This window comes from uncultured Hymenobacter sp. (assembly GCF_964243305.1).
Classification (GTDB): Bacteria; Bacteroidota; Bacteroidia; order Cytophagales; family Hymenobacteraceae; genus Hymenobacter.
In genome coordinates this window covers 1-57,671 of the sequence record NZ_CAXTEF010000023.1, presented here as the reverse complement: position 1 = coordinate 57,671, position 57,671 = coordinate 1, and the positions used below count along the sequence as shown (strand labels likewise).

Genomic DNA, 57,671 nt, shown 5'->3' with positions numbered 1-57,671 from the left:
AACAGCCTCACCAAGCAAACCGTGGCCGATGCCGTCACCCAATACCAGCAGGACCGCGACCCGCGCGACCTGCTGTTCCAGCCGGGCCGTTGCCTGGTGCATTTCGCCGTGGACGACCAGCAGGTGAAGTTTTGCGCCGCCCTCAGCGGCAAAAGCTCCTGGTTTCTGCCCTTCAACCGCGGCTTTGAGCAGGGCGCGGGCAACCCGCCCCACGCGGCCGGCCTCAAAACCACTTACCTCTGGGAGTCGGTGTTGCAAAAAGACAGCTTGGCCGACCTGCTCGAAAACTACGCCGCCGTTCTGGAAACCGAGGATGAGCAGGGCAAGAAGCACCGCAAGCCAGTATTTCCGCGCTACCATCAGCTCGAAGTCGTGCGCCGCCTGCTGCGCGACGTGCGAATGCAGGGGGTAGGCCAACGCTACTTGATTCAGCATTCCGCCGGGTCGGGCAAAAGCAATTCCCTGGCCTGGCTGGCGCATCAGCTCGTGGGGCTGGCCGCCGCGAGTGATTCGCAGACCCTGTTCGATTCGGTCGTCGTGATAACGGACCGCCGCAACCTCGACAAGCAGATTAAGGAAACCATTAAGGGCTTCGCGCAGGTCGGCTCTATCGTGGGCCACGCCGAGCGGTCAGGCGACTTGCGGAAGTTTTTGCAGGCGGGCAAGAAAATCATTATCACGACCGTCCAGAAATTTCCGTTTATCCTTGACGACATCGGCGGCGAGCTGCGCGGCCGTCATTTCGCGCTGCTGATTGATGAAGCCCATTCGAGCCAGGGCGGGCGCACGGCCGCGAAGATGAACATCGCCCTGACTGGCATCGAGGACGAGCCCGAAAGCCCGGAGGATAAAATCATCGCGCTGATGGAAGCCCGCAAGATGCTGCCCAACGCCAGCTACTTTGCCTTCACGGCCACGCCTAAAAACCAGACGCTAGAGCTGTTCGGCGACCCTTATCAGGAAGGCGAAACAACCAAGCACCGGCCTTTCCACACCTACGCCATGAAGCAAGCCATTCAGGAGGGCTTCATTATGGATGTGCTGAAAAGCTATACCCCCGTGGACAGCTACTACCGCTTGCTGAAAAAAGTGGAGGGCGACCCAAAGTTTGATGAGAAGCGGGCCGCTAAAAAGCTGCGCCTCTACGTCGAAAGCCACGAGCGGGCCATTCGCCGCAAAGCCGAAATCATGGCCGACCATTTCCACGAGCAGACCCAGCACAAGCTAGGCGGACAGGCGCGAGCAATGGTGGTGTGTAACGGCATCGCGCGAGCCGTGGACTACTACCACGCCCTGCAAACCTACTTGCAGGAGCGGGGCAGTCCCTACCGGACGCTCTTAGCGTTTTCGGGCGAATTTGCCTACGGCGGCAAGAATGTGACTGAGGAAGCTCTGAACGGCTTTGCCAGCAACGAGTTGGAACAACGATTCCGCGCTGGCAATTACCGTTTTTTGGTAGTGGCCGACAAATTTCAGACGGGCTACGACGAGCCGCTGCTGCACACGATGTATGTGGACAAGCCCCTGGCTGGAGTCAAGGCCGTGCAAACCCTCTCGCGCCTGAACCGCGCTCATCCGCTCAAGCGCGACACGGCGGTACTGGACTTCTATAACGAGACGAAGGTGATTGAGGAGTCATTCAAGGACTATTACCAAACGACAATCCTGAGCGCCGCCACGGACCCCAATAAGCTGCACGACTGGAAAAGCGACCTGGACGGCGCCGACGTGTATGACCCGGCCGACGTGCAAACCGTGGTGAGCTTATTCCTGGATGCGGCACCCCGCCCTCAGCTCGACGCCGTGCTAGACGCCTGCGTGGGCCGCTACCGGGGTAATCTGGACGAGGACGGCCAGGTACGCTTTAAAGGCACCGCTAAGAATTTCGTGCGCACCTACGAGTTTTTGGGGGCGCTGCTCCCCTATCAGCAAGCCGGGTGGGAGAAGCTGAGCATCTTCCTGAATCTGCTTCTGCCCAAATTGCCTGCTCCCGTAGAGGAAGACCTGTCCCAGGGCATTCTGGAAACTATTAATATGGACAGCTACCGGGCGCAAATCAAGGAGACGCAAGTCATGACGTTGCCCGAGTATGACCGCGAGATTGACCCGGCCGAACTGGGTCAAGGCGGTGGTGTCTCCGAACCTGAAATGGTGCCGCTAAGTCTTATCGTCAGCCAGTTCAATACCTTGTTTGGCGATATTCCTTGGGAGGACAAGGACCAGGTAATGCGCGTCATCACGCAGGAGCTGCCCGCGAAGGTGGCCGCCAGCAAAGCGTACCAAAACGCAATGGCTAACTCTGACGAGCAGAACGCGCGCATTGAGCACGACAAAGCCTTACAGACGGCTGTACTGAGCTTTCTAAAAGTCCACAACGACCTGTTTAAACAGTTCAGCGGCAACCCTAGCTTTAAGCACTGGCTGACTGATGAGTCGTTTCGACAAACATACCTGCCGCCAGGCAGTGCGACCTCTGCCACCTGATAGTGTCCGATTTCTTAAGGGTAGCACTAGAGTTAGGGACAGAAAGTATCAGTAGGGAAAATCCGTGCAGGCGGGTGTCTTAAAATACGGACGTTTTAGCGGCTCGCCCGTGCGCGCCCCAAAAGGGTTGATAAGTTGCTAAAAATCGTCTCATCTTTTGTTCTCACGAATCAATGACTCGCTATCTTCGTGCTCATTGACTTTTTGAGAATACCTAAGATGATTTTTGGCTATGCCCGCGTAAGTACGCCGGACCAACAGTTGCACCTCCAAACTGATGCGTTGCAAGCGCATGGCTGCGCTGAGGTTGCTCAAGAAAAAGTGTCCTCCGTGAAAGAGCGGCCAGCCTTGCAACAGCTACTGACGCGGCTACGGCCGGGCGACACGCTAGTGGTCTGGAAACTCGACCGGCTGGGCCGCTCCCTAAAAGACCTGGTGACGCTGGTAACGGGCTTTCAGCAACAGGGCGTGCATTTCGTTAGCTTGCAGGACCACTTAGATACGAGCACGGCTCAGGGTCGGCTGATGTTTAACTTGTTCGCCTCGTTGGCCGAGTTTGAGCGCGACCTCATCCGCGAACGCACAAAAGCGGGGCTGACTGCGGCGCGGGCCCGAGGCCGGCAGGGTGGTCGGCCCAAGGGCCTTTCTAAAGAAGCCCTGTCCAAAGCGCAGGCGGCCAAAACGCTGTACCTACAGCAGGACAAGACCGTGGCTGAAATCGGCCAGTTGCTCGGCGTCGGCCGCGCCACCATTTACCGCTATCTCGCGCACTTGGACGTCCCCACCGGCGGCAACGTCGAGGTTACTTCCAAGGCTTAGGGACTAGGTTCATCTAGCCAACTAAAGTGCCTATGCTGTTTAATTTCGGGGCTCATAGCTCGTTGCTACTGCCGGCGGTGGTAACCGGCATCGTCGCCACGGGCTGGCTGTTGCTGCGAGCACTGCGGCGCAGTGCCCTGACGGATGCGCTGCTGGCCGTGTTGTTGGCCGTGCCGACGCTGAGCATTGCGCAGCAGATGCTGGCCTACGCCGGCTGGTACGACAGCCACGACGGGTACACGACGGCTCTGTTTTACGTGCCCTGGCAGCTCAACCTGCTGCTGGGGCCGGCCTATTACCTCTATTTTCGAAGCCTGACCAGCCAGGAGTTCCGGCTGTTTCCGCGGGCTTGGCTGCCCTTGCTGCCGGGCCTGCTGCAATTGGGGCTGATAGTCGGGGCGCTGGGCTACGACCTGCTGTGGCTACCGAGTACACGCGGCCAGCACCAGCCGTATCAGGCGGGCACTAAAGGGCCGGCCCTGATTGCGGCGGAGGTCTTCGCCCACTACCTCGGCTATGCCCAATACGTGCTGCTGCCGGCCTATTGCTGGCGGGTACTGGCCGACTACCGGCGCTACACCCGCTACCTCCATGATAACTTTTCGGATACCGAGCGCCTGCGCTTTGCTGGGCTGCGGCAACTGGTGTTGGTGCAGGTACTGGCCTTGGCATTGAGCCAGTTATTTACGTTGGTGGACTGGAAAGTTGGCCTGAGTGACGCGGCTTCCTGGAATTACTTTTTCCTGCGCGGCCTACTCGTTTATTGGCTGATAGCGGTCGGCCTGCAAGCCAACTACGCCGCCGCTACCACCCCGCTGCGTTTTGATGCCGCCCCCGACTCACCTACCACTCCCGAGCCAACGGCCGAACTGAACCCGGCCCCGGTAGCAACCTCCCCGGCCATCCAGGCGTCGCCCAGCGCCGAGTTGCCGGCGGCGCAACTGGCCCCAGAGCTGTTGGTCTGGCGGGACAAGCTGCTGGCGCTGATGGCCGAGGAGCAGCCTTGGCTGGAACCCGAATTGACCCTGACCGAGGTGGCGAAGCGATTACGCATCACGTCGGGGCTGCTCTCCAAAGTCATCAATTCCGGCTGCGGCCAAAACTTCAATGACTTTGTGAATGCGTACCGGGTGCGGGAAGCGCAGCGCCTACTCGCCGACCCCCGCTTTGCGCACTACTCGCTGGTAGGGGTAGCGCTGGAAAGTGGATTTAATTCACGCTCAACGTTTAACCGGGTATTTAAGAAGGTGGTGGGGCAGGCGCCCAGCGAACTTATCCGCCCCAAATCATAGATTGAGGCAGGCCAACGTATGCACTGGGGCATGGGAGCAAAGGGCTAGCGGGAGTTTTGTGGCATCGTTTCACTAGCCCGCTGCCCACCATGCGCCGCTGCCGCCTTTCTCCCTCACTTACCTCTTATAACAACGGCTGCCCCAGCCAGCTGGCGGCGGCCAAGGATGCCCGCCGCCCAGCGCAAGACCGCCCAAGTGGGCGGGTGCCGGAGCCAGCTATTGCTGCTGTGGCACGATACTTCGCTGCTTTTTTTCTTCCGCTGCGCTGGGGGCGAATAGTCTACTTGTTCGTCGTTTGCTGGGGAATGGGCGGCGCGTTGTCCGCCTTCGGTCAGGGCCCGGCTTCCGTCACCGGCACGGTGCGTGACCCCGACGGGGCACCCATTGAGTTTGCGACCATCACCCTGCACCGGGTCACTGATTCTACCGTAGTCAAATCGGAATTCAGCGATGCGAAAGGGGCCTTTACGTTGGGAGCACCCGCCCAGGGGCGCTACCTGGTGTCGGTGGCGCAGGTCGGCTACGAGCGCTATTGGAGCATCGCATTTGAGCTGCCCATCACGGGGCTGGTCCTGCCCGCGGTGGCCCTGCGCCCCAGTGCCGCCACGGTGCTCCAGGAGGTGAAGGTGATGGGCCAGAAACCGTTGTTTGAGCATCAGGCCGACCGCACCGTCGTCAACGTGGAAAACTCACCACTAGCGGCGGGCAATACGGCGCTGGACGTGCTCACGCGGGCACCCGGCGTAACCGTGGACGGCAGCGATAACCTGGCCCTGCGCGGCAAACAGGGCTTGCTCGTGCTCATCGATGGCAAGCGCCAACCCATGACGGGGACCGAGCTAGCCGACTACCTGCGCACGCTGCCGGCCGAACAGCTCGCAACCATCGAGCTGATTACCAACCCGCCCGCCAGCTACGACGCGCAGGGCACGGCCGGCGTTATTGCCATCAACCTCAAGAAAGACCAACGCCAGGGCGCAAACGGTAGCCTGAACCTGGGCTACGGGCGCGGGGTGTACGGCCGGTTGACCACCGGGGCCACGCTCAACTACCGGCGAGGAAAAACCAATGCCTATGGTTCTTATACCTATGCTGACCGGAGCACGTACCTGCGCCTGACCAGCCACCGGGTGTTTTACGAACAGGGCCAGCCGACCAGCGGCAGCGACCACGAGGACTACACCGTGACCCGCACCCAGACCCACAACTGGAAACTAGGGGCGGATTATGTGTTCACCAGCCGCACCACGCTGGGGGTCGCCCTGACCGGCCAAGTGGCCCAGGGCAACGGGCAGGGAACCAACACCGTGGCGTTACTCGATGCTGGCGGCACCGTCAATCGCACGCTCACCTCGGCAGCGTACCGCAACGCGAGCACCCCCAACCTGGCCGCCAACCTGAACCTACGGCAAGCCTTCGCGGACTTCAGCAACAGTCGCGCCTTGACCGTCGATGCCAACTACGCCACGTACCGCCTCGGCCGGCAACAAGGCTTGTCAGCGTTGCTCGATGCCGGCAGCGCGGGTCCCACCCTGCTTACCAGCGACCAATCGGGGCACCTTCGCCTGCTCACCGGCCAACTCGACTACGGGCACCCGCTGCCTTACCGCCAACTCCTATCTGGGGGGCTCAAAGTCAGCCAGGTGCAATCTGGCAACGATGCCGTGTTCCAACAAACCACCGATGGGGTTACGACCCTTGATACGGCCCAAACCAATCGGTTTCGCTATACTGAAAACATCCGGGCGGCTTACCTCAACTGGCAGCAAACTGGGGCGCGAGCCACCTGGCAGGTGGGCTTGCGGGGCGAGCAGACGAGCGCCCAGGGCGTGCAGGAAGTGGGCAACCAGCGTTTTGACCGCCAGTATTTCCAGTTGTTTCCCAGCGCTTTACTCAAATACACGTTTTCGCCCCAGCACGAGCTGACGTTGGCGCTGAGCCGCCGCCTCGACCGCCCAGGCTACGACCAGCTCAACCCGTTTCGTATCTATTTGAACGCCACCACCTACCGCTCGGGCAACCCGGCCTTGCTTCCTCAAACCAGCTACAACGCGGAAGTAACGCACACCTATCGGCAAAAATATACCGTCGGCTTTAGCTACAGCAACACGCAAAACCCGGTCCTAATTGTGGTGCAGCCCGCTACCGCCACGAGCCGTTTCGTGCTGGCCCGCCCCGTCAATCTGAGTGTTCAGCACTACGCTGCCCTGACGCTAACGGTGCCCCTTATGCCCAGTAAAACCTGGTCGATATACAACAGCGCCGTTTTCTACTACAGTCGCATTACTGGGGACTTAGCCGGCACTAGGCTCAACCGGGCCATGCCGTCGGTTAATGTGAGCAGCACGCACACCCTCACGCTGGGCCAGGGCTGGAGCGCTGACCTGAGCGCCACCTACCAGTCGCCCGAAATCTATGGCTTCATTACCTCCCGCGCCAACGGTGATGTGACCATTGGGGCCCAGAAAAGTCTGCTGAAGGGTCAGGGCACCCTTAAGTTTAATGTAACCGATGTCCTGTACACCAACCGGAATATTGCCACCTCCACGTATGATAACTACGTGGATGATTTCACCCAAAGTCGGGATTCACGGGTAGCGACCCTTTCGCTCAGCTACCGCTTGGGAAGCAACCAAGCGGCTGCTAGCCGCCGCGCGGACGGCGCGGAGGAGGAAAAGCGACGGGCAGGTGGCCAACAATAGCCTCGGCCATAAGCGCAGGGATATCCTAATTCATCTTTTTTCGCTCATGCCGGTAGAATTTCTCAGCGACGAACAGTCCACCCATTACGGGCGCTACCCCGCCGACCCCAGCCCGGAGCAACTAGTCCGTTTCTTTTACCTCAGCCCCTAGAACATTCAATTTCTGGCTTCCTATCGCCGTTCTTACACCCAACTCGGGTGCGCCCGTGCAGCTGTGCACGCTGCGGTTCTTGGGCACGTTTTTGACTATTCCCACGCAGGTGCCAACCGTCGTGGTGCAAACTCTGGCCCAGTAACTTCACCTGACGGCCGACACCTGGAACGGCGAGTACACCCGGTCCAACACCCTCCATGACCACCAGGTACACATTGTGTCGTACCTGCGCTTTGTCGCCTTTGAGGGTCAGCCGGCGTTTCGCCTGGCCCGCTGGCTCTACGCCCAGGTCCATACCAGCACCGCGCGGCACAGCCTCCTGTTTGATTTAGCAACCGCGCACCTGGTGGCCCAGCGCATCATGCTGCCAGGAGTGACGGTGCTGACCCGGCTAATTGCGCGGGTCCGCGAGCGGACGGGCAGACACCTATACCATCAACTCCATAACCGATTGAACTCAGCATGACAGGCAGCGTTGAAAGCGCTATTAGTCGTAGAACCTTGCCAACGGCTCACCCAACTCGAAGCGTTGCGCACCGCGCCCATCTAAAGGATGTGAACCATCTCTTGCCGTTGCTGCACGAACACGTCAATGTACCGGGTAGGTACGGCTTCACGCTACCCGAAGCTATTGCTGCGGACAGCTGCACCCGTTGCGTACCCTCACTTCTTAGGAAGCGTCGCTCGGGAAGTTAGCTTACTGATGGTTTCTATTCCTACCCTAGTGCTCCTCCATGCACAGGAACAGAGCAAAAAAGCGAACCTTGTATCTACTCCTGCCCTGGTTTTGCAGTAGCAAGTCGCTTGGCTTGTTCCCAATCCACGCCGCCAAACACCTCCTGAAACCGCTTCTGCTCAGCGGCCAAAAACTCTTCCATCGACGCAAACCGCGGGGCCGGGCGCTTGCGGACCGGGCGTTCCGGCTTGGGGGCTGTAGTTGCAGATTTCATGGCGTAGGAGTAACAAGGGGTAGCCGTACAACGAAACCGTCGTAGGTCCGGTTCGGCACGAACGGTTCGAGGTCGGTGCCGTGCAGCCCGAGGATAATAAAGTTAGTGGATGCGGCCCGTACTTCCCGCGCCAGCACCACTTGATAGAGGCGGGTGCGGGCCGGCGTACTGCCGGTGAAAGCGACAGTGGCAGTGGGGTGTTCGGCGAAGAAGGCTAACATGGTCTGGGCCACGGTTGCCATAATCTGCTCCAAGTCGCCGTTGTTGCTGACGGAGAGAAAGTCCGGCTGCCCGTACTCGTTTACGTCGGCCAGCGAGAGGCTGTACAAGTCGGCAACATCGGTTTGAGAGTAAAGTACCAGCTTACGCACCGGGTTCGGGCCTTCGCTGACGAACTCAAAGTAAAGTGCATTGGGGCCGAGGCGTTGAAACGAGTAGAATGGCTTGTCCATGCGCGGCTATAATAGAGCGTGACTAGCCGCGTCCAACACGTCGTTGTCAAACCCTTTAAGGTAGATGCGCGTGGTGGCCTCGCTGTCGTGCCCCATCATCTCGCTGATTTGGGCAATCGGGACGCCGGACTGCTTGAGCACAGTAGCGAATGAGTGCCTGGCCACGTAGGTTGTAATCGGCGTGTCCACGTCGGCCAGCTTCGCCAGTTCTTTCAGGCTGCGGTTGGTTTGGCGCAGCACCTTCTGAACGCGATGGTCGCGCTGCTGCTCCGTCTGGTGAAAGTCACTCAAGATGGGGAAGATGTAAGGCGAAGGGCTGGCAGCAGCCAACTCTCGGTAGTAGTCCAAGATTTCCTGAGCGGGAGCGAGAACGTTCACGTTGAAGTTCTCTTTCGTCTTCCGACGGCTGTAGAAGATGCGGTCGTCGCGGAAGTCCTTCCACCGCAGGTAGGCCATGTCTACGAAGTTGATGCCTCGGCAGTAAAAGCTGAACAAGAAGTAGCGACGGGCCTGCGCCTGGGCCGGGTTGTCAACCAGGTCCAAATCTTTGATGCGCTGCAACTCGGCTTTAGAGATGGCGCGGCGCTGGGTTTCGATGCGCCGGAACCTGGCGAAGTTGATACCTTTATATGGGTCGTACTCGCCCGCTACTACTTCTTCCTTCCGGGCGTAGTTGATAAGCGTCTTAAACGTCCGCAGATAGACGAAGAAGGCATTGGGCTTGGTACCACGCTGTATATGGTGCTCTTCCCAGCGGGTGAGAAAGGCATTGTTAACGTCAGAGAAGCTAAAGTCCTTGTCGCCACGGTAGGCCATGAGGCTCTTCTTGGTGGCATGGAAGATGTCCGCATAGCCCAACCGGTCTGTGGCCCGCAGACGGGCGACCCACTGGTCGAAGTAGCCAAGCACCGTCTCTCGGGTCTGCACTTTGCCCAGCTTGGCCTTGATGGTTTCGAGGGTGTACGGCTTGTCGTTGTTCTCGAAGTCGAGAATCACCTTCTCTGCCTCGTGCTCGGCCTTGTCGACCGCCCGCTTGATTTCCTGATACAGGTTGTGCCTTCGTTTGGGCCGATTCGCCTTCAGGTCCCACTCGTCAACCTGGCAGCTGATGCCTAAACCAATCTTTAACTGCTTCCGGTCCCGAGTCAGGCGCAACAAAATCGGATGCTCTCCATTCTTAAGCACCTTGGATGTGTATAGAACGGCTTTCACGGTGGTTTGCATGCCCTTTTTCGGTGTAAACATGGTGTAAACAAAGGTAGCAAAATCAGCTCATCATAAGCTAATGAAAGCAAAAGTATTTTATGTAACTCGTTGATAAACAAATGAAAGCAATTCAGTACAGATAGAAAGTAGCCAATATCAATTGCATGGCATGCAAGAGGTCATCGGTTCGACTCCGATATTCTCCACCAGGACTTTATACGAAACAGGCAGCCACGGTCTTTTCCGTGGCTGCCTGTTTTGGTTTGGGCCGGGTGCTGCGCAAGCGGCTAGGCCTTTCTCAGCGGCTAGGGTTGACCAAACGCCGTGAGCGGCAACACTGGTAATGGGTCCAAGCTAACGAGCCCCTACTGGCTTAATAACCCGGATTCTGGGTGATGCCCCAAGTTTGGGACTCGACCAACGGAATGGGTAGCAGCGGGGTGGGATTAACGGCGCCCTGCGTGACGCTGCGGCTCAGGCAGCGGGCGCGGACATCGGCGGGCAGGATGGCCAGGTAGCGCCCGGTACGAATCAAGTCCCAGTAGCGCAGCGCTTCCATGCCCAGCTCGACGCGGCGCTCGTGCCAGATGGCGGTGAGCAGCGCCGGGCCGTTCAGCGAAGCCGACAGGTCGGGCAGCGTGCCGGCCGGCACGGCGGCGGCCTCATACGTGAGCGAGCCGACGGTGCTGCCCTTGGGCTGAGTGGAAGTGCGGGCGCGCTGCCGGATTTGGTTGACCAAGGCTACCGCCTCGGCGCTACGGCCGAGGTTGGCGGCGGCTTCGGCCTTCATCAGCAGCACGTCGGCGTAGCGAAACTTGCGGATGTTCTGGTCGCCCAACTTATTCTCCTGGGGCTGAAGGATGGCCACTTTGCGGTTCAGGTAACCGGTCGCGTTCTCGCTTATATCAATGGGGTTGACGATGCCCAGCACCACGTCGTTATTCCTGATAAAGGTGACCGGCCGGCGCGGGTCGTTGGCCTCAAACTCGTCGTAGAGGTTCTGGGTCGGGTTGTTGAAGCCGTAGCCGAAGGTCTTGCGGCTGTTCTGGAACACGTTGCTGGTCGTGCCGGTCTTAATGGGGCCGTAGCCTTCGGAAGACGGAGCGAACTGTATTTCGAACACCGATTCCGGGCCATTGGCCCCTTCAGTCTGGTGCACGGCGGCGTAGTTGGGCAGCAGGCTGTAGCCGCTGATGGCGCTGGTCAGGTCATACACGTCCTGCCAGGTGTGGTTGTTGCCGTTCACGGTGCCGAGCTGGTACATGATGGCGCGGGCCAGATAGGCCTGCGCGGCGCCCTTGATGGCGCGCCCCAGGTCGGCGGCGGCGTAGGCGCTTTTTTCGGGCAGCAGCGCGATGACATCCGTCAAGTCTTTCTCGATGAAGGCGTAGGTTTCGGCGATGCTGGCCCGCTGCACGCCGGCCGACTCCGAGGGCAGCACGCTCTGGCTGAAGAGCGGCACGCCGCCGAATGTGCGCACGAGATAGAAGTAGAAGTAGGCGCGCAGAAATAGGGCCTCGCCCTTCAGGCGCTTCTTTAGCTCCGCGTCGATGGTGCCCGCATCCACGTTGTTAATCACGATGTTGGCCCGCGCGATGCCCGTGAAGCTGTGCGACCAGAGCGTGGTGATGGGACCGTTGCCGGGGTCGGCCCGCCACTCCTTCAACTCCTGTATAGAAGCGAAGTCGGTAGGCGTACTACCCTTTTCGGCGTTGTCGCTCAGCACGTCGCCAAACATCCACTCGTACATGTGGCCGACGTAGTCGCCGCTGCCGTACTTAGGGCCTTCGTCCCAGCTGGCCACGTCGTAGATGCCATTCACGGCCTGCACCGCATTCACGGGGTCCTGAAACAGGTTTCCCTGCGTCACGTTGCCCAGCGGCTCTTTTTCGAGAAAGTCCTCGCAGCCCTGCGACAGCACGGCCAGCGCGCTCAGGGTAAGGACGCGGGCTAGTTGATTGATTTTCATATGTAAAGGGGGGTAGGGAATTGCATTTAGAGAGTATTCGATACAAAAAAAGAACGTCATGCTGAACGCAGTGAAGTATCTCTACCGCTGCCTAACCTAACTGTCTGGCTCCGTTGATTACTTCCCCGAGCGAGCTGCTTCGCTTAGGCTCAGCATGACGTTCTTTTTCTGATGTTGGCTTAACCTACAGACGCTTAGAACTGCACGTTCAGGCCGAGGCGGTAGGTGCGGGGCTGGGGATAATTGCCGAAATCCACGCCGTAAGCCAGCGGATTGTTGTAGAAGCCCTGGGCCGAGATTTCCGGGTCGAGGCCAGTGTACTTGGTGATAGTGAATACGTTATCGACTGAGGCATAGAAGCGCACGCCACCAATGCCATAGCGGGTGGTGAAGGGCGTAGGCAGCGAGTAGCCTAATTCGATGTTGCGGGCGCGCAGGTAGCTGGCATCTTCCACGTAGCGGCTGCTGAACTGGTCGTTGCCGTTGTCATCCACCGCGGTCATGCGGGGCTGGTCGGCATTCAGGTTCGAGGGCGTCCAGCGGTCGAGGCGCGAGGCGGAAAAGTTGTTCCAGGTACTAGCGAAGCTGCTGCTTTTAAGCAGGTTGAACGACTGCCCATTGATGGCCTCCGCGCCCTGCACACCATACAGCAAAATCTTGAAGTCCAGCCCGCCATAGCCCAGGCTCAGGTTCATGCCGTAGCTGAAGTTGGGCGTGGCGCTACCCAGATAGGTGCGGTCCTGGTCGTCAATCAGGCCGTTGCCATACACGTCGCGGTAGCGCACGTCGCCGGGCTGGGCGTCGGGCTGAATGAGGGTGCCGGCGGCGTTGGTGTAAGCGCTTACCTCGGCTTCGCTGCGGAAGATGCCGTCCGTTTTCAGGCCGTTGAAGTAGGCAATTTCGCGCCCTACCCCCGTCAGGGTGGTGTTGCCGAACTGCGAAATAACGTTGCCGCTGGCGATGGGCGAAGCGCCGCCGAGGCTGGTCACCTCGTTGCTCACTTTGGTGAAGTTCACGCCCACATCGTAGCGAAACTTGCTGATGCTGTTGCGGTAGTTCAGGGCCAGTTCCAGGCCGCCGTTGCGCAGCGAGGCCACGTTGGCGCTCGACGGAGCCTGGCCCACAGTTACCGGGACCCTGCCCGCCGGCCTAGGTGGCCTTCGGGCCGGCCGCGGGGCCACGTCCTGCCGGCCCCGGCGGCCCGCTGCTTCTCGTGATTTCCTACCCCCTATCGTCCGGCAAGCCGCTACCCGCGCTGCCAGCTCGGTCCGCGCCGCCAGCCAGCTGGTCCGGTCGGGCCAGCTAGCGGCGCAGGTAGCCTGGCTCTCATTTCCCTACCCCCTCCTTTTGGACCAAGGCCGGCCAGCCGGCTTTTTGTGGGGCACGACGTCAGACAATTTTCGAGCAAGGAAACGCTGATTTAGTATTAGCCACAAGTGTTTGATTGTTATAGTTTTACATGGCGAACAGCATCGTTCCAAGCGACTGTTTGTCAAATTAGAATTGCTTGTCAGCTAGCCATTTACTCAATCAAGACTTTCTGTTCTTATGCGCGAAACTTCTTTACTCAACCTGCTGGGCCGCGGGGCGCGGCGGCTGGCGCTGGCCGCGGCGGCGCTGGCCCCGGCGCTAAGCCAGGCCCAGACGGCGCCCACCGTAATTCGCCTCGAAGCCGAAGATGCCATCCTGAAAGGGCTGACCCGGCAGACCGCCACGCCCGGCTATGCCGGCGCGGGCTACGTTGGCGAGTTTGAGAACAGCACCGACAGCCTGATTTTCCGGTTTCCGGCCCAGGCCAGCCGCTACGCGCTGACCATCCGCTACACCTCGCCCACGGCGGCCAAGAAAACCAACGTGGAGGTCAACGGCACCAGCACCGAGCGCACGCTGACCGCTACGGGCGCCGCGTTCGGTACGCTTGCGGCGGGCAACTATGTGCTGCAAGCCGCCGCTAACACCATCTCCATCGACGCCGGCCAGGGCTATTTCGGCATCGACTATATCGAGCTGACGCCCATCGAGACGAGGCTCGCGCCGCTGGTCAACGGCCGCGCCGAAGCCGAGGACGGCTTGCTCAGCGGCACGAGCGTCGCCACGGCGCCCGCCGGCTTTTCGGGAACGGGCTTCGTGACAGGCTTCGACAACAGCGACGCCAAGAACGTGGCCATCACTTTCAATAACCCGACCGCCGGCCTCTATCAGCTCACCGTGGGCCACACCTCGCCCTTCGGCTTCAAGATGGCCAACGTGACAGTGAACGAGGCCAAGAGCGCGGTCAGCTTTCCTGGCACCACGGCGGCGGCCAACTTTGCCACCGCCGACGCGGGCAAGGTGCTGCTGCCCCAGGGCCTGAACACGGTAATAATCGGCGGCGGCTACGGCTACTACGGCATCGACTACATTCAGCTCACGCCCGTCACGGTGGCCCTGCCAGCTAAGCCGGCTAAGCAGCTCATCGACCCGCAGGCCACGCCCGAAGCGCGGGCGCTGATGTCATATCTGGTTGATTTGTACGGCAGCAAAACGCTGTCGGGGCAGCAGGACGACCAGTACGGCCGCAACGGCTCGGAAATCAGCTACGTGCTGGCCACCACCGGCAAGGAGCCCGCCCTGGCTAGCATGGACCTCTACGACTACACCGCCGCGCCGGTGGCGCAGTATGGCCAGCCCAACGGCACCACCGAGCGCTACCTGGCCTGGGCCACGAGCGGCAACGGCCGCGGCATCACCAGTTTGATTTGGCACTGGCGCTCGCCCACCGACCTGAAGACGGCCACCGACCCGAGCGGCGCTTTTTACACCGACCGGACCAACTTCAACCTGGCCGCCGTGCTGGCTGACAAGACCGGCGCCCGCTACCAGGCCCTGCTCAACGACATCGACCTGATTGCCGTGCAGCTGCTGAAGTTTCAGGCGGCGGGCATCCCGGTGCTGTGGCGCCCGCTGCACGAGGCGGCCGGCGGCTTTTTCTGGTGGGGCCGCGACAAAAATCCGGAGCCGTTCAAGGAGCTGTGGCGCCTCATGCACGAGCGGCTCACCAACCGGCACCAGCTGCACAACCTGATTTGGGTGTACTCCGTCACCGATAACCAGAGCCTGGCTTGGTATCCGGGCGACGAATACGCCGACATCACCGGCCACGATGTGTACGGCCCCGACCGCACGGCCAGCCTGAGCAGCTACTGGGAAGGGCAGCAAACGCTGTTCGGCGGGCGCAAGCTGGCCGCCCTCACCGAAACCGGCAACCCGCCCGACCCCAGCCTGCTGAACGCCTACGCCACGTGGTGGTCGTGGTTCTGCTCCTGGCAGGGCGAGTTCGTGCGCCGGCAGCCGGCGGCGTATCTGCGGCGCGTCTATAACGACGCCAACATCCTGACCAAGGACGAGCTGGCCGACTGGAAAACGCTGGCCCTGGCCACCAAAACCGGCGCCGCCGCCACCGATGCCGGCTTCAGCGCCTTCCCCAACCCGGCCCGCGGCTACACCCTCAACGTGCGCCTGCGCCTGCCCGCTGCCCAGCTCACTCAGGTCGAGCTGGTGAACACGCTGGGCCAGCGCGTGAAAACGATGCGCCCGCGCCTGCTGGCCGGCACCAATGAGTTCCAGGTGCCGCTGGCCGGCGTAGCGCCCGGCGTGTATCAACTCGTGGTGCGCCCGGCTGGCCGGCCCGCCCTGAGCCAGCGCGTAGTGGTAGCCCCCTGATTCGGCCTGCCCGGTCCCTACCCCCCTTCCCGCGCCCAACCCGCCAAGGGGGGGGGTAGGGGCCGGCTGCTTGCGTAAACTCAACCACAATGAGTTATGCAGGGTCAAGGAAATGTTAAATTATTATTTGCGGCAAGTGGCACGGGCTACTTTTACGCAGAACTCAGCCTGGCTTTTTCAGGCTTGCGGTTTCATCATAAGCTGCTGGTAGTCAGCAGCTAACTTGCTATCAATCATTTTCTTTTCCTCTTTCAGACAGCCTACGTTGAGGTGGACTACGTGGACATCACGGCCGCCACCGGCACAGCCGCCAAAGCCAGTGCCGAAGCCCAAAAGGCCCTGAGTGCTTACCCCAACCCCACCAACGGCCAAGGGCTAAACGTGCGCCTCGAAGCCGCCGCCCGCGCCGCCACCGTCGAGCTGGTCAACAGCCTCAGCCAGCGCGTGCTCAGCACCAGCCGCAACCTGAGGGCTGGCACCAACCAGTTCCAGCTCGCCACCGACCGCGTGGCCAGCGGCCTCTACCAGTTGGTAGTGCGCGGCGCCAACCAGCCCCTGCTGGTGCAGCGCGTGGTGCTTAACTAAGCAGTCGGCAGCTCTACCTGCTTGGCCTCACTGGCCGGGCGCGGTAGCCAACCGTTTCTGATTCTGATGGAATAGCAAAAGGGCTGGCCTAGCGATAGGTCAGCCCTTTTGCGTGGCGGGCTTGCGGCGAAAGAGGGGGGGTAGGGAATGAGGATGCCGTAATTTCTAAAGGGGCCTTGGCCTTTTCGCCGGAGGCCGGCGAGGGTGGTGACCGATGGCCTACGGCACGGTGTAAAGCCGGGGGTGGTCCTGCTCGAAAACCGTGAGCGAGTCGGCCTGAAACTCCAGGAAGCCGGGCACGCTGGCGTGGCCGGGGTAGGGAGCGTAGAAATGGCCGAGGTGGGCGTTGCGCCACACCATGAGATAGGCAATCTGCCGGGCCTGCGGGTCGGCCTTGATTTGACCTAACAGGTTGTCATTGAACCACGCAGGAGCCGTAATTTTCTCCAGCCCAGCCTCGGTAAGGGCCGCGATTTTGCCGCGCCGCCCGGCCTCGCCCACGATGGCAGCCAGTGTCGCGACACCCTTATTGGGGGTCGTTATCTTGTCAAAATCGCTATAGTCGTCGAAGCCGAGCACGTCCACGTACTCGTCGCCGGGGTAGCGCTCGAAATACTCGGCCATGTCGGGCACGCGGTCGGGCGAATAGGCGAAGAGCAGGTTGTGCACCTGCTTCTTATCGCGCAGGTAGCGCACCGTGAACTGCCAGAGCTGCACGAATTCCTCGCGGGTGCAGTGGCGCTTGCCCCACCAAAACCAGGAGCCGGTGTGCTCGTGAAAAGGCCGGAAGATGACGGGAACTAGCGTGCCGTCAGCGGCGCGCAGGTTATTGAAATAATCCGTAATTACGTCGAGCGCGCTGACGTAGGCCGCGTGCTGCGCGCCGCCGGGCAGAATGGCCTTCACGACGACGCCCGTGGTATCGTAGAAGTTGCGGCCGGTCACGAAGTTGTCCATGTGCCAGCAAAAGGTATTGAAGCCGCCGCGCTCGTAGGCGTCGATGACGAGCTGCCGGTGGCGCACCAGCACCGAGTCGTTGGCCGGGCGCCCGCGCCGCCGCGCGTTCACCAGCTCGGCCACGTCCCAGCCGTAAAGCGCGGGATGCGAGCCGCTCACGCTCTTCACGTCGGAGCGGTCGGGCTCGTCGCGCCAGCCGATGCCGTACTGCGTGGCGTCCTGCTGGCCGAAGAGAATGCGCTTCCCCATCGAATTGCGCAGGTTGTAGAAGACGGCTTTGGTCTGGTAGGTAGCCCGCTTATCGACAACTTTCAGGGGGTAGGGAAAGCGTTGCTCTGCCCGGACACTGGTGCCTGCTGCCCCAGTTCGGCCGGCCACGCAGCCAGCCAGCACCAGCAGCGCGGCCAACAACAACGACACCTGCAGCTGGTAACCTGTTCGCGGCTTGCTCATGGGGAGGGGGGTAGGGATTTGACTTGCGTCAGGGGCTGGGCGCGCACGCCCTGGGTGGTGATTTTGACGGGCTGAATGAGGCCGTTTTTATCGAAGCGCATCTCATCAATACACACGACGCGGTGGTTGCCTTCGGCGTCGCCGGGCGGGTGGCGGTGATACACGATGTACCAGCGGTCGGTGCCGGGCACTTGCAGCACCGAGTGGTGGCCGGCGCCGGTGCCGACTTTCATGTCCTGCTGCAACACCTTCCCGACCCGCTCGAAGGGCCCGAACGGCGAGTCGCCCACGGCGTAGGCCACCGAGTAGGACGGCCCGGTCCAGTCGCCCTCCGACCACATGAAGTAGTATTTGCCGGCGCGGCGGAACATCACCGGGCCCTCGACGTAGCCCGGCGGCGTGATGGATTTGAAGGTAGTGCCATCGGCGAAAGGCACGAAGCCCGTGAAATCGTCCTTGAGCCGGGCGATGTTGCAGTGCTGCCAGCCGCCATAGACGAGGTAGTATTTGCCGTCGCCGTCTTTAAATACGAACTGGTCGATGGGCTGGGCGTGATTATAAAACTTATCAACCAGCGGGTGGCCCAGCAGGTCGCGGAACGGCCCGGCCGGGTTGTCGGCCACGGCCACCCCGATGCCGCCGCGCTGCTGGTCGTTCTGGATATCGTTGGCCCCGAAAAACAGGTAGTACCTGCCGCCCTTGGTCACGATGGCCGGCGCCCACACCGCGCGCCGGGCCCACTTCACGCGGGCCGTGTCGAGCACCCGCGGGTGCTTGGTCCAGGTGACGAGGTCGGGCGAGGAAAAAGCGTCCAGAAATACCTGCTGGGCGTAGGATTTGCGCACTTCCACTTTCTCATCGGCTGGGTACGTGTCGCCGATGACGGCCGAGAAAGTCGGGTAAATCCAGTACCGATTCCCGAAAATGGCGATTTCCGGGTCGGCATACCAGCCGGGCAGAATGGGGTTGCCGGTGGTTTTCGGGGTTGGTTTCGGGGATGCTTTTTGGGCGAAGCCGGTCGGGCCCAGCAGTAGCAGGGCGCCGAGCCAGAGTAGTCTTTTCATAAATAAAGAGTAGTAGCGTGGACTTTGCGAGTCCGCGCGTGGGTAGTCAGGCGGCTGTTCGGGTACCGTTCCCGCGCGGATTCATAGAGTCCACGCTACGCCGCCACTGCGCCCGGCCGGCGGCTGCCGCGCAGGCCGTACCACACGATGTAGAGGTAGCAGAGCACCGGCAGCAGCAGGGCCAGCCGCAGCCCGCTGTGGTCGGCCACGACGCCAAACAGCATGGGCACCAGCGCGCCGCCCACCACGGCCGTGCACAGCAGGCCGGAGCCTTCAGCGGTGTGGCGCCCCAGCCCGGCCAGGGCCAGCGGAAAAATCACGGGCCACATAATGGAGTTCATCAGGCCCACGGCCAGCAGGCTCCACATGGCAATTGCGCCCGTCGTGCTGATGGAGATGAGCACCAGCACGGCCGCGCCCACCGCATTGAAGGCCAGCAGCTTGGCCGGCGAAAATTTATTAAGCAGATAAGCGCCGGCAAAACGGCCGACCATCGCCGCGCCCCAGTACAGCGTCACGCGCTTGCCGGCCGACTCCGGGTCCAGCCCCATCACGTCGGGCAGGGCCAGGTAGTTGACGATGTGCGAGCCAATGGCGACCTCGGCGCCCACGTACGTGAAAATACCCACCACGCCCAGCACCAGATTGCGGTAGTGCCAGGCCCTAGTCGAGCCGGAGTCAACGGCTGCTACCTCTTCGGTGGCGGGCTCAATCTGCGGCAGATTCACCCGGCTCAGCAGCAGGCTGATGAGCAGCAGCACGCCGCCAATGGCCAGGTAGGGCAGCTGCACGGCCCGCACGTCGATGCTCGCCGCCGTGCTGGCATTGTTGAGCGTGGGCAGCCGGCTCAGCAGAAACGCGCTGCCCAGCAGCGGGGCCAGCGTGGTGCCCAGCGAGTTGAACGCCTGCGTGAGCGTGAGCCGCGCCGAAGCCGACTGCGGCGGCCCCAGAATAGCCACGTAGGGGTTGGCCGCCACTTGCAGCAAGGTGATGCCCGAGGCCAGCACGAACAGCGCCCCCAGAAACAGCCCGTACACACGCTGCTCAGCGGCCGGATAAAACAGAAAAGCCCCAATGGCCGCTACCACGAAGCCCAGCAGCATCCCGCGCTTGTAGCCCACCCGCGTCACGAGCCGGCCGGCCGGGATGCTCATCAGGAAATAAGCCCCGAAAAAGCACAGGTTAATCAGATTGGCCTGGGCGAAGGAAAGCTGAAAAATGGCCTTGAGGTAGGGAATCAGGATGTCATTCAGACAGGTGATAAAGCCCCACAAGAAAAAAAGCGTCGTGACCGCGCTCAGGGCCGAAGTGTAGCGGGGCGCGGGGCCGGTCAGCGCCGCGTCGGCCGGGGCGGTGGCAGCAGTGGAAGTAACGGGCAGAGCCATGAGAAGGGGGGTGGGGAAAAGATGGTGGCGAGCAGGTTAAACCGCCCCCAAGATATTAGCTTCCCGGCGGGGCGGAACGCCAAAGAGACATTTTGGAGGAACTTGGCGAATGTAGTACTAATTTTTGCCGGAAAACTACCACCCACAACGCAACCCTACCCCCGACCTTCGCCGGAGCGGGGCACCCGGATTGCCTCTTTCATCCTGCCAAGCTTATGCTATCATCTTCTTTGGGGCTGACTTTACCGCTGGGACTGGGATTGGGACTGGCGCTGCTGGCCGGGCCGGCCGCCGCGCAGGCTCCGGCCGCGCTGCGGCTGCCGGCGCTGGTGGGGTCGCACATGGTTTTGCAGCGCGAGCGGCCCCTGCCGCTCTGGGGCTGGGCCGCGCCGGGCGAGCAGGTCAGCATCACATTTCGGGGCCAGACCTACGCCGCCAGCCGGCCCGACGCCAGCGGGCGCTGGCAGGCCACGCTGCCGCCGCAGCCGGCCGGCGGTCCCTACCCCCTCCTGGTGCGCGGAAGTGGCCAAACCATCGAGCTGAGCGACGTGCTGGTGGGCGACGTGTGGCTGGCTTCGGGGCAGTCGAACATGCAGTTTAAGGTGAAGGATAAGCCAGGCGGCTACCAGCCGGTGCAGAACGCCGACCAGGAAATCGCGGCAGCCAACTTTCCTAAAATCCGGTTTTTCACCGTCAATCAGACCGTCGCTTACCAGCCGCAAGCCGAGGTAGCGGGCAGCGGCTGGCGCGTGTGCAGCCCGGCCACGGTGGCCGAGCTGTCGGCGGTGGCTTACTTCTTCGGGCGCGACCTGCACCAGCGCTACCCGGAGGTGCCGATGGGGCTGCTGGTGAGCAGCTGGGGCGGCACGCTGGCCGAAGCCTGGACCAGCGCCGAGGGCCTGCGGCCCTTCCCGGAGTTCGCGGCGCCGGTCCAGGATTTCGCGCGCCGCACCACCAGCCTGGCCGACGACCAGCGCCGCTACGATGCCCAGCGGCAGACCTACCTACAAAGCCTCAGCTCCCGCGACCAGGGCTCGCAGCCCGGCCGCCCCAGCTGGGCCACGCCCACCCTTGACGACGCCCGCGCCTGGGCTTCCATGACGCTGCCCGCGGCCTGGGAAACCACGCCCGCGCTGGCTAACTACGACGGCGTGGTGTGGTTTCGCAAGGAAATTGAGCTGAGCGCCGCCGAGGCGGGCAAGCCGCTGACCCTGGAGCTGGGCCCGGTGGACGACAGCGACAGCACGTATTTTAATGGCATAAAAGTGGGCAGCACAAATGGCTACGACCAGCCCCGCACCTACCAGGTACCCGCCGCGCTGGCGCGGCCGGGCCGCAACGTCATTGCCGTGCGCGTGCTCGACACCGGCGGCGGGGGCGGCATCTGGGGCGCGGCGGATAAGCTGAGCCTGCGCACGGCCACCCGCGTGCTGCTGCTGGCCGGCGCCTGGCAGTACCGGCCGGGCACCGACCCGCGCGAGCTGCCGGTGCCGCCCACCGCGGGCGGCACCCAGAATGCGCCCACGGCCCTCTACAACGGCATGATTGCGCCGCTCATTCCCTACCCCCTCAAGGGCGTCATCTGGTACCAGGGCGAGAGCAACGCCGAGCGCGCCGCCCAGTACCGCCGCCTGTTTCCGGCCCTGATTCAGGACTGGCGCCGCGCCTGGAACGCCCCCCAGCTGCCGTTTCTGTTCGTGCAACTGGCCAATTATATGGCCGCCCGGCCCCAGCCGGGCGAGTCGGCCTGGGCCGAGCTGCGCGAGGCGCAGGCGCAGGCCCTGCAACTGCCCAGCACTGGCATGGCCACGGCCATCGATATCGGCGAAGCCAACGACATCCACCCCCACAACAAGCAGGAAGTGGGCCGCCGCCTGGCCCTGGCTGCCCGCCGCGTAGCCTACGGCGACAACAAGCTGGTGTCCAGCGGCCCGACTTATACTAAGATGAGCATAGCAAATGGCGCTGCCCGGCTCCGGTTCGACCACCGCGGCGCCGGCCTCGTGGCCAAAGACGGCGCGCTGCGGGGCTTTGCCGTGGCCGGCGCCGACCGCAAATTCTACTGGGCCACGGCCGAAGTGCAGGGCGGGGAAGTGGTGGTGCGCAGCGACCAGGTTCCTACCCCCGTGGCCGTGCGCTACAACTGGGCCGACAACCCCAGCGGCAACCTCTACAACAAGGATGGCCTGCCCGCCGTCCCGTTTCGGACCGACAACCCGGCGGGTACGGGCGGCAAGTAGCGGACCTGGCGGCGCGGGAGGGGGGTAGGAAAAATCAGCAAACAAGCGGTGGCGGTCCGGCTGGCGGCCGTCAGGATGTCAGCCCGGCCCGAGACAATGGCGCGGCGCCAGTTACCCCAATCCTTATTCACGTTTTCTTAGCAGGCAGTGCGCAGCATCTACCAACAACTACTCTTCGCAGCCCTGCTGCTTTGCGGGATAATGCCGCCGGCCCTGGCCGCGCCGCCGGCCACCCGGCTCTTCCCAGCCGATGACAAGCGCATTCAATACACCGGCCGGGTTGATTTCAGCAACCCCAGGCGGCCCCGGTTCTGGGCGTCGGGCGCGTATGTAACGGCGCGCTTCTCGGGCCCATCGTGCGAGCTGCTCATCAATGACGAAGCCAGCGGCCCCAACCACAATTACCTGCACGTGGTGGTCGATGGCCGGGCCTCGCGCCTCCGGCTGACCGGCAAAACCAACACCTTGCGAGTAGCCAAAGGCCTGAGCGCCGGACCGCACACGCTGCTGCTTGTCAAGGACACCGAGGCCGGCATCGGCTACCTCGAAATCGTGGGCCTGAAGTGCGCCGGCCTGCTGCCGCCCCCGCCCCGGCCGGCGCGCAAAATCGAGTTTATCGGCAACTCCATCACCTGCGGCATGGGCGCCGACGCCGCGGCCGTGCCCTGCAAAACCGGGCAGTGGTTCGACCAGCACAACGCCTACGACGCCTACGGCCCCACCGTGGCCCGCGCCCTGAGCGCGCAATACCATCTGACTTCCGTTTCAGGTATCGGGTTGATTCACAGCTGCTGCGAAATGAAAATCACCATGCCTGAGGTGTTCGACAAGCTCAACCAGCGCGACAACCTGGGCACCTGGGATTTTGCCCGCTACCAGCCCGACGTGGTGACCGTCTGCCTGGGCCAGAACGACGGCGTGCAGGACTCGACTCAATTCTGCGGCGCTTATCTGGAATTCCTGCAAACCATCCGCGCCCGCTACCCCCGCGCCACCATCGTCTGCCTGACCAGCCCGATGGCCGACGCCCAACTGAGCGCCGCGCTGCGCAACTACCTGACCGGCACCGTGGCAGCCGCCCGCGCTGCCGGCGACCAAAAGGTGTTCAAGTTTTTCTTTCCGGAGCGCTACGTGGGCGGCTGCGACAGCCACCCCACGCTGGCCGAGCACGCGAAACTGGCCCAACAGCTCACCGCCTACCTGAAAACCGTGGTGCCTTGGTGAGCGCGCGGCACTCCCTACCCCCACCACTGCGAAACACTGCGTTTTAACACTGCGAAACACTGCGTGAAATGCTTTCCCGCAACTCCCCCTTCAAATGCGCAACCTTTTCCTACCCCCCTTACTCGCCCTGTTGGCTCACCTAGCGGCCCCGGCCCAGACGCCCGACCTGGCCGACCTGGCGAACCCGCTGGTCGGCACCGACTCCAAGCCGAGCTACTCCAACGGCAACACCTACCCCGCCATCGCCCGGCCCTGGGGCATGAACTTCTGGACGCCCCAAACCGGCAAAATGGGCGACGGCTGGGCCTACCAATACTCGGCCGAGAGAATCCGCGGCTTCAAGCAAACTCACCAGCCCTCGCCCTGGATGAACGACTACGGGCAGTTTGCGCTCATGCCTGGCACCGGCAAGGTGAAGTTTGACGAGGAGAAGCGCGCCAGCTGGTTTTCGCACAAGTCGGAAGTGGTGCGGCCCTACTACTACAGCGTTTATCTGGCTGATTATGACGTGACCACCGAGCTGGCCCCGACCGAGCGGGCGGCGCGCTTCCGCTTCACTTTCCCGGCCACCGACAGCGCCTACGTGGTGCTCGACGCCCTGGATAAGGGCTCCTACGTGCGGATTCTGCCGGCCGAAAACAAGATTATCGGCTACACGACCAAGAACAGTGGCGGCGTGCCGGCCAATTTCAAGAACTACTTCGTGGTTCAGTTCGACCAGCCCTTCACGGCCAGCCAGCTTTTCCGCGACGGTACGGCCGCGCCGGCCGGCCCGCTGGAAATGAGCGCCGACCGGGCCGGGGCGGGCGTCACGTTCCGGGTGCGGCGCGGGCAGCCGGTGCAGGCGCGGGTGGCCTCGTCGTTTATCAGCGCCGAGCAGGCCGAGCGCAACTTGCAGGAGATTGGCAGTGATAATTTTGACGCCGTAAAGCAGAAAGGCCGCGCCGCCTGGAACCAAGCCCTGGGCCGGGTCGAAATCGAGGGCGGCAGCGCGGACCAGCAGCGCACGTTTTATTCGTGCCTGTACCGCTCGCTGCTGTTTCCGCGCAAATTCTATGAGTTGGACGCGGCCGGGCAGCCGGTCCACTACAGCCCCTATAACGGGCAGGTGAAGCCCGGCTTTATGTACACCGACACCGGATTTTGGGACACGTTCCGGGCCCAGTTTCCGCTGCTGAGCCTGCTCTACCCCAGTGAAAATGCCCAGATGCAGGCTGGCTTGGCCAACGCCTACCGCGAGGGTGGCTGGCTGCCGGAGTGGGCCAGCCCCGGCTACCGCAACGTGATGGTGGGCAACAACTCGGCCGCCGTCGTGGCCGACGCCCACCTCAAGGGCCTGAGCGGCGCCGATGCCGCTACGCTCTACGCGGCCCTCACCCACGGCGCCAACAATGCCGGCCCGCTCGAAGCCGTGGGCCGCGCCGGCGTGCAGTTTTACAACAAGCTCGGCTACGTGCCGGCCGACACCAAGCTCAACGAAAGCGCCGCCCGCACCCTCGAATACGCCTACGACGACTTCGCCATCTACCAGATGGCCAAGGCGTTGAAACGACCCAAAAAAGAAATCGAGCTGTACGCCCGGCGCAGCCAGAACTACCGCAACCTGTTCGATAAATCGGTGGGTTTGATGCGCGGGCGCAACCAGGATGGCACCTGGCACGCGCCGTTCAGCGCCTTTAAGTGGGGCGGCGACTTCACCGAGGGCAACTCCTGGCACTACACCTGGTCGGTGTTTCACGACGTGCAGGGCCTGATGAACCTGATGGGGGGTAGGAAAAAATTCGCGGCCACGCTCGACACACTTTTCACCCTGCCGCCTAAGTTTGATGAGTCGTACTACGGCTCGGTCATCCATGAAATCCGGGAGATGCAGGTGGCCAATATGGGCCAGTATGCCCATGGCAACCAGCCCGCCCAGCACATTCTGTACCTGTATAACTACGCTGGCCAGCCCTGGAAAACGCAGTACTGGGTGCGCGAAACCCTCAACCGCCTGTATCAGCCCACGCCCGACGGCTACTGCGGCGACGAGGACAATGGCCAGACTTCGGCCTGGTACGTGTTCTCGGCCCTGGGCTTCTACCCCGTCTGCCCCGCCACCGACCAATACGTGCTCGGCGCGCCGCTTTTCCCGAAGGCCACGCTGCACCTGCCCGGCGGCAAAGACGTGGTGCTGAATGCGCCCCAGAACTCCGCCGCCAACCGCTACGTCGGCGCCCTGACTCTCAATGGCCAGCCCTACGGCCGAAACTGGCTCAGCCACGCCGAATTATTGAAGGGTGCGACGCTGAACTTTGACATGAGCGCCGCGCCGAATACGGCCCGCGGCACGGGGGTAGGCGACGCGCCATTTTCAATGTCGAAGGCTGGGAAGTGAGCAGTAGCGCGGACTTTGTAGTCCGCGAACGCGCCGCCATAAGCCGCTGTAAGTCGTTCACTCGCGGACTACAAAGTCCGCGCTACTTGCCCACCCCTCCTTTCCCGCCCATGCCCTTGAAACCAATCTTTCTCGCCCTGGCCCTGGCAGCAGGCGCCTACCCCCCTGCTTTCGCCCAAACGCCCGCCCTGCGCCCGCCCGCCTACCCCCTCATCACCCACGACCCCTACGCCAGCCAGTGGGCGTTTCAGGACGAGCTGAGCGCGGGGCCCACCCGCCACTGGACCGGCCAGGAGCAATCATTGGAGGGTGTGGTGCGGGTCGATGGCCGGGCCTACCAGTTTCTGGGGCAAAGCCCCGCGCTGCGCCGCACGCTCATCCCCACCGTGCGCGAGCAGCCCTACCAGGCTCGCTACACGTTGCAGGCACCGGCCGCCGGCTGGGAAAAACCGGGCTTCGACGCCGGCCAGTGGGCTACCGGCCCCGCGCCCTTTTCCGACAACGCCGACCTGAAGGGCACCCGCTGGACGGAGGGCGATGTGTGGGTGCGGCGCACCGTCACCATCGCCAATCCCAAGACCACCGGCAAGCTCCGCCTCTATATGTGGCACGACGACGCGGCCGAGGTGTACCTCAACGGCGTGCTGCTGACCCGCCAGCCCCGCTGGAACACCGACTACGAGTATTTCGACCTGCCCGAAGCGGCCCGCCAAACCCTGCGCGCCGGCGAAAACGTGCTGGCGATGCACGCCAACAGCCCAATGGGCGGCGAATACCTCGACGCCGGCCTCTACGAAGACCTACCTCAGGTGCAGCTGCCCCGCGCCCGCCAGACGGCCGCCACCGTCACGGCCACCCAAACGACCTACACATTCGCCGCTGGCCCGGTGCAGCTCACGGTCAATTTCCTCTCGCCGCTGCTGCTCACGGAGCTGGAAACCCTGGCCCGGCCCGTGAGCTACGTCAGCTGCACGGCCCGCGCCATTGATGGCAAGCCCCACCCGACGCAGGTGCTGCTGACCGAAGCCGGCACGCTGGCCAGCAACACCCCGTTTCAGGAGGTGCGCAGCCGGCCCGGTGCGGCGGCAACGGCGGGCCCGGCTGGCAACCTGCGCTGGCAGGCCGTGGGCACCACCGCCCAGCCGGTGCTGGCCACCAAGGGCGACAACGTGCGCATCGACTGGGGCTACGCTTACCTGGCCGCGGCCGGCCCGGCCACGCTCGGCAGCGGGGCACCCGCCGCGCTGAAAACTGCCTTCGCCCAAACCGGCGCCCTACCCCCCACCGGCGCCACCAAGCCCCTGACCGGCCCGGCCCAGCGCGTGGCCCAGGCCGCCGTGCTTGATTTGGGCGCCGTGACCCAAGCGAAACCCGCGGAGCGTCACCTGCTGCTAGGCTACGATGAGGAATTTGCCGTGCAGTATTTCGGCCAGAACCTGCGCCCCTGGTGGCGGCGCGACCCGGCCATGACCATGCCCCGAGCCCTGCAAGCCGCCGAAGCCGCCTACCCCCGCCTGCGCCAGCAATGCACTGATTTTGATAAGAAGCTCTACGCCGATGCGCTGGCCGCTGGGGGTAGGGAATACGCCGACCTCTGCCAGCTGGCCTACCGCCAGGCCATTGCCGCCCACGCCATCGTGGCCGGGCCCCAGGGCGAGCTGCTGTTTATGTCGAAAGAGAACTTCAGCAATGGCTCCATCGGCACCGTGGACATAACGTACCCGTCGGCGCCCCTGTTTTTGCTCTATAACAACGAGCTGGCCAAGGGCCTGCTCCGCTTTATTTTCGACTACTCCGAGTCGGGGCGCTGGCAGAAAGACTTCCCGGCCCACGACGTAGGCACCTACCCCCTGGCCAACGGCCAGACCTACGGCGAGGACATGCCGGTCGAGGAAGCCGGCAACATGCTGATCCTCACGGCTGCCGTGGTGAAAATGGATGGCAAGGCCGACTTTGCCAAAGCGCACTGGCCCACGCTCACCAAGTGGGTCGGCTTTCTCAAGCGCGAGGGCCTGGACCCGGCCAACCAGCTCTGCACCGACGACTTTGCCGGCCACCTGGCCCGCAACGCCAACCTCTCGGCCAAGGCCATCATGGGCATTGCCTGCTACGGCCAGCTGGCCCGGCAGCTCGGCGACCAGAAAACCGCCGACGAGTACACCGCCCTGGCCCGCGACTACGCCCAGCGCTGGGTGAGTATGGCCCAGGACGGCGACCACTACGCCCTGACCTTCGACAAAACGCCCGGCTCGTAGAGCCAGAAATACAATTTAGTGTGGGACAAGCTGCTGGGTCTGAATATCTTCCCGCCGGAAGTGGCGCAAAAAGAAACCGCTTTTTACCTGACCCATCAGCAGCGCTACGGCCTACCCCTCGACAGCCGCAAGACCTACACCAAGTCGGATTGGATTATGTGGACCGCCACGCTGGCCGAGCGCGACGCCGACTTCCAGGCCCTGGTGCACCCCGTCTGGCTCTATGCTAACGAGACGCCCAGCCGCGTCCCGCTCGGCGACTGGCACGAAACCACTGACGCCCGGCAAGTCGGCTTCCAGGCCCGCTCCGTAGTCGGCGGCTACTTCATCAAAATGCTGGCTGAAAAGCTGGCCCGCCAGCCCTGAAAGGCGGCTTAGGTTCGCCCGGCACATGGGTAGAGACGCATCCTTGCGTCTCCTCGCGGGTAGCAAGGTCGCAGTAATTCTACTAATTGAATTACCCTACCCCTCGCACTGCGAGCAGACGCAAGGATGCGTCTCTACCTGGTTCGGGTGGCTGTTTAACCAACACTGATGCTAATGCTAGAGACGCCCGGCCTTTCACGTGGCGGGGGGTAGGCCGGCGGCCAACTTCTAGATAAAAATGCGGGTGCCAGAGTAGTTTTCCCGAAACTCGGTCGGCGTGCAGTTCTTCTTCTTTTTGAAGGTGCGGTTGAAGTTGGAGATGTTGTTAAACCCGCACTTATAGGCCACTTCGGCGATGTTGTGGGTGGTGTCAATCAGCATCCGCGAGGCGTGGCCGAGGCGGATTTCGTTCAGGCTGTCGATGAACGTGTTGCCGATACGCTTCTTGATGAAGCGGCTGAACGAGGCTTCGGGCATATTGGCTACCTTGGCCACTTCGGTGAGGGTGATGACGCGGCCGTAGTTGGCGTTCATGTACTCGAATACCTTCTCAATGCGGCGGCTGTTGTAGTTGAGCTGCTCATTATTTGAGGTGGCATCGGAGAGGGTGCGGATGTTGCGCGAGGTGGACAAGTCGTGCAGAATCGAGAGCAGTTCCAGCACCGAGTCAAACCCATTTTTCTGCTCCAGCGCGATGATGCGGGGCTTAAGCCGCTCAATCGTGTCGCGCGAAAACAGGATGCCACGCTGCGCCTTCTCGAACATCGTGCGGATGAAGCTGAGCTGGTTTTTGCGTAGAAACCGGTCCTCGAACAAATCCTTGTGAAACTGGATGGTCAGCTCGCGGATGTCCTCGGTTTCGCACTTGTGCGTGAACCAGGCGTGGTAGAGGTTGGGCCCGACCAGCACCAGCTCCAGCTCGTCAATCTGCTCGATGTGGTCGCCGACGATGCGCTTGGCGCCCGGTGCGTTCACGATAAGGTTCAGCTCGAACTCCTCGTGGTAGTGCAGTGGGAAATCAAACTTCTTTTTGGTGCGCGAAAACAGGGTAAAGCAGTCGTTCTGGGTGAGCGGCGTGATTTCCCGCATTATCTCTTGCTTCATAAAGGCCGGTGGGTGGGAAGGGGGTAGGGGTGATAAAAGTACATCAGGATGACAAAAAGATATCACCAGCTCCTTATGATTTTAAGGTGAACGGGATAGATTTTATGGTTGAAAAGCAGCTGTTTAAGGACTCCATACAAGCCTAGAGGAAACAGTGGGGTAATCTACTACAAAACAACGTCAAGAAAGTATTAATGTTAGCGTTAGGCTCCGGGTACCTTTGCCTGTGACCAAGTGGGCGCCGCGAAATAAAAAACGCGCCATCCGCTACGGCCTCCGGGCCGGCCGTGCTGCCGGCCCGGGCCCACCCTGACTACTGCTTTCACTCCCTACCCCCTACCCCACCTTCTTATGAGAGTACCACTATTCCCCCCCCGGCTCCGCGCGGCGGCGCTGTGCCTGAGCTGGCCTGCCCTGGCTGGCGTGGCCCTCCCCCTGCTGGGCAGCGTAGCGCTGCCCACGGCGGCCGTGGCCCAAACCAGCCGGGCCATCACGGGCCGCGTCGTCAATGATGCCGACAACGAGGGCATCCCCGGCGTGACGGTGCTCCAGGAAGGCACCAGCAACGGCGTCTCTACCAACAGCGACGGCACCTTCACGCTGAACGCGCCGGTGGGCAGCACCTTAGTAATCAGCTCGGTAGGCTTTGTCACGCAGCGCGTAACGGCCGGCGCTGAAACCCTGAGCGTGCGCCTGGCCAACGACGTGGCCCAACTCAACGATGTGGTGGTAGTGGGCTACGGCAGCGTTAAGCGCAGCGACGTGACCGGCTCGGTGTCGTCGGTGAAGCGCGAGGAACTGCTGGTGGGCACGCCGCTCTCGCTCGACCGCGGCCTGCAGGGCAAGGTGGCCGGCGTGCAGGTCACGCAGAACGACGGGGCGCCCGGCTCCGGCATCAACGTGCAGATTCGCGGCGTCAACTCCTTCGGCACCAACTCGCAGCCACTCTACGTCATCGACGGTGTGCCGCTGCAAGTCAACAACGACGCCTCTACCCCCTCGGGGGCCACCAGCGGCAGCGATAACTCGGTGCAAACCACCAACGTGCTCAACTTCCTGCGGCCCAGCGATATCGAAAGCATTGAGGTGCTGAAAGATGCCTCGGCTACGGCCATCTACGGCTCCCGCGGCGCCAACGGGGTAGTGATTATCACCACGCGCCGCGGCCAGAGCGGCGAGGACCGCGTGGACGTGTCGTTCCGCTCGGGCTTCGACCAGGTGGCCAAGCAAATCAAGGTGCTTGACGCGCAGACGTACGCCAACTACCTGAACGAGAAGAACACTAACTTTAACACCTACCTTGCCGGCAGCCCATCCAGGTACCTGCTCCTGCCCTTTACGGGCAACGTCGACCCGCTGACCGGGCTGCGCTCGCCCGTGCCGGCAGATTTTGCCGGCCACAGCACCAACTGGCAGGACCAGATTTTTCACAACGGGCCGGTGAACGAAGCGTCGGTACTGTTTTCGGGCGGGAGCGGCGACAAGGGCAGCTACGCCATTTCAGCCAACTACGTCCGCCAAAGCGGCATCATCACCAACTCGGCGTTCGAGCAGGGCAACCTGCGCCTCAACGTCAGCCGCAACCTGAAAAAGTGGCTCACCTTCGAGACGAATACCCAGGCCAGCCGCTCGCTCAATAAGCTGGTCAAAACGGCCGCGGCCAACCAGGGCGGCGACGCGGGCGTCATTTATTCGGCCCTGCGCTACGCGCCCACGGTTCAGGTCGGCAACGACTCGGTGAACCTGGGCGGCGGCCGGTACCTGGCGCCCACCGACCAGATAACCACCACCAACCCGCTGACCTATATCAGCAGCGTAAAAAACCAGAACCTGGTAACGTCGGTGTTCTCGTCCAGCTCCTTGATATTCAACGTGCTGCCGGGCTTGCAGCTGCGCAGCCGCCTGGGCCTGAACTACTACTCCTCGACGCGCAACGTGTACTACCCGCGCAACACCTACGAGGGAGGGGCCCTGCAAGGCGTGGCCACCGTGTCGGGCTTCAATCAGTTCGAGCTGACGTCGGAAAATCTGGCCACGTACACCCGCAAGTTTGGCGAAAAGCACGACCTGACGGCGGTGGCGGGCTTTACCTACACCGACAACAACAACAACTCCAGCATCACCAACGCCTCGGGCTTCCTCAACGACGTGCTGCAGGACAATAACCTGAGCGCGGCGACCAACCGCACCCTCAGCTCGGGCCGCAATCAAACGAAGCTAATTTCGTACCTGGGCCGCGTTAACTATAATTTCAACGGGCGCTACCTGTTCACCGTGACCGGCCGCGTGGATGGGGCCAGCCAGTTTGCGGCCAACCACAAGTACGCTTCGTTCGCGGCCGGCGCCTTCGCCTGGCGCGTCATCGACGAGAACTTCCTGAAAGACTCAGACCTGTTCAGCGACCTCAAGCTGCGCCTGAGCTACGGCTCGTCGGGCAACCAGGCCATCGGGCCCTACCAGTCGCTGGCCCGGCTCACGCCCAGCTCCTACGTCTACAACGGGCAGTTGGCCAACGGCGTTGCTATCACCTCGCTGCCCAGCCCCGACCTGACCTGGGAAACCACTTACCAGGGCGACGTGGGCGTGGACATCGGCTTGTTTAAAGGCCGCCTCAACTTGACGGCGGACATTTATGATAAACAAACCAAAAACCTGCTCCAGCAGCTGCCGCTGGGCCCCGACACGGGCTTCACCTCGGGCCAGATTAACGCCGGCCAGGTGCAGAACCGCGGCCTGGAAGTAGCCTTGAGTGTGCGGGCCATCGACGCGGCCGATTTCAAGTGGACGCCCTCGGGCAACATTTCTTTCAACCGCAACAAGATTATCGACCTGGGAGCCGGTAGAATCACCACCTTCTCGCCGCGCATCGCCACTGGCCCCGAAGTTCTACCCTTCATTTTGCAAGCCGGTCAGTCGCTGGGCCGGGTGTACGGTTACCAGGAAGAAGGCATTTTTCAGAGTGCCGACGACGTGAAAAGCCACGCCAACCAGCTGGGCGCCGCCCCCGGCGAAATCAAGTACCAGGACCTGAATGGCGACGGCGAGATTGACTCCAACGACCAGCAGGTCATCGGCAATGTGAACCCCAATTACGTGTTCGGCATCAATAACACGTTCAACTACAAGGGCCTCGACCTGACCGTATTCTTCCAAGGCAGCGTCGGCAATGACCTCATAAACTTCACGCGGGTGACTTCCGAAAACCTGGGCGCGACCACCAGCAACAACGTCACCCAGGAGGCTTACGATAACCGCTGGACGCCCCAGAACCCCAACGGCACCAACCGCAAGGCGATTAACTCCGATGCCGTGCCCTTCCTGTTCAGCAACCGCTTCGTGGAGGACGGCTCCTACGTGCGCTTCAAAAACGCCACGCTGGGCTACAACTTTGACTTCAAGCAGTACCACTTGCGCAGCGTGCGCCTGTACGTGAGCGCCACCAACCTGGTGACCTGGACCCGCTACAAGGGCTACGACCCGGAAGTGAATGCCTACGGCCAGAACCCCGCCCTGCGCGGGGTAGACCTGGGCAACTACCCCACGGCGCGCAATTTCTCGGTCGGCGTCAACGTAGGCTTTTAATTCTAACAACTCACTGGTTATGAAGAATCTTAATAAATTAGCGCTGGCCACGGCCTCGGTAGTGCTGCTGGCAGGCGGCGCGGGCTGCAAAAAGCAGCTGGACGAGGTGCCGTATGATTTTTACGCGCCCGAAAACCTGTACCAAACGGCCGATGATGCCGAAGCCGCCATTACGGGCGTCTATTCCGACTTCAACTCGTATGACTGGTTTACCAAGCCGTACTGGGAGTTTTTGTCAGAAGATGAAGATCATATCTCGGGCTACACCTGGGCGCTGAGCAACATCGGGGCCGGCAACTACCTCGGCGACTACAAGACGCCAATCATGTTCAGCGGGCCCTACGTGGTGATTGCACGCGCCAACACGGTGCTGGAGCGGGTGCCGGCCATCACGATGGACAAGGTGCAGCAGAACCGCATCCTGGGCGAAGCGCGCTTTCTGCGGGCTTTCTCCTACTTCGTGCTGGTGCGGCTCTTCGGCCCGGTGCCGCTGCGCACGGCCTCCGTCACGTCCATCACCGACACCAGCATTCCGCGCTCGCCGGTGGCCGACGTGTACAAGCAAATTATCGACGACCTCACGCAGGCCGAAGCCCTGATGCCCTACCAGGGCGACGCGGGGTCGGGGGCGCTGGGCCACGCCAACAAAGGGGCGGCCCAGGCGCTGCTGGCCAAGGTGTACGCTACCATCGGCTCGGCCTCGCTGAAGGGGGCGCAGCTCACGGTGCAGGGCGGCAACGACAACGGCTTTTATACCTATAACAAGGACGTGGTGGCCGGCTACGAGGGCTTCGACAGCAAAGCCTACTACCAGCTGGCCAAGGACGCAGCCGCCAAGCTCATCGCCAGCGGCAAGTATTCGCTGTTTCCGAACTACATGGACTTGTGGAAAAAGGCCAACGACAACCTCATAGAGCACATTTTCATGGGGCAGACGCTGGCCGGCAACCCCCAGCACACCAACTTCGTGAGCAACTACTTCACGTCGGGCGACCTGGGCGGCCGGGGCTACCTGTGGATGGACAGCAACTTCTACAACCAGTTCAGCCCCTACGATGACCGGGTGCAGAAGGGCGTGACGCACCAGTGGTTTGAGGACGGCGGCAGCGGCCGCAACTACTTCTACTTCCCCCGCACCGACTCAGTGAAGTACCGCATCGTCTCGATTAATACCAAGGCGGGCGCCGCGCCGGCCAAGGGCGACACTACCCTGGCCCGCTACCAGGACAAGGCCCAGATTCTCAAGTACTATGTGCCCGGCAAGCCGGCAGCGCCCAACAACCCCGACGGCACCTCCGACGCCATCAACTACCCGCTGCTGCGCTACGCCGACGTGCTGCTGACCTATGCCGAAGCCGAAAACGAGCTGAACGGCAATACCGCCGACGCCCGCAAGTATTTCGTGCAGGTGCGCCGCCGCTCCAACCAAAACGTGACGGTGGCCCAGGACCCGCTGCTCGACCCAGCCGGTCTGAGTCAACAGGATATGCGCAGCGTCATTCTCGCCGAGCGCGCCCAGGAATTGCACTTTGAGTCGAACCGCCGCTACGACCTGCAACGCTGGGGCGTGTACCTGCAAGTGATGAACAAGATTGGCGTTAGCAAGCAGAGCATCAACAAAAACCGCGACCCGCGGACGCTGCTCGTGCCGCTGCCCGTGTCGGAGGTGCTCTCCAATTCGGCCGCTACTCAAAACGCGGGCTGGTAGCCAGCGGCTTACCCAGTACCTCCGAGGCCGTTCCTGTTGCTTGATTAGCTGCTCAGGAGCGGCCTCAATAGGGATTAGCCTCCCAGTCATTCTTATGCATTCTTATGAAAACAAACCTGTTACGGCTGGTGCTGGGAGCGGCGCTACTGCTGCCCGGTACCTGGGCGTTCGCGCAGCCGTCGGCGGGCTTCGTGCGGCGGCAGGGCACCCAGTTCGTGCTCAACGGCCGGCCCTACCGCTACATCGGGGCCAACTACTGGTACGGCGGGCTGCTGGCCACCCAAGGGCCGGCCGGCAAAGCGCGGCTAGCCAAGGAACTGGACTTCCTCAAACAGCACGGCGTAACCAATCTGCGGGTGATGGTCGGCGCCGAGGGGCTTTCCGACGGCTACCAGTACCGGGTGCTCCAGCCGTTGCAGACCGCACCGGGTAAGTTTGACGAGAACATCATGGCCGGGCTGGACTACTTGCTGGCCGAAATGGGCAAGCGCCAGATGAAGGCCGTGCTGCACTTCACCAACACCTGGGAGTGGAGCGGCGGCCTGGGCCAGTACCTGCAATGGCACGGCTACCCCGGCCTGCTGCTGCCCCGCAACCCCGACTACAACTGGGATAAATACCGGGCCTACATCGCGCAGTTCTACACCTGCGAGCCGTGCAAGGCGGATGTGAACACCTACATCCGCTACGTGCTGGCCCGCACCAACAGCATCTCCGGCCGCAAGTACGTGGATGAGCCCGCCATCATGGCCTGGGAAATCATCAACGAGCCCCGGCCCATGCAGCCGGCCGCCGTGCCGGCCTTTGAGGCCTGGATGAGACAAACCGCGGCGCTGATTAAGTCCCTGGATAAGAACCACCTGCTCACGACGGGCAGCGAGGGCGACATTGCCTCCGACAACGATATGGGCGTGTATGAGCGCCTGCACGCCGACCCCAATATTGACTACGCTACCATCCACATCTGGCCCAAAAACTGGGGCTGGTTTAAGGACACGGCCACGACCAAGGGCTTCCCGGTGGTGTTGAGCAAAGCCACCGCCTACGTGGACAAGCACGTAGCTGCGGCCGCTAAAATCGGCAAGCCGCTGGTGGTCGAAGAGTTCGGGCTGCCGCGCGACGGACAGGTGTTCACGCCGGCGGCCGGCACGGGGCTGCGCGACCAGTACTACGCCACCCTCTTCGGCCTGATGCAGGGGGGTAGGACGCCGGCCAGCCGCGTCATCGCGGGCTACAACTTCTGGGCCTTTTCCGGCGCCGGGCGGCCCAAGCCGGGCCAGGTATTCTGGAAGGCCGGCGACGCCTACCTCGGCGACCCCGGCGGCGAAGAGCAGGGCCTGAATTCGGTGTTCGACGCCGATAAATCAACCTGGGCCGTGATTGGCAAGTACGTGAAAACCCTCCGCTAACCGGCGATTCTCATGAAAATCAAGAAACTCGCGGCCAGCGCCGCGCTGGTGCTGGCCCTGGCCAGCGCGGCGCTGGCGCAAGCGCCGACGGGCAAGGTAAAAGCAAAAACGAAGGCAAAAACGGCGGCCCCGATTTCCCTACCCCCCGCTTCGCCATCAGACCCCGCCGCCACGCCCGAAACCAAAATGCTGCTGGCCAACCTGCACCGCCTGTTGGGCCGCGGCGTCATGTTCGGCCACCAGGACGACCTAGCCTACGGCCTCAATCCCGACGGCCAGCGCTGGGTAGGCGACGCCAACCGCTCCGACGTGAAAAGCGTGGCCGGCGCCTACCCCGCCGTATTTGGCTGGGAGCTGGGCCACGTCGAGCTGGACAGCGCCCGCAGCCTCGATGCCGTGCCGTTTGCCAAGATTCGCGGCTACGTGCAGCAAGTGTACGCGCAGGGCGGCGTGAGCACCATCAGCTGGCACCTGGACAACCCCCACAACGGCAAAACCGCCTGGGACACGGCCCGCACCGTCTCCTACATCCTGCCCGGTGGCCCCGACCACGCCAAATACGTGCTCTACCTCGACCGGCTGGCGGGCTTTCTGGGCAGCCTGAAAGGCGCGAAGGGGGAGGCCATTCCGGTGATTTTCCGGCCCTTTCACGAGCACACCGGCTCCTGGTTCTGGTGGGGCGAGAAGAACTGCACCGCCGCCGAGTACCAGCAGCTCTGGCAGTTCACGGTTGATTATCTGCGCGGCAAAAAGCAGCTGCATAATCTGCTCATCGCCTACTCCGCGTCCGAGTTCAAGTCGCAGGCGCACTACCTGGAGCGCTACCCCGGCGACGCCTACGCCGACGTGCTGGGCTTCGACACCTACTATTCCGGCACCGGCGCCAGCTTCACCAGCGACCTGGCCCGACAGCTGCCCCTGCTGGGCCAGGTGGCCCGCGAGCACGGCAAGCTGCCCGCCCTCACCGAAACCGGCTACGAAAAGCTGCCCGCCGCCGACTGGTGGACCAAAATCCTGCTGCCGGCCATCGCCCCCTACCCCCTCTCCTACGTCATGGTGTGGCGCAACGGCCGCCCCGACCACTTCTACGCCCCCTACCCCGGCCAGGCCAGCGCGGCCGATTTCAAGAAGTTTTCGCAGGATAAGGGCATTTTATTAGAGAATAAAGTAGCGCCGCTGCGCATTTACACGAAAAACTTATAGGTCGCTCTCCCCGCAACCTCACCCCCCTAGCCCCCTCTCCAAAAGAGAAGGGGAACTAGTCGCTAGTTTTAGCATCGACTAAAAGCTAGAGCTAAGAACTAGCCTCCTCTCTTTTGGAGAGAGGGCCAGGGGGTGAGGTGCCCCGCCCGAATATCCTTACCCCCTGCATGAAGCTCCACCTCATTGACATCCTCATCATCGTAGCCTACCTGCTGAGCACGGTGCTCATCGGGCTTTACTACCGCAATAAAGCCAGTCAGGACAAGGACAGCTACATGCTCGGCGGGCGCACGCTGCCCTGGTACAAGCTGGGGCTGAGCGACGCCTCCGACATGTTCGACATCAGCGGCACGATGTGGATGGTGAGCCTGTGCTTCGTGTATGGCATGAAAAGCATCTGGATTCCGTGGCTGTGGCCGGTGTTCAACCAGGTGTTTCTGATGATGTACCTCTCGCGCTGGCTGCGCCGCTCCGGCGCCGCGACGGGCGCCGAGTGGCTGGCCACCCGCTTCGGCACCAAGGGGCCCGGCGTGTGGGCCTCGCACCAGGTCGTGATTGCCTTTGCCCTGCTGAGCTGCCTGGGCTTTCTGGCCTATGGCTTCGTGGGGTTGGGCAAGTTCATTGAGATTTTTATCCCCTGGAACCTCGTGCAGGGCTACGTGCCGTTCGCGGTGGCGCCGCAGTACGTGCCGCACGTCTATGGCATCGTGTTCACGCTCTTCGCCATGTTCTACTCGATTATTGGCGGAATGCACAGCATCGTGCTCGGCGACATGATTAAGTACGCGATTATGACCGTGGCCTGCTTCGCCATCGCCATCATCGCCGCCAACCGCCTGCAGGGCCAGACCCTGAACGTGCCCGCCGGCTGGTATAACCCGTTTTTCGGCGCCCGGCTGGAACTGAGCTGGACCGGCCTCATCAACGAGGTAAACCAGAAAATCCGGGACGACGGCTACTCGCTGTTCGGCATTTTCTTCATGATGATGGCCTTTAAGGGCGTGTTCGCCTCGCTGGCCGGCCCGGCGCCGAACTACGACATGCAGAAAATCCTCTCCACCCGCTCGCCCGAAGAAGCCAGCAAGATGAGCGGCTTTGTTTCCATCATCCTGCTGCCGATTCGCTACTCGCTCATCATTGGCCTGACGGTGCTGGGGCTGCTCTACTACAACCAGATGAACCTGGTGGGCACCGACGGCCAGATTGACTTCGAGCGCATCCTGCCCTCGGCCATCAACAGCTTCCTGCCCGCTGGCCTGATGGGTCTGGTGCTCACCGGCCTGCTCGGCGCGTTCATGGGTACATTCAGCGGCACGGTGAACGCGGCCCAGGCCTACATCGTCAACGACATCTACCTCAAGTACTTCCGGCCCAACGCCTCGACCCGCAACATCATTACGACCAACTATATCGTCGGGATTATCGTGGTGGCGGTGGGCGTGCTGCTGGGCTTTCTAGCCAAGGATGTCAATACGGTGCTGCAAGTCATCGTCTCGGCCCTCTACGGCGGCTACATCGCGGCCAACGCGCTCAAGTGGCATTGGTGGCGCTTCAACGCGACCGGCTTTTTTTGGGGAATGCTCAGCGGCATCCTCTCCGCGCTGGTGTTCGCGCAGCTCATCGAAGCTAGTAATCTGCTCTACTGGTTTCCGCTGCTCTTCGCCATCTCCCTGGGCGGCGCCGTGGCCGGCACCTACGCCTCGCCGCCCACGGATATGGCGGTGCTGAAAAGCTTCTACAAGAACGTGCGCCCCTGGGGGTTCTGGGGCCCGGTCCACGAGTTGGTCGTGGCCGAGGACCCGGCGTTTCAGCCCAACCGCAACTTTCGGCTCAACATGTTCAACGTGGTGCTGGGCATCATCGCCCAGCTCTGCCTGACCATCCTGCCTATGTACCTGATTTTGTGGCAAAAGGTACCGCTGCTCATCACCATCGCCATTCTGGCCGTAGTGATTACGATTCTGAAAAAAACCTGGTGGAACAAGCTGGGCGACTATTAGCAGTAGGGTGCGGGGCTCGCCCCCGCCCGGCGTCCGCGCCGAGCACTCCAACGACACTGTTCAACGCCGGGCGGAGGCGAGCCCGCACCCTACGCGACTCACTTGAAACCACATCCCTACCCCCCTGTTTCCGGCCCAACCCTGCCTAACTTTAATTTACTCCGGCCTTACCCTAGCACATCTTTTACATTATCACCGCAAGTCAGCGCAATGAAAACCTCTTTCGCTTATCGTCTTCAGGAACTTCAGGCCCGTCACGAAGCCTTGCTCGCCGCGCCCAACGCGCAGTGCGAGCCGGGCAATGGCATCTACGACCGCTACGAGCGGCCCATCCTCACGGCCGCCCACACGCCCCTGGAATGGCGCTACGACCTTGACGCCCAGACCAACCCGTACCTGATGGAGCGCATCGGCATCAACGCGGTGTTTAACGCCGGCGCGATGAAGTGGCAGGGTAAATACGTGCTCGTGGCCCGCGTGGAAGGCGCCGACCGCAAGTCGTTTTTCGCCGTGGCCGAAAGCGAAAATGGCCTCGACAACTTCCGTTTCTGGGACTACCCCATCGTGCTGCCCGAAACCGCCGAACCCGACACCAACGTCTACGACATGCGTCTGACGGCCCACGAAGACGGCTGGATTTACGGCACCTTCTGCACCGAGCGCCGCGACCACTCGGCCGCCGAAGCCGACCAGTCGGCCGCGCTAGCCCGCTGCGGCATCGCTCGCACCAAAGACCTCAAAACCTGGGAACGCTTGGCCGACCTGAAAACCAACTCGGCCCAGCAGCGCAACGTGGTGCTGCACCCGGAGTTCGTCGGGGGCAAGTATGCCTTCTACACCCGCCCGCAGGACGGCTTCATCGACGCCGGCAGCGGCGGCGGCATCGGCTTCGGCCTGTCCGAATCCGTGGAGCACGCCGTGATAACGGAGGAAGTTTTGGTCGATAAAAAAGCCTACCACACGGTCTATGAGACCAAAAATGGCCTCGGTCCGGCGCCCATCAAAACCGACAAAGGCTGGCTGCACTTGGCCCACGGCGTGCGCAACACCGCCGCCGGCCTGCGCTACGTGCTCTATCTGTTCCTGACCGACTTGCACGAGTTGACCCGTATCACCCACAAGCCGGCTGGCTACTTCATCGCCCCGGAAGGTGCCGAGCGCACCGGTGACGTGTCGAATGTGGTGTTCAGCAACGGCTGGATTGCCGACGACGATGGCCGCGTGTTCATCTACTACGCCTCGTCCGACACGCGGATGCACGTGGCTACCTCGACGCTCGACCAGCTCCTGGATTACGTCACGCAGTCGCCGGCCGACGGCATGGGCTCCCGCGCCTCGGTGGCCAGTATCTGCCAACTGATTGACCGCAACAAGCAGCGCGAAACCGTGCCCGTGCCCAGTCTGGCCTGAGCACCTGTAACGCGAAATTTCATTTCGCGACGAGCGCCGCGAGTTTCTCGCGGGGGCGCCCGCCGCGGCTGCTCCCTTTTCCCTACCCCCTCCCCTGGCGCCAGCTGCTTGCGGCGAAACGAAGTTTCGCGTTAGGCCCTCATTTGCTATGAAGTTGACTGACGAGTTTCAGCGCGAGCTGAACCACATTCTGACCTACTGGCGCACTCACGTGCCCGACAAAAAATATGGCGGCTTCCTGGGTAAAGTCGATAACGACAACCACGCCGACGAGCACGCGCCGAAGGGCGCGGTGCTGAACGCGCGCATCCTCTGGACGTTCTCGGCCGCTTACAACCACGAGGCCCGGCCGGAATATCTGGCGCAGGCTCGCGTGGCGTTCGAGTATTTGACCCGGCATTTTATCGACCCGAACTACGGCGGCGTATTCTGGTCGGTTGATTATCAAGGCCAGCCGCTGGACACCAAAAAGCAGATTTACGCGCTGGCGTTTGCTATCTACGGTCTGGCTGAATTCTACCGCGCAACGGGCGAAGAAAGTGCCCTGACCACGGCGCAGGCGCTGTTTCGGGCTATCGAAGCGCACAGCTTCGACGCCACCCACGGCGGCTACCTCGAAGCGCTGGCCCAGGACTGGACCCCGCTGGCCGACCTGCGCCTGAGCGCCAAGGACGCCAACGAGAAAAAGACGATGAACACGCATCTGCACATTCTCGAAGCCTACGCCAACCTGTACCGCGTGTGGCCCGACGCTTCGCTCAAAAAGCAGCTGCAAGGCCTGCTGACCGTGTTTGCCGACCACATTATCGACCCGCAAACCCAGCACCTGATTCTGTTCTTCGACGAGAACTGGACCGCTAAATCCACGGATATCTCCTTCGGCCACGACATCGAAGCCGCCTGGCTGCTGCTCGAAGCCGCCGAAGTGCTCAGCGACGAACACCTGATAGCGCAATTCCGGGCGCGCGCCGTGCAAATGGCGCAGGCCGCCGCCGAAGGCCTTGATGACGCTGGCGGCCTCAATTATGAGTACGAGCCCGCTCGTAATCACTGGAACCGCGAGCGCCACTGGTGGGTGCAGGCCGAGGCGATGGTGGGCTTCCTCAACGCGTTTGAAATCAGCGGCGAGCAGTTTTTCTACGACGCTTTTCTGAGCGTTTGGGAGTTCACCCAGCGCCACATCATCGACCACAAGCGCGGCGAATGGTACTGGGGCGTGCAGGCTGATAATGCCCAACTGATGGCCGGCGAGGACAAGGCTGGCTTCTGGAAATGCCCCTACCACAACGGCCGCGCCTGCCTGGAAGTCATGCGCCGTCTCTCTGCCACGCTCTCCCACCCGTCATGCTGAGCCTGCGAAGCATCCTATCACCGAGGAACGACGCAGCAATCAACTGTTCAGGCTTCGTTCTCCGGTGATAAGATGCTTCGCAGGCTCAGCATGACAGATGGTTGGGACAGAAAGCTCAACCTGACTGATTCCCTACCCCCCTCCTATGCGCCAAACCCTGCTCCTCTGCCTCACGCTGACCGCTTCGGCGGCTACGGCCCAGACGTATTCCATTAAAACCTACGGCGCCGTGGCCGACGGCAAAACGCTCAGCACCACGGCCATCCAAAAGGCCATCGACGCCTGCCACCGCGCTGGCGGCGGCACCGTGGACGTGCCGACCGGCACCTACCTCACGGGCACGATTTCGCTGAAAAGCAACGTGAACCTGCACCTGGAAACCGGCGCCGTGCTGCTGGGCAGCCCCAACATCAACGACTACCGGGCCTACACCCTGCCCAAATACCCCGAATACGGCACCAACCACTACGGCATTCTCTACACCGAAAAGGCCGAAAACGTGGCCCTCACCGGCCTGGGCACCATCGACGGCAACGACCCGGCGTATTTTGACCCGACGCGAGCCAAGAAAATCGACACGGTGACCACCCGCTACACCCGCCAGAAAAACAACTACCGCCGCGTAGCCAGCGGCATCGGCGACGGTCCCTGGGAGCCCAGGGAGCCCCGGCCCCGGCAGATGGTGATTTTCGCCGGGTGCAAAAACGTGCAGCTGCGCGATATTTCGCTGCTGCGCTCGCCGTTCTGGACGCTGCATTTCTCTGATTGCGACGCGGTGAACGTGACTGGTATCCGGCTCTGGTCGTCGCTGCTGGCGCCCAACGCCGATGGCATCGACGTGACCAGCAGCTCGAACGTGACCATCGCCAATTGCGACATCCGCGCCGGCGACGACGCCATCGCCATCACCGGCTACGACCACCATTTCGAAATTCCCGGCTTCAGCGGGCAGCGCCACATTTCGGAAAATATCAACGTCACGAACTGCAACCTGCAATCCTATTCCAGCGGCATCCGCATCGGGTTTCTGGACCAGAACACGGTGCGCAACGTGCACGTGAGCAACGTAAACATCACCAACTCGACGCGCGGCATCGGCATCTTTCTGCGCGACGAAGGCTCGCTCGAAGACATGACCTTCGACAACATCACCATCGAAACGCACCTGCGCACCGGCGACTGGTGGGGCAACGGCGAGCCCATCCACATCTCGGCCATCCGCGGCAAGGAGAACGTGAAGCTAGGCCGCATCAAGAACTTGAAGTTCAACAACATCACCTGCCGGGGCGAAAACGGCATCCTGCTCTACGGCACGCCGGAAAGCGTGATTGAGGACGTAACCTTCAGCGGCCTGACCTTCGAGGTGCTGCCCAGTAAGCTCAACGACGTGGCCGGCGGCAACGTCGATTTGCGCGGCGTTATCGGCGCGAAAAACCAGATTTTTGCCCGTGACATTCCCGCCTTCCTGGCCGAGCACGTGAAGAATTTAACCATCAACGATTTTAAGCTGGACTGGGGCAGCGCGCGGGCGCCTTTCCTCACCAACGGCCTCGAAGTCAACCGCTTCGACAACCTGCGCATCAGCAACTTTCGCGGCACCGGCGCGCCCGGCAACGCCCAGGCCCGCCCCATCCTGCTTCAGGATGGCCGCGGAGCAGTAGTTGAAGATGCGAAGAAAGAGGACGTGAAACGGGTGAGCGTGCGGTAAGCCGGCAGCGAACGGATTCCCTACCCCCCGCCTATCTTGAAGCGCGGGCTACTTTCGCTGGGCCGGAAAGCTACTCGAAAAACGATGCGTCTTTTCTTTTCAGAACGCCATGCTGAGCCCCGCGAAGCATCCTGGATGGGGAAGCAATCAACGGTAAACAACGAATGAGTCAGTTCACCACGCGAGATGCCTCCCTGCGCTCAACATGACGTTTTAGTTTCTCGAATTGGCTCTAATTTCCTACCCCCATGCTGCTGCTCGGCATTGATTTAGGCACTTCTTCCATTAAAGTCTCTGTGCTCGACGCCGCCACGCGCGAGTGCCGGTGCGCTGTGACCTACCCGCCGGGCGAGGAGCGCGACATCACGGCCCGGCAGCCGGGCTGGGCCGAGCAACGCCCCGCGCAGTGGTGGGCCGACGCGCAGGCCGCCATCCAGTTGGCCAACGCGAGCGGGCGCTACGACCCGCAGGCTATTGGCGCCATCGGCATTGCCTACCAGATGCACGGGCTAGTAGTGGTGGATAAAAACCAACAGGTGCTGCGCGACAGCATCATCTGGTGCGACAGCCGCGCCGTGCCCTACGGCGAGGCCGCATTTCAGGCCATCGGCGAGGCGCGTTGTTTGAGCCATCTGCTCAACTCGCCGGGCAACTTCACGGCCGCCAAGCTGGCTTGGGTGAAGGAAAACGAGCCGGAAACCTACGCGCGGATTGATAAAATCATGCTGCCCGGCGACTTCCTGGCGATGCAACTCACCGGTGAAATCACGACCAGCGTTTCGGCGCTGTCGGAAGGCACGTTCTGGGACTTTACCGGGCAGGAATTGTCGGGGGATGTACTCAACTACTTCGGCTTCGACCGGGAGCTGTTTCCTAAAACGCAAGCCGTATTTGCCGAGCACGGCCAGCTGCGGCCGGCGGTGGCCGCGACGCTGGGCCTGCGCCCCGGCATTCCGGTCAGCTACAAGGCCGGCGACCAGCCTAATAACGCCCTGTCTTTGAACGTGCTGCATCCGGGCGAAGTGGCGGCCACGGCCGGCACGTCGGGCGTGATTTACGCCGTCACCGACCAGCTGCTGGCCGACCGGGCCTCGCGCGTGAATGCCTTTGCCCACGTCAACCACCGGCCCGAAGCGCCGCGGCTGGGCGTGCTTTTGTGCATCAACGGCGCCGGCAGCCTCAACCGCTGGACCCGTGAGGTGGCCGGCGCGGGCCTTTCCTACCCCCAGATGAACGCGCAGGCCGCCACCGTGCCGGCCGGCAGCGCGGGCCTGCTGTGCCTGCCCTTCGGCAACGGCGCCGAGCGGATGCTGAACAACCGCCAGGTCGGCGCCCACTTCCAGCACCTGGATTTGAACCGCCACACGGCCGTCCACCTGTTTCGGGCGGCGCAGGAGGGCGTGGCCTACGCCTTCCGCTACGGCCTGGACGTGCTGCGCGAAAACGGTTTATACCCAAGTATCATCCGCGCCGGCCACGCCAACTTGTTTCGGAGCGAAGTCTTCACCCAGGCCTTTGTTAACAGCACCGGCGTGGCCGTGGAGCTGCACGAAACCGACGGCAGCGTGGGCGCCGCCCTGGGCGCGGGCATCGGCGCGGGCGCCTACGCCGCGCCCGCCGACGCCTTTGCCAGCCAGTTGGCCCGGCGCTTGGTTGAGCCCGACCAGGACGCGGCCACGTATGAGGACGGCTACCAGCGCTGGCTTCAGCAGCTTCAGGTGCAGCTGGCGGCCCGGCCCGACTTCCCTACCCCCCTTCCCTAACCCAACCTCACCCTACCTCTCCGCTCATGTCCATCCTCACCGGCGACCAGGAATTTTTCAAAGGCATTCCCGAAATCAAGTTTGAAGGACCCGATACCGATAACCCGCTGGCGTTCCGCCACTACGACGCCGAGCGCGTGGTGGCGGGCAAAACTCTGCGCGAGCACCTGCGCTTTGCCGGCGCCTACTGGCACTCGTTCAACGGCTCCGGCGCCGACCCCTTCGGCGAGCCCACCCACCTTTTCCCTTGGGATGCTGACCGCGACCCGCTGGCTCGCGGCCGGGCCAAGATGGACGCCGCCTTTGAGTTTATGAGCAAGCTCGGTCTGGGCTACTACTGCTTTCACGACGTGGACGTGGTGGACTTCACCAACGATGTGGCCGACAACGAGCGCCGCCTGCAAGCAATGGTGGAATACGCCCGGCAAAAGCAGCAGGCCAGCGGCATCAAGCTGCTCTGGGGCACGGCCAACCTGTTTTCGCATCGCCGCTACATGAACGGCGCCGCCACCAACCCTGACTTTCACGTGCTCACCCACGCCGCCGCGCAAGTGAAAGCGGCCCTGGACGCAACTATCGCGCTGGGCGGCGAAAACTACACGTTCTGGGGCGGGCGCGAGGGCTACATGACCTTGCTCAACACCGACATGAAGCGCGAGCAGGCGCACTTTGCGCGCTTTCTGCACATGGCCAAGGACTACGCCCGCCAGCAGGGCTTCACCGGCACTTTCTTTATCGAGCCCAAGCCGATGGAGCCCACCAAGCACCAGTATGACTACGACGCGGCCACCGTCATCGGCTTTCTGCGCCAGCACGGGCTGGAGCAGGACTTCAAGCTCAACCTGGAAGTCAACCACGCCACGCTCGCCGGCCACACCTTCCAGCACGAGCTGCAAGTAGCCGCCGACGCCGGCCTGCTCGGCTCCATCGATGCCAACCGCGGCGACTACCAAAACGGCTGGGACACCGACCAGTTTCCCAACAATACCTACGAGCTGACCGAGGCGATGCTGGTCATCCTCGAAGCCGGCGGCATCGGGCCCGGCGGCATCAACTTCGACGCCAAAATCCGGCGCAACTCCACCGACCCGGCCGACTTGTTCTACGCCCACATCGGCGGCATGGACGTGTTTGCCCGCGCCCTGCTGGCGGCCAACGACGTGCTAACAAAGTCAGACTACCGCGCGCTGCGGCAGGAGCGCTACGCCTCTTTTGAGGGGGGTAGGGGCCGGGAGTTTGCCCAGGGCCGCCTGACGCTGGAACAGCTGCGCGCCTACGCCATCGAGCACGGTGAGCCCGCGGTGCGCAGCGGCCGGCAGGAGTATCTGGAGAACATCCTTAACCGTTTCCTTTAGGCCTAGTCGGCGCGAGGGGGGTAGGGAATCACGATGGCCGCCCATATAAGACAACAAAACGAGATGCCTGGTCGAGCAGTTGGCCAGGCATCTTGGTGTTTTAAGCTATTCAAAACCGACTAAAACTGCGCTGAACAAAAAATATTTACAAAAAGCAGGCTTCCAGGCCCATAGTAATGGTCATGATGCTACTGTAGAATATAATCTTGAAAAGCTGCCCATTTGGGTAGCACAACCACTTTTTATAAGGCCGATTTTGGTGCTAAACAAAACATTTAATTATTAAAGATTTTTTATAAATTACTTATCAAGAAAAGACTTGATTTTTTTGAGTTTCGTTGCTCGCAAGGTATTTTTAACAAAAAATTTCCATTTCACCCTTTTCCATCAAGCATGAAAAGAATCGTACTAATGAGCTTTTGGCTCATTTTGGGCCTGCTGCAAACGGTAGTGGCCCAGGACCGAACCATCTCGGGCAGAGTAACTGACCGGGCGACCAATGAAGGATTGCCCGGCGTGACGGTGCTGGTAACAGGCACCCAGATTGGCGGCGCTACCAATGCCGATGGCTCATTTTCGCTGTCAGTCCCGACTTCGGCTACCACGCTGCGTATCAGTTCGGTAGGCTACACATCAGTTGAGCAGCCTATTACCGATGGCCCGATGACCATTGCTCTGGTTACTGACACCAAGCAGTTGAACGAGGTAGTTGTAACGGCTTTGGGCATTGAGCGGGATGTACGCACACTTGGCTATGCAACTCAAGAAGTAAAGGCTGCGGAAATCTCGCAAAAGGGTACGCCCAATGTGCTGGAATCACTGCAGGGTAAGGTGGCTGGTTTGTCAGTCACCGGCTCCAGTGGCTTGGCAGGTGCCTCGACCAACATCTTGCTGCGCGGTATTACTTCCTTTACTCAGAGCAACCAGCCCCTGTTCGTGGTAGACGGTATTCCCATCAGCAACAATCTAGATGCTACCAGTGGTGGTTCACTTGGTACTTTGGGTGGTGCGCAGACCGCGAACCGAGGCTTAGACATTGACCCTGAGAACGTGGAGAGCATTAACATTCTGAAAGGTCCGACCGCAGCAGCCTTGTACGGCTCACGGGCCGCTTCCGGAGCTATTATTATCACGACCAAAGGCAGTCGGGGTTCGCGCAATAAGAAGCTGGAGGTCAATGTCACCTCGGGCTTCAATCTGCAGCAGGTATATGGTCTGCCCAAGTTTCAGAATGACTATGGTCAGGGCACCAACGGTACCGTTATTACCTCAGACGGCAACGGAGACATTTACAGCGGCTCCGTGAACTCCTGGGGGCCGCGCTTCGGAACCACGCCAACCACACAGAACGGCTTGCTGCTAACGGATAACTCAACACTGCCCTATCAGGCGTATCCGGACAACATCAACAGCTTTTACCGTCTTGGCCGCCTCATCACTAACGGAGTAAATATCTCAAATGGTGATGCTACCAAGAACGTTGCGCTCAACGTCAACAACGCCAATCAGCGGGGTATTACAGATAACTCTTCACTGAACCGGACCAGTGTGCAACTGGCGGCCAACACGCAATTAGAAAACAAGCTGCGCGTGGGCGGCTCCGTCAATTTTGTTCAAACTGCTTCAGGTGGTCCTCAGGTTGGCAACGGTAACAGCGCCTTCGGCCAGATTATCAATATACCACGCAGTTTTGACTTCGCCAACCAGCCCTTTGAAACTGCTACGGGCGGTAACATATTCTTTCCTGGCTCAGATAACCCACGCTGGAACGCCCGCAACAATACCAATACGTCTGACCTGACCCGTTTCATAAATGTGGCCAATGTGGGTTATGACATTCGGCCCTGGCTAAGTGTACAGTATCGGCTGGGCTACGACACCTATACTGACCGTCGCAAGCAGGTACTGGCCCTCGGAGCGGCTCGCCAGACGTCAGGACAGGTGTTCGATCAGTCGCTGTTCCGAAGCGAGTTGAATGGTGATCTGCTCATTAACCTAAAGAAGGACAACATATTTCTAGAGGGCTTTAATGCTAATCTGTTGCTGGGGCAGAATATCAATAACCGTAAGTTTCAGCGCCTGACTTCGCAAGCTGATGACCTGACGCTGCCAGGCTTTTTTAATGCTGCCAATGGAACCGTATTCAGCAATGGTACTGGCGAGTTCAGCAATACCCGTCGCTTACTCGGATACTACTCCCAGTTGAGCTTGGCCTACAACAATTATCTGTTCTTGGAACTGACGGGCCGCCTCGACAAAACCTCTACGTTGTCATTGAGCAATAACACGTTCTTCTACCCAGCTGCTACGATAGGCTTCGTGTTCAGCGATGCTTTTAAACTATCGAATGACATTTTCACATACGGTAAAATTCGGGCTAACGCCTCACAAGTCGGTCGCGACGCAGATCCTTATAATATTGAGACTGCTTACTCAGTCATTGACCAAGGTAACAATGTGGCCGGCCTCTCTTTTCCTTTCAACGGAGCTGCCGGATTTGGCATTCAAGGCACTCTGGGAGGTGGCACGGCCCTGACGCCAGAATTTACGAAGTCGTATGAAGCGGGGCTAAACCTGGGATTTTTTCAGAACCGCATTGTCTTCGACCTCACAGCTTATCAGACTATTAGTACTGACCAGATTTTTGAGGTGACGGTACCGAACAGCTCCGGCTACGGGGCCCGATTTGCTAACGTGGGTCGATTAGATAACAAAGGCTTTGAGGCATTGGTAAACATTACGCCTATCCGCACAGAGAACTTTCGGTGGGACGTATCGGCCAACTATTCACTGAACCGCAACGAAGTCAAAGAAATTACTGAGGGCGTCACCCAATCCTCGGTTGACGGTGACAGCTTTATTGGTACTGCTCCTTCCATCGTGGTGGGTCAGCCCTACGGCGTCATCGTGGGTAATGCCAAACCCCGCGACCCTGCCACGGGCAAATACCTAATTGACCCGACCAGCGGTTTGTTTTTGCCGGAAAACCCAGACCAAGTTATTGCGGACCCGAACCGCAAGTGGCAGGGTGGCCTCACCAACACAATTAACTACCGGGGTATCACACTCTCCGCATTAGTAGACGCCGTAGTGGGAGGCGATATTGTATCGTTTACTGAAGGGTTCTACCGCTCACGGGGCGCTTTATCCGAGACCGGCGTCGACCGAGAGGCTCCCCGTGTCATTCCCGGCGTTATCGTGACTGCGCGCGACGGCGATGGTAATATCACCTCTACCCGCCCCAACAATATTCAGGTACCGGCGCAGGCGTACTGGCAGTCGTTTGGCTTACAAAGCGACTTAAACGTGTATGATGCAACTGCCTACCGCCTACGGGAGTTGTCATTAGGCTACTCTTTCTCCAAATCGCTGTTGAATAAACTGCCTTTCGGTGGCATCTCTGTGCAATTTGTAGCTCGCAACCTGTTTTATTACGCGCCTAACACCGGCTTCGACCCGGAGTTGAATACGCAAGGTGCGGGCAATATCCGCGGCCTTGACATACAAGGGCCACCAAACACCCGCACCTACGGTGCTACACTTCGTTTTTCGCTTTAACTCACCTAGTCATTTTATATAAATGAAAGTCCTTATCAAGAACTCTTTTCTAGCTCGTTTGGGTCTGGCTGCTATCCTAATAGTGGGGGCCAGCAGCTGCGAAAAAGAATTTCTAGACGTTAATCAGAACCCGAACCGGCCGGCTGCGGTGACGCCAGCCGTGCTGCTAACCGGAATTGAGGCCACAACTGGCTTCGCCGTGGGCAATGATCTAAACCGTGTCTCGTCGCTGCTGATACAACACGCAGCAGGTATTGCAAACCAAGCTGCCACTTATGATGGCTACAGCCTGCGTGGCTCCTTTGACAACCAGTGGAACGGGGAGTTGTACGGTGGCTCACTTATCAATACCCGACTGCTCATCGACCAGTCCCAGGCCACTAACCCTTTCTATGCGGGCATCGGTAAGCTGTTGCGGGCTTATAATTTCGCCCTAGCCACTGACTTGTGGGGCGATGTACCCTATTCACAGGCCAGTTTGGGCAATGCAAATCTGAAGCCACGCTTCGATGCGCAACAAGATATATACCAAGGCAACAAGGACCTCGAAATTGAGAGTCTGTTTGACTTAGTGCGCAGCGGACTAGCTGACATTAATAATCCCACCAACGTATCGGTGCCAGGTGCAGATGACATTATCTACGGCGGTGACCAGAACAACTGGAATAAATTTGGTAACACACTGCTCTTGAAGTTAGCTAATACTATTAGCCGTAAAAATCCGGATTTGGCAACTACTGTTATCAAAGAAGTACTTGCCAAGGGCGCGGACGCCGTCATTACGACCAACGCTGAAGATGGCACCGTGGCTTTTGGTACCACAATTGGCAATCAGAATCCAAGTTACGCCTTCAATATACTGAACCGGCCCAATGACCAGATGTTGAGTCGTCGCTTTCTGGATTCGCTGCGGGCTCCGAAGCCAGATGACCCTCGTTTACCATTCTTCTGGACTACTTCCGCTAAAAATCCGGCTTCCGTTACGACTCCTTTCGGCGAATTTACTGGTTATGATAATGCTGGTACTCAGGCTGTGCCGATTCTAGCTAATCGCTCACGCTTTGGTGTTTATCAGGTTGGGGAATCCGGCGAGGCACCGGTGCAATTGCTGACTAATTTTCAACGTGCTTTTATCCTAGCCGAGTCGGCTATAACTCTAGGTACTGCCGGAGATGCGCAGGAACTGTTCGAGGAGGGCATCCGGGCGTCCATGACGAAAGTTGGGGTAAGCCCGACAGACATCGCAGCTTACTTTGCCGCTAACAAGGCATATCTTACCTTATCAGGCTCTAATGAGCAGAGAGTGAATCGTATCATTACTCAGAAATGGATTGCTTGGTGCGGCAACGGTTACGAGCCCTACAATGATTACCGTCGAACGGGCTATCCGCAATTAGAGATAGTACAGCTTCCTAATCCGGAGGCACTAAATAAGATTCCTCGTCGGCTATTCTATCCGAACTCGGAAATCACTTCCAATACCTCCCAGGCGCCCGCAACGTTGCCTAGCGTTGCAGTACCTGTATGGTGGGATACCCGCAAGTAATTGCTTAGGCTGGTCCACTTTCATCGTCTTTCAACATTATGAAAAAGCAAATCACCCACCTCTTCATGCTGGCAGCTCTGTTGTTAAGCTTGGGCGCATGTGAGAAGGATTACGGTCCTGATTCTATCGGTCCTTTACAGGATAGCAAGGCCGACATTCCGGTAACTGTAACCAATCAAGAGTTCTTTGAGCGCGTCCCAATTGTAGTAGCAAAAGGTGCCCCAAAGCTTCCTGCTGACGCAATCACATCGGACAGTCCTTTTACTATTACATTCCAAATTCCAGCTGACAAGGGCATCATCCGCGAAATCACTAGGGTGCAAACCGGGGTCAGGGGGTTGGAGCTATTGCAAACGGGCTCAGCCGAGCAAGCCTATAACTACAACGGTACCGGCGCGACAACCTCAATTGCTGGCAACAACACCAATACCATTTCGTTTACATCCAGCTTAAAAGAATATAGAGCTTACCGCACACGGGTGGGTGCTCTGAAACCAGCTAACGACGTTGCTCAAGCTGTGAACGCGGGTAACGCTGCTGTTGTACTTCCTAATAGCACTTTCAGCCCGCAAAACCCGAATCAATTACGTTACTTCTTTTTGCTGACTCTAAGCGACGGCAGCCAGATTATTCCTATGGAGGTTAGAGTAAGAGTAACAGAATAAGCAGTGGCCTCAACCACTGTCATATTCATTTTAGTCTCATGAAAAAGCCCCGGCCGCTATGGCCGGGGCTTTTTTATTATTCCCTACCCTCCTACTACACAAACAACCCTTCCACCGACAAATATCGCTCGCCCGTGTCGTAGCAGAAGGTGAGCACCCGGCCGCCCTGGGGCACGTCGGGCAGCTTCTGGGCCACGGCGGCCAGCGAGGCACCCGAGGAGACGCCCATCAGGATGCCTTCCTCGCGGGCGGCGCGGCGGGTGTAGTCGTAGGCCGCATCGCGGCTGACTTGGATGACGCCGTCGAGCACCTCGCGGTGCAGGTTGTCGGGGATGAAGCCGGCGCCGATGCCTTGCAGCGGGTGCGGACCGGGCGCGCCGCCGCTGAGCACGGGCGACAGCTCCGGCTCGACGGCGAAGGTCTGCATAGCGGGGAAGAGCGGCTTCATGATTTCCGTCACGGCCGTGATGTGGCCGCCGGTTCCTACCCCCGTGATATGAAAATCAAAGCCCTGAGGAGCATCCCGTAAAATCTCCTGAGCGGTGGTTTCGGCGTGGATGCGGATGTTGGCGGGGTTGCTGAACTGCATGGGCAGCCAGGCGCCGGGCGTGTTGGCCACGATTTCCTGAGCCTTTTCGATGGCGCCCTTCATGCCTTTCTCGCGGGGCGTCAGCTCCAGGTGGGCGCCGTAGGCAGCCATGAGGCGGCGGCGCTCGATGCTCATGCTTTCGGGCATGACGAGCGTGATTTGATAGCCTTTCACGGCCGCCACCATCGCCAGCCCTACCCCCGTGTTGCCGGACGTGGGCTCCACAATCATGGAATCCTTGGTGAGCAAACCATCTTTTTCGGCCTGCGCTATCATGGCCAGCGCGATGCGGTCCTTGATGGAGCCGCCGGGGTTCTGGCGCTCCAGCTTCACCCAGACTTCCACGTCGGGGCGCTGGGCAGCAAAGAGGCGGTTGAGGCGCAGCAGCGGCGTGTTGCCGATGACGTCGAGGATGGAATTGGCGAGCATGGGGGTTGGGGTTAGAGAGTTATGAGTTAAAAAAGGCGGTCCTGCTGAGCCTGAGCGAAGCATCTGGCGTGGGGAAGTACTCTAATCGTTGCCGAAGCTGATTAGTACCGCGAGCGAGATGCTTCGCTTGGGCTCAGCATGACCGCCTTTCTATTACCACTTGACACTTGGCAAAAATAATTAAATCGAAAACGTCCATTCGGCCTCGTCGGCGCTGCGCGTTACGTGAATCTGGGCCTTGTGGTACACCCGCGAGTGCGAGGGCACGCTCTCGGTGAGCCAGACGTTGCCGCCGATGATGCTGCGGGTGCCCACCACCGTGCTGCCGCCCAAAATTGTGGCGCCGGCGTAAATCACCACGTAATCCTCGATGGTGGGGTGGCGCTTGAGGCCTTGCAGGTGCTTGGCCACGCTGAGCGCCCCGAGCGTGACGCCCTGAAAAATCTGGACGTGCTGCCCGATTTCAGCCGTCTCGCCGATGACCAGGCCCGTGCCGTGGTCGATGCAGAAAGCGGCCCCGATTTTCGCGCCCGGATGAATGTCGATACCCGTACGCTGGTGGGCATATTCGCTCAGCAGGCGCGGCAGGCGCGGCACGCCGCGGCGGTGCAGGGCGTGGGCCAGCCGGTGCAGGGCCGTGGCATAGAAGCCGGGGTAGGTGCTCACGACTTCAGCCAAGCCCTGCGCGGCGGGGTCAGCGGCCAGAATTGCTTGGGCGTCGAGCAGCAGGTTGTGGCGCAGCTCGGGCAAGTGGCGCAGCAGCTCGGCAGCCAGCGTGGCGGGCAGCGCGGGCAGGGCGGGCACCTGGGCCAGTAAGTCGCTCAGGTCGTCGGCGAGCTGGTGCAGAGTGGCGGCAATGGCATCGGGATGGCGCAGCGGACGGCTGGCGCGCTCCGGGAAGAGTAGCGCCAGCAGGTGGTCGGCCAGCTCGCAGAAGGCCGGACCAGGCAGCGCCGTTTCGGTGCCGGCGTGCGCCTGGGCCAACTCTTGCACGAAGGCATCGGACCAGGACCCGGACCCGGAAGAATACGCAGGAGTAGCCATTATTTCCATTACAATTGATAATTAACAAGCTAACGCCACTGCGCTAACTAACAATGCTACGGCTACTAACCGGGCCGGGTGCTGAAACCCGGCTGCCAAGGGAAGGTTTCGGCAGCCGGCCCGGCGCTGAATCCCTACCCCCCCCTTGCCGCCCAAGGCCCCGGCAACAACCGCCACGGCCGCCCCACCGTTAAGCCGCAGCCGGGCAGCGGCCAGCTGCCTACCCCCTGCTCACCTCACCATCTCACTAGTTCACCAATTCACCATGTCGGACACCACCGTCACCAAAGTTGATTCGCGCCACTCGCCCAAAGGGCACGACGGCGAAAAGTACCTGGCCTCGGGCAAGCACGTTTCCATGCGTCTCTGGGAAAATGAGCAGCCCGGCGAGCCCAAGGCGCCCGCTGCCCGCCCCTACGAAACCGTGGGTTTCGTGCTCAGCGGCCGGGCCGAGCTGCACATTGAAGGCCAGGTAGTTATCCTGGAGCAGGGCAACTCCTGGGTCGTGCCCAAAGACTCGTCGCACACCTACAATATTCTGGAAAGCTTCTCGGCTGTGGAGGCCACCAGCCCACCGGCCCAGGTGCACGGCCGGGAAGAGTAGGTAAGTTAAGAGAAGAAAAGAACGTCCTGCTGGGCCTAAGCGAAGCATCTGGCGTGGGAAAGTGATTCAATCGTCATCAACCGTTGATTACTTCCCCACGCCAGATGCTTCGCTTAGGCTCAGCAGGACCGCCTTTTTCACTCTTAACTCATTTCACCAGCTCCACTTTCAGCATCCTGTCGCCGACCTCCAGCTTCTGCACCACGCTAATGCCCTGCACGACTTGCGCAAAAATCGGGTAGCGGCCATCGAGGTGGGGGGTAGGGTTGTGGGTGATGAAAAACTGGCAACTCTCCGTGTCCTTGCCGGCCGAGGCCAGGCCCACGGCGCCCTCGCCGTAGCGTAGCTCAGGCAGCTCCGAGCGCAGCGTGTAGGGCGCCGAGCCGGCCCCGTCGCCGCGCGGGTCGCCACCCTGGGCCACGAAGCCGGGCACGACGCGGTGAAAATACAGGCCATCGTAAAACTTCTGGCGCAGCAAGCTCACGAAGCTGGCCGTGGCGCCGGGCGCATCCTCCACCTTGAGTTGCAGGATAATGTCGCCCTGCGTGGTGCGCAGTCGTACGCGCTGGTTTTGGGTGATGCTCTGCACCACGGCCCAGCTAATGGGATGCTGGCTAGCCTTACCCACGGGCGGGGGGGTAGGGACGGCGGCATTTTCCAGCTTGTCGAGGGTGAGCTGCAACGCCTGCCAGGCCTCGATGTCGCGGGGCAGGCGTAGCTCGTCGCGGGCCTGGCGCAAGGCCGTGAGGTCGGCGGGTTGGGGCGTGGGCACCAGCTTCGGATTGATAAAGGCCTCGGCGGCGGTGCTGAGCTGCTGCACGTCGCCGCCGGCCAGCGCCTGGCGCAGCGCCGCCTCAAACGCGGGCTGGCGGGCGGCGGAAAAATCCGCTTGCCCGCGCGCGGCCACCAGCGCCGCCAGGCCGTAGCCGCCCACCACCGGGCGCGGGCGCGCGGCGAAGGTTTGCTTCAGAATAAAGTCGAATGCGCCGGCGTCTTCGCTCAAAGTTTGCAGCAATTGCCCGCACTCATAGTCCGATTTGGCGTTGGCGTAATGCTCTTCAATGATGTTGCGCAAGCCCGCCCGGCCCGTCGGCGGCGCGTGGCGCAGGGCCGCGGCCAGCAGCACGGCGCGGGCGCGCCAGTGCTCGGCGTAGGGCACTTCTTCGAGGATGGCGGCGCTCTGGCCGGCGCCATTTTTCAGAAACCACTCGGCCCCCGACAATGCCTCCTGCCCGCTCTGGCGGCGCAGCGCGGCGTGGGCGAAGTTGGCGCCCGGCCCGAACGGCGCGCCGGGCAGGCTGCGCAGCGCCGCAATCCGCACCCGAAAATCCGGGTCATTCGAGGCCAGGTGCCGCAGCTCGTTGACGACGGCCGTCCGGTTGCTGAGGCGGCCGAGCGTAACGGCGCAGGCCGTGCGCACGGCGTAGTCGGGGTCCTCGTGGGCCGTGCGCAGCAGCACCGGGCCCGCCACTTTGGCCAGGGCCGAGTCGAGGCCGCGCGAGCGGGCCAGGGCCGTGGCGGCGCCCAGCCGGGTGTCGGCCGGCAGGCCGGGCCGCTCCAGCACGGAGGCCGCCTGGGCCATGCTCTCTTCCGACACCAGCCCGCGCAGCGCGGCGCGGGCCAGCCCCCAGGCCAGGCCTGCGCTCAGCACGGTGTCGGGCGTGGCGGTGGTGCGCCAGAGCAGCGGCAGCATCCGCCGGCTCACGCAGCGGCCCAGGGCCTCATGGGCGGCGCGGCGGGCGCCAAAGTCGGGCTCGGAAAGCAATTGCAGCAGCAGGTAGTTCACAGCGGTGCTGTCGCCGGTTTGCCCCAAGGCGTAGGCGGCGGCGCGGCGCACGGGCGCGGCGGCATCCTTAAGCAGCGGCGCCAGGGCGGGCACGGCCTTTTTGTCCTGCACCGAGGCCAGCGCCTGCGCGGCCTCGCGGCGGTAGGTGGCGCTTTGGTTGGTCAGAAAGGGCAGCAGCGCGGCGGTGTTGCGCTCGTCCTGGGCCGTATAAATCTGGCGCA

The 57,671-nt window shown here is 61.4% G+C and carries 36 protein-coding genes and 1 pseudogene (1 of these 37 running past the window's edge); 25 read left to right on the top strand and 12 right to left on the bottom strand.

The window, feature by feature from the left end; genetic code table 11:
- The 5 genes from ACFE70_RS13535 to ACFE70_RS13515 form a co-directional block, all read left to right on the top strand.
- Positions 1 to 2,484, top strand: the 3' portion of a protein-coding gene (locus ACFE70_RS13535) for a type I restriction endonuclease subunit R (protein WP_375418289.1). The gene continues 465 nt to the left of window position 1, outside the view; 2,484 of the gene's 2,949 nt are visible here — the last part of the coding sequence; the start codon falls outside the window, past its left edge; the stop codon is at positions 2,482 to 2,484.
- 189 nt (positions 2,485 to 2,673) lie between these two features.
- Entirely contained in the window at positions 2,674 to 3,303 is a 630-nt protein-coding gene (locus ACFE70_RS13530) for a recombinase family protein (RefSeq protein ID WP_375418288.1), read from the top strand.
- Between the two features lie 32 nt (positions 3,304 to 3,335).
- Positions 3,336 to 4,595, top strand: a complete 1,260-nt coding sequence (locus ACFE70_RS13525; RefSeq protein WP_375418287.1) for a helix-turn-helix domain-containing protein — start codon at positions 3,336 to 3,338, stop codon at positions 4,593 to 4,595.
- Between the two features lie 305 nt (positions 4,596 to 4,900).
- Positions 4,901 to 7,297, top strand: coding sequence for an outer membrane beta-barrel protein (locus ACFE70_RS13520; RefSeq protein ID WP_375418286.1), 2,397 nt, complete (start codon positions 4,901 to 4,903; stop codon positions 7,295 to 7,297).
- A gap of 302 nt (positions 7,298 to 7,599) precedes the next feature.
- Positions 7,600 to 7,917, top strand: coding sequence for a DUF4158 domain-containing protein (locus ACFE70_RS13515; RefSeq protein WP_375418302.1), 318 nt, complete (start codon positions 7,600 to 7,602; stop codon positions 7,915 to 7,917).
- Positions 7,918 to 8,221: 304 nt separating this feature from the next.
- On the opposite strand, the gene ACFE70_RS13510 is transcribed toward ACFE70_RS13515, so the two are convergent.
- The 5 genes from ACFE70_RS13510 to ACFE70_RS13490 all read right to left on the bottom strand — a co-directional run bounded on the left by ACFE70_RS13510 (position 8,222) and on the right by ACFE70_RS13490 (position 13,152).
- Positions 8,222 to 8,401, bottom strand: a complete 180-nt coding sequence (locus ACFE70_RS13510; protein WP_375418285.1) for a hypothetical protein — start codon at positions 8,399 to 8,401, stop codon at positions 8,222 to 8,224.
- Positions 8,398 to 8,853, bottom strand: coding sequence for a DUF6934 family protein (locus ACFE70_RS13505; protein WP_375418284.1), 456 nt, complete (start codon positions 8,851 to 8,853; stop codon positions 8,398 to 8,400). The genes ACFE70_RS13510 and ACFE70_RS13505 overlap by 4 nt, the downstream gene beginning before the upstream one ends.
- 6 nt (positions 8,854 to 8,859) lie before the next feature.
- Positions 8,860 to 10,065, bottom strand: coding sequence for a site-specific integrase (locus tag ACFE70_RS13500; RefSeq protein WP_375418283.1), 1,206 nt, complete (start codon positions 10,063 to 10,065; stop codon positions 8,860 to 8,862).
- Positions 10,066 to 10,432: 367 nt separating this feature from the next.
- Positions 10,433 to 12,028, bottom strand: coding sequence for a RagB/SusD family nutrient uptake outer membrane protein (locus ACFE70_RS13495; RefSeq protein ID WP_375418282.1), 1,596 nt, complete (start codon positions 12,026 to 12,028; stop codon positions 10,433 to 10,435).
- Between the two features lie 194 nt (positions 12,029 to 12,222).
- Positions 12,223 to 13,152: a hypothetical protein gene (locus tag ACFE70_RS13490; protein WP_375418281.1), complete on the bottom strand. Its 930-nt coding sequence runs from the start codon at positions 13,150 to 13,152 to the stop codon at positions 12,223 to 12,225.
- A 424-nt stretch (positions 13,153 to 13,576) separates the two neighbouring features.
- Between ACFE70_RS13490 and ACFE70_RS13485 the strand changes: the two genes are divergently transcribed.
- On the top strand, positions 13,577 to 15,730 hold the full coding sequence (locus ACFE70_RS13485) for a glycosyl hydrolase (RefSeq protein ID WP_375418280.1): 2,154 nt from the start codon (positions 13,577 to 13,579) through the stop codon (positions 15,728 to 15,730).
- Positions 15,731 to 16,000: 270 nt separating this feature from the next.
- On the top strand, positions 16,001 to 16,315 hold the full coding sequence (locus ACFE70_RS13480) for a T9SS type A sorting domain-containing protein (protein ID WP_375418279.1): 315 nt from the start codon (positions 16,001 to 16,003) through the stop codon (positions 16,313 to 16,315).
- A 219-nt stretch (positions 16,316 to 16,534) separates the two neighbouring features.
- On the opposite strand, the gene ACFE70_RS13475 is transcribed toward ACFE70_RS13480, so the two are convergent.
- From ACFE70_RS13475 to ACFE70_RS13465, 3 genes are all read right to left on the bottom strand, one after another.
- Entirely contained in the window at positions 16,535 to 17,725 is a 1,191-nt protein-coding gene (locus tag ACFE70_RS13475) for a glycoside hydrolase family 26 protein (protein WP_375418278.1), read from the bottom strand.
- On the bottom strand, positions 17,722 to 18,789 hold the full coding sequence (locus tag ACFE70_RS13470; protein WP_375418277.1) for a glycoside hydrolase family 43 protein: 1,068 nt from the start codon (positions 18,787 to 18,789) through the stop codon (positions 17,722 to 17,724). The genes ACFE70_RS13475 and ACFE70_RS13470 overlap by 4 nt, the downstream gene beginning before the upstream one ends.
- Before the next feature lie 95 nt (positions 18,790 to 18,884).
- Positions 18,885 to 20,174 (bottom strand): sugar MFS transporter, encoded by a 1,290-nt coding sequence (locus ACFE70_RS13465; protein ID WP_375418276.1) that lies wholly within the window; start codon positions 20,172 to 20,174, stop codon positions 18,885 to 18,887.
- Between the two features lie 215 nt (positions 20,175 to 20,389).
- Here ACFE70_RS13465 and ACFE70_RS13460 point away from each other — a divergent pair, with 215 nt between their 5' ends.
- From ACFE70_RS13460 to ACFE70_RS13445, 4 genes and pseudogenes are all read left to right on the top strand, one after another.
- Complete coding sequence (locus ACFE70_RS13460; RefSeq protein WP_375418275.1) at positions 20,390 to 22,414, top strand: sialate O-acetylesterase; 2,025 nt, start codon at positions 20,390 to 20,392, stop codon at positions 22,412 to 22,414.
- Between the two features lie 147 nt (positions 22,415 to 22,561).
- Positions 22,562 to 23,638: an SGNH/GDSL hydrolase family protein gene (locus ACFE70_RS13455; RefSeq protein WP_375418274.1), complete on the top strand. Its 1,077-nt coding sequence runs from the start codon at positions 22,562 to 22,564 to the stop codon at positions 23,636 to 23,638.
- 94 nt (positions 23,639 to 23,732) lie between these two features.
- Positions 23,733 to 26,015 (top strand): GH92 family glycosyl hydrolase, encoded by a 2,283-nt coding sequence (locus ACFE70_RS13450; RefSeq protein ID WP_375418273.1) that lies wholly within the window; start codon positions 23,733 to 23,735, stop codon positions 26,013 to 26,015.
- A 110-nt stretch (positions 26,016 to 26,125) separates the two neighbouring features.
- Positions 26,126 to 28,636, top strand: a pseudogene (locus ACFE70_RS13445) (glutaminase domain-containing protein).
- 228 nt (positions 28,637 to 28,864) lie between these two features.
- On the opposite strand, the gene ACFE70_RS13440 reads toward ACFE70_RS13445, so the two are convergent.
- Complete coding sequence (locus ACFE70_RS13440) at positions 28,865 to 29,740, bottom strand: AraC family transcriptional regulator (RefSeq protein WP_375418272.1); 876 nt, start codon at positions 29,738 to 29,740, stop codon at positions 28,865 to 28,867.
- Positions 29,741 to 30,091: 351 nt separating this feature from the next.
- Here ACFE70_RS13440 and ACFE70_RS13435 point away from each other — a divergent pair, with 351 nt between their 5' ends.
- The 13 genes from ACFE70_RS13435 to ACFE70_RS13375 all read left to right on the top strand — a co-directional run bounded on the left by ACFE70_RS13435 (position 30,092) and on the right by ACFE70_RS13375 (position 52,998).
- On the top strand, positions 30,092 to 33,322 hold the full coding sequence (locus ACFE70_RS13435) for a SusC/RagA family TonB-linked outer membrane protein (RefSeq protein ID WP_375418271.1): 3,231 nt from the start codon (positions 30,092 to 30,094) through the stop codon (positions 33,320 to 33,322).
- A gap of 19 nt (positions 33,323 to 33,341) precedes the next feature.
- A complete protein-coding gene (locus ACFE70_RS13430) occupies positions 33,342 to 35,030 on the top strand; it encodes a RagB/SusD family nutrient uptake outer membrane protein (protein ID WP_375418270.1) in 1,689 nt (562 codons plus the stop codon).
- 104 nt (positions 35,031 to 35,134) lie between these two features.
- Positions 35,135 to 36,439, top strand: coding sequence for a cellulase family glycosylhydrolase (locus ACFE70_RS13425; RefSeq protein WP_375418269.1), 1,305 nt, complete (start codon positions 35,135 to 35,137; stop codon positions 36,437 to 36,439).
- A gap of 12 nt (positions 36,440 to 36,451) precedes the next feature.
- Positions 36,452 to 37,642 (top strand): glycoside hydrolase family 26 protein, encoded by a 1,191-nt coding sequence (locus ACFE70_RS13420; RefSeq protein WP_375418268.1) that lies wholly within the window; start codon positions 36,452 to 36,454, stop codon positions 37,640 to 37,642.
- A gap of 167 nt (positions 37,643 to 37,809) precedes the next feature.
- Complete coding sequence (locus ACFE70_RS13415; protein WP_375418267.1) at positions 37,810 to 39,642, top strand: sodium:solute symporter family protein; 1,833 nt, start codon at positions 37,810 to 37,812, stop codon at positions 39,640 to 39,642.
- Positions 39,643 to 39,852: 210 nt separating this feature from the next.
- The gene (locus ACFE70_RS13410; protein WP_375418266.1) at positions 39,853 to 41,052 is read left to right on the top strand and encodes a glycosidase; all 1,200 of its coding nucleotides are present in this window, start codon (positions 39,853 to 39,855) and stop codon (positions 41,050 to 41,052) included.
- Between the two features lie 148 nt (positions 41,053 to 41,200).
- Positions 41,201 to 42,403 carry an AGE family epimerase/isomerase gene (locus ACFE70_RS13405; protein WP_375418265.1) on the top strand — a complete coding sequence of 401 codons (1,203 nt, stop codon included), beginning with the start codon at positions 41,201 to 41,203 and terminating at the stop codon, positions 42,401 to 42,403.
- Between the two features lie 145 nt (positions 42,404 to 42,548).
- A complete protein-coding gene (locus ACFE70_RS13400; RefSeq protein WP_375418264.1) occupies positions 42,549 to 44,111 on the top strand; it encodes a glycoside hydrolase family 28 protein in 1,563 nt (520 codons plus the stop codon).
- Positions 44,112 to 44,359: 248 nt separating this feature from the next.
- Positions 44,360 to 45,874, top strand: a complete 1,515-nt coding sequence (locus ACFE70_RS13395; protein WP_375418263.1) for a xylulokinase — start codon at positions 44,360 to 44,362, stop codon at positions 45,872 to 45,874.
- 26 nt (positions 45,875 to 45,900) lie between these two features.
- Positions 45,901 to 47,229, top strand: coding sequence for a xylose isomerase (gene xylA / locus ACFE70_RS13390; RefSeq protein ID WP_375418262.1), 1,329 nt, complete (start codon positions 45,901 to 45,903; stop codon positions 47,227 to 47,229).
- A 393-nt stretch (positions 47,230 to 47,622) separates the two neighbouring features.
- On the top strand, positions 47,623 to 50,787 hold the full coding sequence (locus tag ACFE70_RS13385) for a SusC/RagA family TonB-linked outer membrane protein (RefSeq protein ID WP_375418261.1): 3,165 nt from the start codon (positions 47,623 to 47,625) through the stop codon (positions 50,785 to 50,787).
- Between the two features lie 22 nt (positions 50,788 to 50,809).
- Entirely contained in the window at positions 50,810 to 52,333 is a 1,524-nt protein-coding gene (locus ACFE70_RS13380; protein ID WP_375418260.1) for a SusD/RagB family nutrient-binding outer membrane lipoprotein, read from the top strand.
- Between the two features lie 38 nt (positions 52,334 to 52,371).
- Positions 52,372 to 52,998, top strand: coding sequence for a hypothetical protein (locus ACFE70_RS13375; RefSeq protein ID WP_375418259.1), 627 nt, complete (start codon positions 52,372 to 52,374; stop codon positions 52,996 to 52,998).
- A gap of 94 nt (positions 52,999 to 53,092) precedes the next feature.
- On the opposite strand, the gene cysK is transcribed toward ACFE70_RS13375, so the two are convergent.
- A complete protein-coding gene (cysK, locus tag ACFE70_RS13370) occupies positions 53,093 to 54,016 on the bottom strand; it encodes a cysteine synthase A (protein WP_375418258.1) in 924 nt (307 codons plus the stop codon).
- A 180-nt stretch (positions 54,017 to 54,196) separates the two neighbouring features.
- Entirely contained in the window at positions 54,197 to 55,060 is an 864-nt protein-coding gene (locus tag ACFE70_RS13365) for a serine acetyltransferase (RefSeq protein WP_375418257.1), read from the bottom strand.
- Between the two features lie 145 nt (positions 55,061 to 55,205).
- On the opposite strand from ACFE70_RS13365, the gene ACFE70_RS13360 reads away from it, so the two are divergent.
- Entirely contained in the window at positions 55,206 to 55,664 is a 459-nt protein-coding gene (locus ACFE70_RS13360) for a cupin domain-containing protein (protein WP_375418256.1), read from the top strand.
- Between the two features lie 148 nt (positions 55,665 to 55,812).
- Here the strand turns inward: ACFE70_RS13360 and ACFE70_RS13355 are convergent.
- Positions 55,813 to 57,671: peptidylprolyl isomerase (locus ACFE70_RS13355; protein ID WP_375418255.1), on the bottom strand; the 1,859-nt coding region annotated here is incomplete at its 5' end.

Bases quoted from the DNA above. Each gene is read 5' to 3' on its own strand.
- ACFE70_RS13525 (WP_375418287.1), top strand. From the start codon at position 3,336: ATGCTGTTTAATTTCGGGGCTCATAGCTCGTTGCTACTGCCGGCGGTG.
- ACFE70_RS13520 (WP_375418286.1), top strand. From the start codon at position 4,901: ATGGGCGGCGCGTTGTCCGCCTTCGGTCAGGGCCCGGCTTCCGTCACC.
- ACFE70_RS13510 (WP_375418285.1), bottom strand. From the start codon at position 8,401: ATGAAATCTGCAACTACAGCCCCCAAGCCGGAACGCCCGGTCCGCAAG.
- ACFE70_RS13505 (WP_375418284.1), bottom strand. From the start codon at position 8,853: ATGGACAAGCCATTCTACTCGTTTCAACGCCTCGGCCCCAATGCACTT.
- ACFE70_RS13495 (WP_375418282.1), bottom strand. From the start codon at position 12,028: ATGAAAATCAATCAACTAGCCCGCGTCCTTACCCTGAGCGCGCTGGCC.
- ACFE70_RS13485 (WP_375418280.1), top strand. From the start codon at position 13,577: ATGCGCGAAACTTCTTTACTCAACCTGCTGGGCCGCGGGGCGCGGCGG.
- ACFE70_RS13475 (WP_375418278.1), bottom strand. From the start codon at position 17,725: ATGAGCAAGCCGCGAACAGGTTACCAGCTGCAGGTGTCGTTGTTGTTG.
- ACFE70_RS13470 (WP_375418277.1), bottom strand. From the start codon at position 18,789: ATGAAAAGACTACTCTGGCTCGGCGCCCTGCTACTGCTGGGCCCGACC.
- ACFE70_RS13465 (WP_375418276.1), bottom strand. From the start codon at position 20,174: ATGGCTCTGCCCGTTACTTCCACTGCTGCCACCGCCCCGGCCGACGCG.
- ACFE70_RS13460 (WP_375418275.1), top strand. From the start codon at position 20,390: ATGCTATCATCTTCTTTGGGGCTGACTTTACCGCTGGGACTGGGATTG.
- ACFE70_RS13450 (WP_375418273.1), top strand. From the start codon at position 23,733: ATGCGCAACCTTTTCCTACCCCCCTTACTCGCCCTGTTGGCTCACCTA.
- ACFE70_RS13440 (WP_375418272.1), bottom strand. From the start codon at position 29,740: ATGAAGCAAGAGATAATGCGGGAAATCACGCCGCTCACCCAGAACGAC.
- ACFE70_RS13435 (WP_375418271.1), top strand. From the start codon at position 30,092: ATGAGAGTACCACTATTCCCCCCCCGGCTCCGCGCGGCGGCGCTGTGC.
- ACFE70_RS13430 (WP_375418270.1), top strand. From the start codon at position 33,342: ATGAAGAATCTTAATAAATTAGCGCTGGCCACGGCCTCGGTAGTGCTG.
- ACFE70_RS13425 (WP_375418269.1), top strand. From the start codon at position 35,135: ATGAAAACAAACCTGTTACGGCTGGTGCTGGGAGCGGCGCTACTGCTG.
- ACFE70_RS13420 (WP_375418268.1), top strand. From the start codon at position 36,452: ATGAAAATCAAGAAACTCGCGGCCAGCGCCGCGCTGGTGCTGGCCCTG.
- ACFE70_RS13415 (WP_375418267.1), top strand. From the start codon at position 37,810: ATGAAGCTCCACCTCATTGACATCCTCATCATCGTAGCCTACCTGCTG.
- ACFE70_RS13410 (WP_375418266.1), top strand. From the start codon at position 39,853: ATGAAAACCTCTTTCGCTTATCGTCTTCAGGAACTTCAGGCCCGTCAC.
- ACFE70_RS13405 (WP_375418265.1), top strand. From the start codon at position 41,201: ATGAAGTTGACTGACGAGTTTCAGCGCGAGCTGAACCACATTCTGACC.
- ACFE70_RS13400 (WP_375418264.1), top strand. From the start codon at position 42,549: ATGCGCCAAACCCTGCTCCTCTGCCTCACGCTGACCGCTTCGGCGGCT.
- ACFE70_RS13395 (WP_375418263.1), top strand. From the start codon at position 44,360: ATGCTGCTGCTCGGCATTGATTTAGGCACTTCTTCCATTAAAGTCTCT.
- xylA (WP_375418262.1), top strand. From the start codon at position 45,901: ATGTCCATCCTCACCGGCGACCAGGAATTTTTCAAAGGCATTCCCGAA.
- ACFE70_RS13385 (WP_375418261.1), top strand. From the start codon at position 47,623: ATGAAAAGAATCGTACTAATGAGCTTTTGGCTCATTTTGGGCCTGCTG.
- ACFE70_RS13380 (WP_375418260.1), top strand. From the start codon at position 50,810: ATGAAAGTCCTTATCAAGAACTCTTTTCTAGCTCGTTTGGGTCTGGCT.
- ACFE70_RS13375 (WP_375418259.1), top strand. From the start codon at position 52,372: ATGAAAAAGCAAATCACCCACCTCTTCATGCTGGCAGCTCTGTTGTTA.
- cysK (WP_375418258.1), bottom strand. From the start codon at position 54,016: ATGCTCGCCAATTCCATCCTCGACGTCATCGGCAACACGCCGCTGCTG.
- ACFE70_RS13365 (WP_375418257.1), bottom strand. From the start codon at position 55,060: ATGGCTACTCCTGCGTATTCTTCCGGGTCCGGGTCCTGGTCCGATGCC.